The sequence below is a fragment of the Cryobacterium sp. TMT1-2-2 genome, assembly GCF_004403505.1.
GTDB classification, from domain to species: Bacteria; Actinomycetota; Actinomycetes; order Actinomycetales; family Microbacteriaceae; genus Cryobacterium; species Cryobacterium flavum.
On the sequence record NZ_SOGS01000003.1, the window covers coordinates 227,379 to 285,049 of the forward strand.

47 protein-coding genes, 3 tRNA genes and 2 pseudogenes (2 of these 52 cut by a window edge) are annotated in these 57,671 nt (G+C 61.5%); 30 read left to right on the forward strand and 22 right to left on the reverse strand.

Annotated features, from left to right (window positions below):
• The 8 genes from E3T35_RS03315 to rpmH form a co-directional block, all read right to left on the reverse strand.
• A protein-coding gene (locus E3T35_RS03315) for a ParB/RepB/Spo0J family partition protein (RefSeq protein WP_134377873.1) crosses the window boundary here: on the reverse strand, positions 1–481 show its 5' portion. The gene continues 470 nt to the left of window position 1, outside the view; 481 of the gene's 951 nt are visible here — the first part of the coding sequence; it begins with the start codon at positions 479–481; its stop codon lies off the left edge, out of view.
• Complete coding sequence (locus E3T35_RS03320; protein ID WP_134377874.1) at positions 481–1,434, reverse strand: ParA family protein; 954 nt, start codon at positions 1,432–1,434, stop codon at positions 481–483. Before E3T35_RS03320 ends, E3T35_RS03315 begins: the two co-directional genes overlap by 1 nt.
• 76 nt (positions 1,435–1,510) lie before the next feature.
• Complete coding sequence (gene rsmG, locus E3T35_RS03325) at positions 1,511–2,191, reverse strand: 16S rRNA (guanine(527)-N(7))-methyltransferase RsmG (RefSeq protein ID WP_166789812.1); 681 nt, start codon at positions 2,189–2,191, stop codon at positions 1,511–1,513.
• 11 nt (positions 2,192–2,202) lie between these two features.
• Positions 2,203–2,685: a R3H domain-containing nucleic acid-binding protein gene (locus E3T35_RS03330; protein WP_134344995.1), complete on the reverse strand. Its 483-nt coding sequence runs from the start codon at positions 2,683–2,685 to the stop codon at positions 2,203–2,205.
• 137 nt (positions 2,686–2,822) lie between these two features.
• Positions 2,823–3,806: a membrane protein insertase YidC gene (yidC, locus tag E3T35_RS03335; RefSeq protein WP_134344752.1), complete on the reverse strand. Its 984-nt coding sequence runs from the start codon at positions 3,804–3,806 to the stop codon at positions 2,823–2,825.
• An 8-nt stretch (positions 3,807–3,814) separates the two neighbouring features.
• Complete coding sequence (gene yidD, locus E3T35_RS03340) at positions 3,815–4,126, reverse strand: membrane protein insertion efficiency factor YidD (RefSeq protein WP_134344753.1); 312 nt, start codon at positions 4,124–4,126, stop codon at positions 3,815–3,817.
• Positions 4,123–4,500: a ribonuclease P protein component gene (rnpA, locus tag E3T35_RS03345; protein ID WP_134344754.1), complete on the reverse strand. Its 378-nt coding sequence runs from the start codon at positions 4,498–4,500 to the stop codon at positions 4,123–4,125. Before rnpA ends, yidD begins: the two co-directional genes overlap by 4 nt.
• 40 nt (positions 4,501–4,540) lie before the next feature.
• Positions 4,541–4,678 carry a 50S ribosomal protein L34 gene (rpmH, locus tag E3T35_RS03350; RefSeq protein ID WP_010204566.1) on the reverse strand — a complete coding sequence of 46 codons (138 nt, stop codon included), beginning with the start codon at positions 4,676–4,678 and terminating at the stop codon, positions 4,541–4,543.
• Between the two features lie 473 nt (positions 4,679–5,151).
• On the opposite strand from rpmH, the gene dnaA reads away from it, so the two are divergent.
• The 9 genes from dnaA (at position 5,152) to E3T35_RS03395 (ending at position 15,442) form a co-directional block, all read left to right on the forward strand.
• Positions 5,152–6,570 (forward strand): chromosomal replication initiator protein DnaA, encoded by a 1,419-nt coding sequence (gene dnaA, locus E3T35_RS03355; protein WP_092338368.1) that lies wholly within the window; start codon positions 5,152–5,154, stop codon positions 6,568–6,570.
• A gap of 492 nt (positions 6,571–7,062) precedes the next feature.
• Complete coding sequence (gene dnaN / locus E3T35_RS03360) at positions 7,063–8,220, forward strand: DNA polymerase III subunit beta (RefSeq protein WP_134377875.1); 1,158 nt, start codon at positions 7,063–7,065, stop codon at positions 8,218–8,220.
• Between the two features lie 5 nt (positions 8,221–8,225).
• Positions 8,226–9,392 (forward strand): DNA replication/repair protein RecF, encoded by a 1,167-nt coding sequence (gene recF / locus E3T35_RS03365; RefSeq protein ID WP_104129821.1) that lies wholly within the window; start codon positions 8,226–8,228, stop codon positions 9,390–9,392.
• Entirely contained in the window at positions 9,385–9,924 is a 540-nt protein-coding gene (locus E3T35_RS03370) for a DUF721 domain-containing protein (RefSeq protein ID WP_134344756.1), read from the forward strand. Before recF ends, E3T35_RS03370 begins: the two co-directional genes overlap by 8 nt.
• A gap of 120 nt (positions 9,925–10,044) precedes the next feature.
• Positions 10,045–12,063, forward strand: a complete 2,019-nt coding sequence (gyrB, locus tag E3T35_RS03375) for a DNA topoisomerase (ATP-hydrolyzing) subunit B (protein WP_134344757.1) — start codon at positions 10,045–10,047, stop codon at positions 12,061–12,063.
• Between the two features lie 67 nt (positions 12,064–12,130).
• Positions 12,131–14,695, forward strand: a complete 2,565-nt coding sequence (gyrA, locus tag E3T35_RS03380) for a DNA gyrase subunit A (RefSeq protein WP_241988719.1) — start codon at positions 12,131–12,133, stop codon at positions 14,693–14,695.
• A complete protein-coding gene (locus E3T35_RS03385; protein WP_092338380.1) occupies positions 14,688–15,092 on the forward strand; it encodes a DUF3566 domain-containing protein in 405 nt (134 codons plus the stop codon). The genes gyrA and E3T35_RS03385 overlap by 8 nt, the downstream gene beginning before the upstream one ends.
• 135 nt (positions 15,093–15,227) lie before the next feature.
• A tRNA-Ile gene (locus E3T35_RS03390) sits at positions 15,228–15,301 on the forward strand.
• A 68-nt stretch (positions 15,302–15,369) separates the two neighbouring features.
• Positions 15,370–15,442: transfer RNA gene (locus E3T35_RS03395), tRNA-Ala, on the forward strand.
• Positions 15,443–15,664: 222 nt separating this feature from the next.
• Here E3T35_RS03395 and E3T35_RS03400 read toward each other — a convergent pair.
• Positions 15,665–16,192 (reverse strand): hypothetical protein, encoded by a 528-nt coding sequence (locus tag E3T35_RS03400; RefSeq protein WP_092338382.1) that lies wholly within the window; start codon positions 16,190–16,192, stop codon positions 15,665–15,667.
• A 152-nt stretch (positions 16,193–16,344) separates the two neighbouring features.
• Here E3T35_RS03400 and E3T35_RS03405 point away from each other — a divergent pair, with 152 nt between their 5' ends.
• Both E3T35_RS03405 and E3T35_RS03410 read left to right on the forward strand, forming a co-directional pair.
• Positions 16,345–16,884, forward strand: coding sequence for a peptidylprolyl isomerase (locus E3T35_RS03405; RefSeq protein ID WP_134344759.1), 540 nt, complete (start codon positions 16,345–16,347; stop codon positions 16,882–16,884).
• Between the two features lie 20 nt (positions 16,885–16,904).
• Positions 16,905–17,738, forward strand: a complete 834-nt coding sequence (locus E3T35_RS03410; protein WP_092338386.1) for a rhomboid family intramembrane serine protease — start codon at positions 16,905–16,907, stop codon at positions 17,736–17,738.
• A gap of 152 nt (positions 17,739–17,890) precedes the next feature.
• Here the strand turns inward: E3T35_RS03410 and E3T35_RS03415 are convergent, their stop codons facing one another.
• A complete protein-coding gene (locus tag E3T35_RS03415; protein ID WP_092338388.1) occupies positions 17,891–18,136 on the reverse strand; it encodes a cell division protein CrgA in 246 nt (81 codons plus the stop codon).
• 80 nt (positions 18,137–18,216) lie between these two features.
• Here E3T35_RS03415 and E3T35_RS03420 point away from each other — a divergent pair, with 80 nt between their 5' ends.
• On the forward strand, positions 18,217–19,035 hold the full coding sequence (locus tag E3T35_RS03420) for a class E sortase (protein ID WP_241987680.1): 819 nt from the start codon (positions 18,217–18,219) through the stop codon (positions 19,033–19,035).
• Positions 19,036–19,202: 167 nt separating this feature from the next.
• Positions 19,203–19,841 (forward strand): aminodeoxychorismate/anthranilate synthase component II, encoded by a 639-nt coding sequence (locus E3T35_RS03425; protein ID WP_092338390.1) that lies wholly within the window; start codon positions 19,203–19,205, stop codon positions 19,839–19,841.
• Between the two features lie 51 nt (positions 19,842–19,892).
• Here the strand turns inward: E3T35_RS03425 and pknB are convergent, their stop codons facing one another.
• The 7 genes from pknB to E3T35_RS03460 form a co-directional block, all read right to left on the reverse strand.
• Entirely contained in the window at positions 19,893–21,587 is a 1,695-nt protein-coding gene (pknB, locus tag E3T35_RS03430) for a Stk1 family PASTA domain-containing Ser/Thr kinase (protein WP_134344760.1), read from the reverse strand.
• A gap of 77 nt (positions 21,588–21,664) precedes the next feature.
• A complete protein-coding gene (locus E3T35_RS03435; RefSeq protein WP_134377877.1) occupies positions 21,665–23,371 on the reverse strand; it encodes a protein kinase in 1,707 nt (568 codons plus the stop codon).
• Entirely contained in the window at positions 23,368–24,819 is a 1,452-nt protein-coding gene (locus tag E3T35_RS03440) for a penicillin-binding protein 2 (protein WP_092338396.1), read from the reverse strand. Before E3T35_RS03440 ends, E3T35_RS03435 begins: the two co-directional genes overlap by 4 nt.
• Positions 24,820–26,208 (reverse strand): FtsW/RodA/SpoVE family cell cycle protein, encoded by a 1,389-nt coding sequence (locus tag E3T35_RS03445; RefSeq protein ID WP_134344762.1) that lies wholly within the window; start codon positions 26,206–26,208, stop codon positions 24,820–24,822.
• Complete coding sequence (locus tag E3T35_RS03450; protein ID WP_092338400.1) at positions 26,201–27,436, reverse strand: PP2C family serine/threonine-protein phosphatase; 1,236 nt, start codon at positions 27,434–27,436, stop codon at positions 26,201–26,203. Before E3T35_RS03450 ends, E3T35_RS03445 begins: the two co-directional genes overlap by 8 nt.
• A 3-nt stretch (positions 27,437–27,439) precedes the next feature.
• Positions 27,440–28,027, reverse strand: coding sequence for an FHA domain-containing protein (locus E3T35_RS03455; protein WP_092338402.1), 588 nt, complete (start codon positions 28,025–28,027; stop codon positions 27,440–27,442).
• Positions 28,024–28,782: a DUF3662 and FHA domain-containing protein gene (locus tag E3T35_RS03460; RefSeq protein ID WP_104089973.1), complete on the reverse strand. Its 759-nt coding sequence runs from the start codon at positions 28,780–28,782 to the stop codon at positions 28,024–28,026. Before E3T35_RS03460 ends, E3T35_RS03455 begins: the two co-directional genes overlap by 4 nt.
• A gap of 441 nt (positions 28,783–29,223) precedes the next feature.
• On the opposite strand from E3T35_RS03460, the gene E3T35_RS03465 reads away from it, so the two are divergent.
• Positions 29,224–29,307: transfer RNA gene (locus tag E3T35_RS03465), tRNA-Leu, on the forward strand.
• A 1,632-nt stretch (positions 29,308–30,939) separates the two neighbouring features.
• Here E3T35_RS03465 and E3T35_RS03470 read toward each other — a convergent pair.
• Complete coding sequence (locus tag E3T35_RS03470; protein ID WP_134344763.1) at positions 30,940–31,335, reverse strand: hypothetical protein; 396 nt, start codon at positions 31,333–31,335, stop codon at positions 30,940–30,942.
• A gap of 140 nt (positions 31,336–31,475) precedes the next feature.
• Between E3T35_RS03470 and E3T35_RS03475 the strand changes: the two genes are divergently transcribed.
• The 3 genes from E3T35_RS03475 (at position 31,476) to E3T35_RS03485 (ending at position 36,589) form a co-directional block, all read left to right on the forward strand.
• Positions 31,476–34,367 (forward strand): hypothetical protein, encoded by a 2,892-nt coding sequence (locus E3T35_RS03475; RefSeq protein ID WP_134377878.1) that lies wholly within the window; start codon positions 31,476–31,478, stop codon positions 34,365–34,367.
• Positions 34,340–35,050: a hypothetical protein gene (locus tag E3T35_RS03480; RefSeq protein WP_134377879.1), complete on the forward strand. Its 711-nt coding sequence runs from the start codon at positions 34,340–34,342 to the stop codon at positions 35,048–35,050. The genes E3T35_RS03475 and E3T35_RS03480 overlap by 28 nt, the downstream gene beginning before the upstream one ends.
• Positions 35,051–35,230: 180 nt before the next feature.
• The gene (locus E3T35_RS03485; protein ID WP_134344765.1) at positions 35,231–36,589 is read left to right on the forward strand and encodes a hypothetical protein; all 1,359 of its coding nucleotides are present in this window, start codon (positions 35,231–35,233) and stop codon (positions 36,587–36,589) included.
• Positions 36,590–36,622: 33 nt separating this feature from the next.
• Here E3T35_RS03485 and E3T35_RS03490 read toward each other — a convergent pair whose 3' ends face one another.
• On the reverse strand, positions 36,623–36,958 hold the full coding sequence (locus tag E3T35_RS03490) for a hypothetical protein (protein ID WP_134377880.1): 336 nt from the start codon (positions 36,956–36,958) through the stop codon (positions 36,623–36,625).
• 163 nt (positions 36,959–37,121) lie between these two features.
• Between E3T35_RS03490 and mobF the strand changes: the two genes are divergently transcribed.
• Complete coding sequence (gene mobF / locus E3T35_RS03495; protein WP_134377881.1) at positions 37,122–40,922, forward strand: MobF family relaxase; 3,801 nt, start codon at positions 37,122–37,124, stop codon at positions 40,920–40,922.
• 319 nt (positions 40,923–41,241) lie between these two features.
• On the opposite strand, the gene E3T35_RS03500 is transcribed toward mobF, so the two are convergent.
• Positions 41,242–41,706, reverse strand: a complete 465-nt coding sequence (locus tag E3T35_RS03500) for an Lrp/AsnC family transcriptional regulator (protein ID WP_134344768.1) — start codon at positions 41,704–41,706, stop codon at positions 41,242–41,244.
• A 212-nt stretch (positions 41,707–41,918) separates the two neighbouring features.
• Here E3T35_RS03500 and E3T35_RS03505 point away from each other — a divergent pair, with 212 nt between their 5' ends.
• The 10 genes and pseudogenes from E3T35_RS03505 to E3T35_RS19675 all read left to right on the forward strand — a co-directional run.
• Positions 41,919–43,121 carry an aromatic amino acid transaminase gene (locus tag E3T35_RS03505; RefSeq protein WP_134377882.1) on the forward strand — a complete coding sequence of 401 codons (1,203 nt, stop codon included), beginning with the start codon at positions 41,919–41,921 and terminating at the stop codon, positions 43,119–43,121.
• A 124-nt stretch (positions 43,122–43,245) separates the two neighbouring features.
• Positions 43,246–44,172 (forward strand): dihydrodipicolinate synthase family protein, encoded by a 927-nt coding sequence (locus tag E3T35_RS03510; protein ID WP_134344770.1) that lies wholly within the window; start codon positions 43,246–43,248, stop codon positions 44,170–44,172.
• A complete protein-coding gene (locus E3T35_RS03515) occupies positions 44,169–45,386 on the forward strand; it encodes a nitrate/nitrite transporter (protein WP_134344771.1) in 1,218 nt (405 codons plus the stop codon). Before E3T35_RS03510 ends, E3T35_RS03515 begins: the two co-directional genes overlap by 4 nt.
• A 91-nt stretch (positions 45,387–45,477) precedes the next feature.
• The gene (locus E3T35_RS03520; RefSeq protein ID WP_134344772.1) at positions 45,478–46,497 is read left to right on the forward strand and encodes an Ldh family oxidoreductase; all 1,020 of its coding nucleotides are present in this window, start codon (positions 45,478–45,480) and stop codon (positions 46,495–46,497) included.
• 562 nt (positions 46,498–47,059) lie between these two features.
• Complete coding sequence (locus E3T35_RS03525) at positions 47,060–48,385, forward strand: M20/M25/M40 family metallo-hydrolase (protein WP_241988716.1); 1,326 nt, start codon at positions 47,060–47,062, stop codon at positions 48,383–48,385.
• A gap of 30 nt (positions 48,386–48,415) precedes the next feature.
• Positions 48,416–49,732 (forward strand): MFS transporter, encoded by a 1,317-nt coding sequence (locus E3T35_RS03530; RefSeq protein ID WP_134344773.1) that lies wholly within the window; start codon positions 48,416–48,418, stop codon positions 49,730–49,732.
• Between the two features lie 170 nt (positions 49,733–49,902).
• Positions 49,903–51,882: a GAF domain-containing protein gene (locus E3T35_RS03535; protein WP_166789813.1), complete on the forward strand. Its 1,980-nt coding sequence runs from the start codon at positions 49,903–49,905 to the stop codon at positions 51,880–51,882.
• A 143-nt stretch (positions 51,883–52,025) separates the two neighbouring features.
• The gene (locus tag E3T35_RS03540) at positions 52,026–53,336 is read left to right on the forward strand and encodes an iron-containing alcohol dehydrogenase (protein WP_134344775.1); all 1,311 of its coding nucleotides are present in this window, start codon (positions 52,026–52,028) and stop codon (positions 53,334–53,336) included.
• Complete coding sequence (locus E3T35_RS03545) at positions 53,333–54,808, forward strand: NAD-dependent succinate-semialdehyde dehydrogenase (protein WP_134344776.1); 1,476 nt, start codon at positions 53,333–53,335, stop codon at positions 54,806–54,808. Before E3T35_RS03540 ends, E3T35_RS03545 begins: the two co-directional genes overlap by 4 nt.
• Before the next feature lie 597 nt (positions 54,809–55,405).
• Positions 55,406–55,618 (forward strand): annotated as a pseudogene (locus E3T35_RS19675) (IS3 family transposase); the annotation flags it as partial.
• 40 nt (positions 55,619–55,658) lie between these two features.
• Here the strand turns inward: E3T35_RS19675 and E3T35_RS19995 are convergent.
• Positions 55,659–55,922, reverse strand: a pseudogene (locus E3T35_RS19995) (recombinase family protein); the annotation flags it as partial.
• A gap of 249 nt (positions 55,923–56,171) precedes the next feature.
• Positions 56,172–56,732 carry a TetR/AcrR family transcriptional regulator gene (locus tag E3T35_RS03565; RefSeq protein ID WP_134344778.1) on the reverse strand — a complete coding sequence of 187 codons (561 nt, stop codon included), beginning with the start codon at positions 56,730–56,732 and terminating at the stop codon, positions 56,172–56,174.
• Positions 56,733–56,846: 114 nt separating this feature from the next.
• On the opposite strand from E3T35_RS03565, the gene E3T35_RS03570 reads away from it, so the two are divergent.
• Together E3T35_RS03570 and E3T35_RS03575 are read left to right on the forward strand one after the other, a co-directional pair.
• The gene (locus E3T35_RS03570) at positions 56,847–57,359 is read left to right on the forward strand and encodes a hypothetical protein (protein WP_134344779.1); all 513 of its coding nucleotides are present in this window, start codon (positions 56,847–56,849) and stop codon (positions 57,357–57,359) included.
• Positions 57,360–57,671: the 5' portion of an ABC transporter substrate-binding protein gene (locus E3T35_RS03575; protein ID WP_134344780.1), read on the forward strand. 909 nt of this gene lie beyond the right edge of the window; the window shows 312 of its 1,221 coding nt (coding positions 1–312); its start codon is at positions 57,360–57,362; the stop codon falls past the right edge of the window.

Here is a 57,671-nt window from a genome sequence, read left to right on the forward strand (position 1 = left end):
GGTAAGCGGATGCCTCTTCGAGCGGATTCAGCTGGGCGCGGTGTAGGTTTTCCAGCAGCGCGTCGCGCAGCATATCGACATCGGCGGTCTCTCGAACGACAGCTGGAATGCTGTCGAGCCCGACCTCCTTGGTCGCGCGAAGACGACGCTCGCCCATGACGAGTTCGTACTTGCCCGGCTCATCCGATAATGGCCGCACAACGATCGGTTGCAGCACTCCGACTTCGCGAATGCTGTGCACGAGTTCAGCGAGGTCATCCTCGTCGAAAATAGTGCGCGGCTGGGCACGGTTGGGCACGATGTCCTGCGGGTTCAGGTGGGCCAGACGCGCTCCGGGCACGGGAACGAGCTCGGGGGAGTCATCCGTTTCACGTGAAACACTACGCGGAAAAAAGACGTCAACCGGCCGGGGAGCCGACGCGTCGTCCTGCACCGGGATGAGTGCGCCGATACCGCGGCCGAGGCCGGTTCTTTTCGCCATTAGTGCTTATCTTTCATTTGGGGCTTATCTTCGGTTCCGGGAGCACCTCGATGGGCCATTTCTGATGCTGCTTCGAGGTAGGAGAGCGATCCTGCGGAGTTGAGGTCGTAGCTGACGACGCTCTGACCGTAGCTCGGGGCCTCAGAAACGCGTACAGAGCGCGGAATCGCGGTATTCAAGACCTCTTTTGGAAAGTGATCGCGCACTTCCTGGGCAACCTGGGTCGCCAGATTGGTGCGGCTGTCATACATGGTCAACAGAATGGTCGAGACGACCAGGTCGGGGTTGAGATGCTTCTCAATCAGAGCGATGTTTTTGAGCAGCTGGCTGAGTCCTTCGAGCGCGTAGTACTCGCACTGGATGGGAATGAGAACCTCGCGGGCGGCCACAAAGGCATTGATGGTCAGCAGCCCGAGCGAGGGCGGGCAATCAATGAAGACGTAGTCGTAGGGTTCAGTCATCTCGGCGAGGTAGAGATCAAGCGCGCGGCGTAGGCGCTGCTCGCGGGCGACGAGTGAAACCAGTTCGATCTCAGCCCCGGCCAGGTGAATCGTGGCTGGTACACAGAACAGGGCGCCGAACTCGGGGCTCTTCTGCACGACCTCGTCCATGGGCATGTCGTTGATGATGACGTCGTACACACTCGGCGTCTCGGCACGGTGCTCCACGCCGAGGGCGGTTGACGCATTCCCCTGCGGGTCCAGGTCGATGACCAAAACGCGAGCACCCTGCCGCGCGAGTGCAGCAGCCAGATTGACGGCGGTCGTGGTCTTACCGACCCCGCCCTTCTGGTTGGAGATCGTCAACACCCGGGTCTTCTCGGGTTTGGGCAGTTCGCCGGCCGCGATGACCTGGCGCCGTCGCGTCAGCTCAGCGATTTCGCGGGCGAGCGGCGTTGTACCGTCGAACCCCGCCGCCTTACCGGTGCGCTGATCTTCAGCAGGATGTTTCACGTGAAACCTTTACGCTCGACGGTTGATGAGCCACCCGAAAGGGACTCCCGAACACCAAATTTGGCGACACTCGGGACTAGTCCACTGTAGCCCGGATGACCCGGGTTACCTCCGGCAGCACGCCCGCGCCGAGGGTAATGACCTCAACATTGCGCAGACGATACTTGCGAATGGTCTTTGCAGCGGCGGCAACCTCACGCTCTGCTCCCTCACCCTTCATGAGGATGAGCTCACCGCCGGTGCGCAGCAAGGGCGCTGTCAGGGGAATGAGCTTACTGAAGGCACTGACGGCGCGTGCGGTAACCTGATCGAGCGGATCCGCGAGCCGCGCCTCTTCGGCACGCGCCCGCACAACGGTCACGTTCGTCAAGTGCAGGGCTGCTACCTGGTCATTCAACCAAGCCACCCGACGTTCCATCGGCTCGATCAGCACGAAGTTCACATCGGGTCGCGCGATGGCCAGAACCAGACCGGGTAGGCCCGCGCCTGAGCCGACGTCGCCCACGAGACCTGGACGCAATAGTGGCGCCACAATTGCGCAATTAAGAATATGGCGCGACCAGAGGCGGGGGAGTTCCAACGGCCCAATCAGACCCAGTATTTCGCCCTGATCAGCCAAATTACTAGTGAACGCACGAATCACATCGATCTGGAGACCAAAAAGATCGGCCGCAGCGGCCGGCTCAGCTTCGAGCTCGACGATCTCGGTGGTGCCAGGTACGGCATCGATCGGCTCCGGCGTGACAGATTGCGACATGACCAACGAGACTACGCTGCGGTGATGACGGTGTGGCGGTCGCGACCCTCGCCCGAGGACTCGGACCGGTAGCCACCACTGGCGGCAACGATGTCGTGCACGAGTTTGCGCTCGTAGGATGACATAGCAGGCAGGTCGGCTTCGGTCGCGCCGCCTTCTATGCGCGCAATAGCACGCGCCACGAGGGTGGCGAGTTCAACTTCGCGCACCTCGCGGGATCCACCGATATCCAGGATCAAACGCGAGAATGAACCCGTCTTGCTCTGTACGGCAAGACGCGTCAGTTCCTGCAGGGCGTTGACCGTTTCCGGCTTGGAGAGCACGCGCAGGTTGTCCGCATCCGAGGCCTTGACTGACAGGTAAGCCCGACCGTTGCGGGCATCAATGTCGATGTCACCATCGAGGTCGCAGATATCGAGGAATTCCTCGATGTAGTCCGCGGCGATGTCACCCTCGCGCTCGAGCTGATCGGTCGTGAGGGGGGCCTCGGCCAGGCTACCCCTCTCGGGCGACGTGGGGGAGGCATCCGCTGGTGTGGCGGGGGCAGTAGGAACGGCGCTGCTGGCGACAGCAGCGCTGGCGACAGTGTCTACCTCAGTGAGGCCGGTCTTGTCCGTCACGGTGTTCTCCACTACTTTTTCGGGCCGGTTTGCTTCTTGGCGCGGGCCTTACCGACCGGTTGCTGGCGCTGCACGGGTTTGGCGGGTTCTTCCACGACAATGATGTCACCATCCGTCGCGATGAGCTTGCCCTTCCGTGCCAAACGCTCTTCGCGGGCCTTGGCGGCTTCACTGCCTGGCGTCGGCATGTTTCGGATGACCAGGAACTGCTGGATCATGGTCCAGAAGTTCGAGGTCAGCCAGTAGAACATGACACCGAGCGGGAAGGCGACACCGGAGAAGGCGAAGACCAGAGGGAGCAGGTAAAGCATGATGCGCTGCTGCTTGAACATGGGGCTCGCCTTGGTCTCCGGCGACATGTTCTTGGAGACGATCTGCAGCTGAGTGATGAACTGCGACGCGGTCATGAGCACAACCATGGTGGCAGCGATGATCATAACGGTGACGTTGAACGGCTGGCCCGAGGTCCACAGCGACCACTGTGAGGCGAACGTGTCGTGCAGAGGAGCGTTGCCGAACAGGGTCGCGTTTCCGAAACTTTCGGCGAGGCTCTGATTGAGCGGCCCGACACCGGCGTTGGAGCGCTGGGCGTCGTTCAGCACCGAGAACAGGGCGAAGAAAATCGGCATCTGCAACAGCAGCGGCAGGCAGGAACTCAGCGGGTTGGTACCCGTCTTCTTGTACATGGCCATGGTCTCGCGGGACATTGCCTCACGCGAGAACTGGTCCTTCTTGCCCTTGTACTTGTCCTGGATCTTCTTGAGCTGTGGGGCAACCTCGAGCATCTTGCGTTGGCTCTTGATCTGCCGCACGAAGATGGGAATGAGGGCGGCCCGCACGACCAGAACGAGGCCGACGATGGACAACACCCAAGTGAGACCGTCGTCGTAGCCCAGTCCCGCGATTCCCATCTGCGAAAAGAGCCAGTGGAAGGCCACGAGCAGCAGCTCGACCACCCATTTCAGAGGCCAGAGGATCGTACCTATGAGGTCCATACTGTGGGTTAGCCCTTTCCGTGGCTAGGTGCGACAACAAAACCGAACTTCGTCACGCGGTAGCGACGTTTGCTCTTGAGCGGTACATCATCAATGCCGCCTTCTGACCACGGATGACAATGGCTCAGTCTGCGCGCAGTGAGAGCCGAACCCCACGCTAGTCCGTGTTCCTGAACGGCTCCCAGTGCGTAGGCCGAACAAGACGGGTAAAACCGGCACACATCTCCATACAGCGGAGAGATTACAGCGCGATATACGCGAAGAATTACGACACCCACATTGCGGGGTATCAGGATGATCGTCGCGAGTATCGAGTTCATCGCCCCGGACTGCCCTTCCGCGCCGGGAGCGGGCGAGCAAGCGAGCGTTGGACTTCTTCGTACAGCGTCTGCCACGCCGCACCTTGCGCCGTCGGCAAAGCGCGGATGACGACATCCGTTCCTGGCGGAACCAGGGAGAGCAGTTCGTACGTAACCGCCTTGAGGCGGCGGCGAACGAGATTGCGCCTCACGGCGTCACCCACATTCCTTGCGACAATGAAGCCGAACCGTACCGGAACGCCAGCGGCACCCGAAGGAACCTCAGCGCTCTTTCGTACATAGAGAACGGTGTGCGCACCAACGATCCGCATACCGCGCCGAACGACGCCTTGATAGTCGCTGCCGCTCGTGATGCGATTTACGTGAGCGAGCACGAGAATCCGGCGACCACAACGAACCTAGGCAGACTCTGGCCTACGCGGAGAGTTCGGTGCGACCCTTGCGACGGCGAGCACCAAGGATGGCGCGGCCCGCACGGGTGCGCATGCGCAGACGGAAGCCGTGCACCTTGGCGCGACGACGGTTGTTCGGCTGGAAGGTTCTCTTGCTCATAGTTCAATCTCCACGTATTTGAATCACCGCTGGCCAAATTCCCCTCGGCCTAAACAGCAGCGCGCACAGAAGTTAGAAGCCCGCGGGATGGGGTCAACTGATTAAAACTACGGCCTCGGCCACGTCTGGTCAAACTCAGGCCCCGAATCGGCCGATTCTCCACAATAATGACTCCAACACAGATACCAACCGGAGAAGCCGATTCACCGCTGAATTCGCCTCGCTGAGCGGGATTGACTACCGTGAAGACAAGTTATCCACAGGTTGGTGACATCAACCTGAGAATTAGGTCGGTTTTATACACAAGCGGTGGATAACTTTAACGATGAACTCGAACCCAGATTTCGAACCAGGCCCCAAAACGCCCGCAGTGCGGGCCAACTGACGGCGGCTTGCCGGTGTTCAACAGCGGCCCCGCACCCGTCCGCCGCGGTCCAGTAGCGAAACACCGAAATACACAGATTGTAGGAACAATGGCAGACGTAGAAGCGCCGATAGCTGAAACCTGGCGGTCCGTTCTGACCACGTTGGAATCCGACGCCACGATCACCCCCATGCTCTACGGGTTCCTCAGTCTGGTCGAGCCGAAGGGCATCGCCGCCGGTACCTTCTATCTCGAAGTGCCGAACGAGTTCACGGCCAGCATGCTCAATCAGCGAATGCGGGTTCCCCTACTGACCGCGATGGGTCAGCTCGACGAAGCCACTGCGGTGTCGACCTTCTATGTGGTCGTCAACCCGGAGCTCGAGCAGGAATCCCTGCGCCCGGTGCAACAGACACTGACCCCACCCGATGTCATCACCCCAGCCCCGCCGCAATCGGTATTCGAAGGTGCCGTTCCGGCGCAGCCGCACGAGACCCGACTCAACCCCAAATACAGTTTCGACAACTTTGTGATCGGCCAGTCCAACCGATTCGCGCACGCGGCTGCCGTGGCCGTGGCCGAAGCTCCGGCGAAGGCCTACAACCCTCTCTTCATCTATGGATCATCGGGGCTCGGCAAAACTCACCTGTTGCACGCAATCGGTCACTACGCCATGAGTCTGTACCCGGGCATCCGCGTACGTTATGTCAGCTCCGAAGAGTTCACCAACGACTTCATTAATTCGATCGCGAACAACCGAGGCTCGGCATTTCAGGCCCGATATCGCAACATCGACATCCTCATGATCGATGACATTCAGTTTCTGCAGAACAAAGCTGAAACCCAGGAAGCCTTTTTTCACACCTTCAACACGCTGCACGACCATAACAAGCAGGTGGTGATCACGAGCGACCTGCCGCCGAAGCATCTGACCGGCTTCGAAGACCGCATGCGCAGTCGATTTGAGTGGGGCCTGATCACGGATGTCCAGGCACCCGACCTCGAAACCCGCATCGCTATTCTTCGCAAGAAGGCCCAGAGCGAGAAGCTGCAGGTTCCCCACGACATTCTCGAGTTCATGGCGTCAAAGGTTTCCTCCAATATTCGCGAGTTGGAAGGAACATTGATTCGGGTCACCGCCTTTGCGAGCCTCAATCGCACGCCGGTGGACATGGACCTGGTGCAGACGGTGTTGAAAGACCTCATCACCCTGGATGAGGACAACGTCATCGCCCCGGTCGACATCATTACGAACACGGCCAACTACTTCAAACTATCAGTCGACGACCTATACGGGTCGAGCCGCTCGCAAGCGATTGCCACTGCACGCCAGATAGCCATGTACCTGTGTCGTGAGCTCACCAACCTCTCCCTCCCCAAGATCGGTCAGCTCTTCGGTAACCGGGACCACACCACGGTGATGTACGCGAATAAGAAGATCAGCGAACTCATGAAGGAGCGTCGGTCGATCTATAACCAGGTAACCGAGCTCACCAATCGCATCAAGCAGGATCACCGATACAAGTAGGTCCTAACAGCAAAATACCGACCCCTCGCGGCAGCTAGATCACCGAGACAAGTAGGCCTGTCCAAAGTAAAATTTCGGCCCCACCGGAAGCTCGAACGAGTTCTGACCCGGAGGGGCTGAAATTTTTTTAGTTTTCACACCTGTGGATAACCCTGTGGAATTAACTCACACAACCGGTCGTCGCCTGTAGAAACTCGAGGCCTGCCTGTAGAAACTTGTAATTATCACGAGTTGCGCTTGCTCAAACGAATGACAAACTTCCACAGCTCGCCCACAACTTACAAACGTGTAGTTCCCAATGTCTGAGCGGTTTTCACAGAGTTATCCACAGTTTCCACAACGGTTAAGAAGATTAACAAGAATTCTTTAACCTTGATCCAGCCGACAACCTTGAGAGCCGGGGCCCTCAGAGCAGCACGGTAACGAATAGACCTGTGACAACAGCTAGCATTGAGGCCCACCCATCCGCCCGTCGAACGCAAGGAATGTTTCGTGAGATTTCAGGCCAATCGGGATGTCTTCAGCGAAGCAGTTTCCTTCGCGGTCAAACTTCTGCCCCAACGCACGACGCTGCCGATTCTGAGTGGTGTACTCATCGAGGCGACAGCAACGGGCTTGATTCTGTCGTCGTTCGACTACGAGGTCTCTGCCCAGACCGAGATCGTCGCCGAAGTTGAAGAGACCGGAAAAGTTCTCGTCTCCGGCCGGCTCCTCGCCGAAATCGCCAGCCGTCTCCCCAACGCTCCTGTTCGGTTTTCCACGGAAAATTCGCGCATCAAGGTCAACTGTGGCTCGGCCACCTTCACCCTGCTGTCCATGCCGGTTGAGGAATACCCGAGCATTCCCGTGGTCACCACCCAGTCCGGCCTCGTACCGGCTGAGGAATTTGCTGCGGCTGTCGCTCAGGTTGCCGTCGCTGCCTCGCGGGACGACGTCACCCCAGTCATCACCGGGGTGCAGCTCGAGGTCACCGAAAATAGCCTCAGCCTCGTAGCCACCGACCGGTACCGTGTCGCGGTTCGGGAAATCGACTGGGATCCGGGCAGCAACACCGCCCCCCATGAAGCAGGAACGATCACCGCACTCGTGCCGGCCCGTACCCTGCAGGAGGTCGGTAAGACTTTCGGTCACAGCGGAACCATTTCGGTTTCTATCACCAATAGCGACGACCGCGAACTGATCGCGTTCACCGCGAACAAGAAGACCGTCACGTCGCTGCTGATCAAGGGTAATTTTCCTCCCGTTCGTCGCCTGTTCCCGGCCACCGTTGACAACTACGCGGTGATGAACACGGCGGACCTGATCGAAGCCACCCGCCGTGTGCAGCTCGTGTTGGAACGTGAGGCCGCGCTGCGCTTCACTTTCGACGCCTCCGGAGTCACCCTCGAAGCCGTAGGATCCGAGCAGGCCCAGGCTTCGGAAACCATCGATGCCATTCTCTCCGGCACCGAGACCGTCGTCTCACTCAAGCCGCAGTTTCTCCTGGACGGGCTCAGCGCTGTGCACTCCGAATTCGTGCGCATCTCGTTCACGAAAACGGAAAACCCGAATAAGCCCGGGCCGGTATTGATCACCAGCCAGACCTCGCGCGAGCAGGCCGGAGTGGACAGCTACAAATACCTGCTGCAGCCCAACCTGCTCCTGCGCTAACAACGGTGCGAGTTACTCACCTCTCGCTGACCGACTTTCGCAACTATGCGAACGCCGAGGTTGGTTTCGTTCCGGGCCCGAACCTCATCGTCGGCCGGAACGGCCAGGGCAAAACCAACCTGGTCGAAGCGCTCGGCTTTCTCAGCACGCTCGGATCGCACCGAGTCTCCACCGACAAGGCCATGATTCGCTCCGGGCAGGATGCCGGCATTATTCGGGCCCGACTCGAATACAACGGCCGGGATATCCTCGCCGAAGTGCAGCTGAACCGTTCCGGGCAAAACCGAGCGCAGGTCAACCGGTCAGTCATCAAGACCCGCGATCTGCCCCGCTATTTTTCGAGTGTGGTGTTTGCTCCGGAAGACCTTGCCCTGGTGCGTGGCGACCCTTCGGGGCGTCGTAAGTTTCTCGATCAGCTGTTGGTGCTGCGCAGCCCGCGGCTGGCCGCAGTGCTCAGTGATTACGACCGGGTGCTCAAACAACGCAATACCCTGCTCAAGTCGGCCCGGGCCTCGGGAGTGCGCGGCAACCAACTCTCCACACTCGATATCTGGGACGAACGGCTGGTGGAGTTCGGCTCGGAAATCATCGACGAGCGCGCCAAACTCGTGCAACAGCTTGGTGAACCGTTGCGGGCGGCCTATCGTGCTGTCGTGAATGAAGATCATGGTCCGGCGTTGGTGGCGAGCCTCAGCATCCTGGGCGCCGACGAAGACGCCGATCTCGGCGTTCTCCCGGCCAGCGTCCCGCAATCTGCGGCTTCGGTGGAGTCGTCTACCAATGAGATCTTTCGAACGGCGCTGGTCGGACTGCGAAAACGCGAATTGGAGCGGGGTATCACCCTTGCCGGACCCCACCGCGACGATCTGGTCTTCATGCTCAATGCCTTGCCGGCCAAGGGTTACGCCAGCCACGGGGAGTCGTGGTCGTTCGCACTGTCCTTGAAACTCGCATCCGCTCAGCTGTTGCGGCAGGAGTCAGCCAGCGGTGACCCGGTCCTGATTCTCGATGACGTCTTTGCCGAGCTCGACCTGCAGCGTCGGGCCCGGTTGGCCGCTGCGATCGGGTCGTTCGAACAGGTTTTGATTACCGCCGCGGTACTCGAGGATGTTCCGCCCGCCCTCGTTGCGCACACTATTCACATTCATGCCGGAGCGGTCATCGATGGCTGAAGAAAATGTTCCACGTGAAACAACTGGGACCGTCGGTTCGGTGGAATCGGGTACCAGTGAAGCAGCGCAGGTCTATCTGCGCTTCAAGAGTGTTTTCGGTGATCCCAACGCCAGACGCTCACGCGGCCGTAAGCGAATTGCGCCAGTCGTCGGCTCGAGTGTTCCCTTCGGGATCGGCCGCGACCCGCGAGGTCTGGGTGACACGATCAATTCGCTGACCATGCAGTTGGGCTGGAATTCACCGCTGGCCCAGTCCGAACTTCTGGCGTCCTGGACCGAGCTGGCCGGTGAAGAAACCGCCAACCATTCGACCCCGGCCGGTATCGATGACGGTGTGCTCACGGTGCACTGTGAATCCACGGCCTGGGCCACCCAATTGCGCCTGATGCGCAATGTGATCATGGAACACATTGCGCATCGGTACCCAGACGCGGGCATTCAATCAATTCGTTTCCAAGGGCCCAACGCTCCGTCCTGGAAAAAGGGTCCCAGATCAATTCCAGGGCGTGGTCCGCGCGATACCTACGGGTAACCCGACAATTAAGGTCACCCCTTGAACAAAACGCGTCAAACGGCGATTATGGCCGGTTCGTCTCCCCCCGTTTGGTAGACTGAATGGTCGCCCGTGCGATGGTCAGGAGCCTAATTTCAGATGACAGTTGAACCGACGCCCGAACGCACCTCCCCAGATATATCCCCAGCCGTGGCGGAGCGGGAGCCGGAGCACGAGTACGGTGCCGATGATATCCAGGTACTCGAAGGCCTGGAAGCCGTTCGCAAGCGACCCGGAATGTACATCGGATCCACCGGACCGCGCGGACTGCACCACCTGGTCTATGAGATCGTCGACAACTCCGTCGATGAGGCTCTCGCCGGACACTGCGACACCATTGACATTCGCATTCTCGCCGACGGCGCGATCCGCGTCGAAGACAACGGCCGTGGAATTCCGGTCGATATTCACAAGGCAGAGGGTCGGTCGACCGTTGAGGTCGTGCTGACCGTGCTGCACGCCGGCGGCAAGTTCGGCGGAGGCGGCTACTCCGTCTCCGGTGGCCTGCACGGCGTCGGAAGCTCCGTCGTCAACGCCCTGTCGAGCCGCCTTGAAGTCGAGGTTCGTCGCCAGGGGTTCATCTGGCGCCAGAGTTTCGCCAACGGTGTTCCGAATGCTCCCCTCGAGCAGGGCGAGGCCAACGACGAAACCGGCACGACCATCACCTTCTGGCCGAGTGCGGAAACCTTCGAGACGATCGAGTTCGACTATGAAACCCTGCGCGCACGGTTTCAGCAGATGGGCTTTCTCAATAAGGGACTGCGCCTCACCCTCACTGACGAGCGTGAAGCCCACCGCACCGACGACGGCAAAGTCGTCAGCAACACCTTCAAATATGATCAGGGTCTCGTCGACTACGTCGAGTACTTGAACCGTGCCAAGAAGGCCGACCTGGTCAACGACGAGATCATCTCGTTCGAGTGGGAAGATCACGAGCGCAAGATGGCCCTCGAAGTGGCCATGCAGTGGACCACGGCTTACACCGAGAGTGTGCATACCTACGCGAACACCATCAACACCCACGAGGGTGGCACGCACGAAGAGGGGTTCCGCGCCGCGCTGACCACGCTCGTGAACAAGTACGCCCGGGAGAAAGGCATCCTGAAAGAGAAGGATGACAACCTCACCGGCGATGACGTGCGTGAGGGACTGACCGCGGTCGTATCGATCAAGCTCGCCGAACCGCAGTTCGAGGGCCAGACCAAGACCAAACTCGGCAACACCGAGGCGAAGTCGTTTGTGCAGAAGGTCGCCAACGACCAGCTCACCGACTGGTTCAACCGCAACCCGAACCCGGCACGCGAGATCATCCGCAAATCCCTGCAGGCCTCCAACGCCCGCATGGCAGCCCGCAAGGCCCGTGAAACCGCGCGCCGCAAGGGACTGCTCGAGGGTGGCGGTATGCCGGGCAAGCTCAAGGACTGCCAGAGCAAAGACCCGTCGATTTCTGAGATTTTCATCGTGGAGGGCGACTCGGCTGGCGGTTCAGCAGTGCAGGGCCGTAACCCCGAAACGCAGGCGATTCTGCCGCTGCGCGGCAAGATCCTCAACGTGGAGAAGGCCCGACTCGACCGTGCCCTCGGCAACAACGAGGTGCAGGCCATGATCACCGCGTTCGGCGCTGGCATCGGTGAAGAGTTCAACCCAGACAAGGTTCGTTACCACAAGATTGTTTTGATGGCCGACGCCGACGTCGATGGGCAGCACATCACCACCCTGCTGCTGACCCTGCTGTTCCGTTACATGCGCCCGTTGATCGACCTCGGCTACGTGTACCTGGCCCAGCCGCCGCTGTACCGGCTCAAGTGGAGCAACTCGCCGCACCAGTACGTGTACTCCGACATCGAGCGCGACGCACTCCTCGCCGACGGTGCCGCCGCCGGCAAGCGCATCCCGAAGGACAACGGAATCCAGCGGTACAAGGGCCTCGGCGAGATGGACTACAAGGAGCTGTGGGAAACCACCATGGCCCCCGAATCCCGCACCCTGCTGCAGGTCACCCTGGACGACGCGGCATCCGCCGACGAAATCTTCTCCACCCTGATGGGCGAAGACGTCGAATCACGACGCAACTTCATCCAGAAAAACGCGAAGGACGTGCGTTTCCTTGACATCTGACGACACCACGGGCCAGCCCAACGCCGAAGAGACGGCGGCAACCGCGGCCGCTAAGGCCGCCCACCTCGTGCAGCACGGCAAGATCGACCAGGTCGACCTGCAGCTGGAAATGCAGCGCTCCTACCTCGACTACGCGATGAGCGTCATCGTCGGGCGCGCACTTCCCGACGTGCGTGACGGCATGAAGCCGGTTCACCGCCGCGTGATCTACGCCATGTTCGACGGCGGCTACCGGCCCGACAAGGCGTTCTCCAAGTGCGCCCGCGTCGTCGGCGACGTGATGGGCCAGTTCCACCCGCACGGTGACTCTTCCATTTATGACGCCCTGGTGCGCCTCGTTCAGCCGTGGAGCCTGCGGTATCCGCTCGCCCTGGGCCAGGGAAACTTTGGTTCCCCCGGCAACGATGGTGCCGCTGCCCCGCGATACACCGAAACGAAGATGGCTCCGCTCGCCCTCGAGATGGTGCGCGACATCGACGAAGACACCGTCGATTTTCAAGACAACTACGACGGCCGCACGCTCGAGCCGACCGTGTTGCCGGCCCGTTTTCCGAACCTGCTGGTCAACGGTTCGGTGGGTATCGCCGTCGGTATGGCCACCAACATTCCCCCGCACAACCTGCGCGAGGTTGCTGCTGGTGCCCAGTGGTACCTCGACAACCCCGACGCCGGCCGCGAAGAACTGCTCGAAGCGCTAATTGCGCGCATCAAGGGCCCCGACTTTCCCACCGGCGCGCAGATCCTCGGCGTCAAGGGAATTCAGGATGCCTACCGCACCGGTCGCGGCTCGATCACGATGCGGGCCGTGGTGAGCATCGAAGAGATTCAGGGGCGCACCTGCCTGGTGATCACCGAGCTGCCCTACCAGGTGAACCCGGACAACCTGGCGATCAAGATCGCCGACCTGGTCAAGGACGCCAAGATCACCGGCATCGCGGACATTCGCGATGAGACTAGTGGTCGCACCGGCCAGCGCCTCGTGATCGTGCTCAAGCGCGATGCCGTTGCCAAGGTAGTTCTGAACAACCTGTACAAGCACACCCAGCTGCAGGAGAACTTCGGCGCCAACATGCTCGCCATCGTCGACGGCGTGCCGCGCACCCTCTCCCTCGATGGCTTCATCTCGGCCTGGGTTGCGCACCAGATCGAGGTCATCGTTCGGCGCACCCAGTTCCGCCTGAATAAGGCTGAAGCGGATGCCCACATCCTGCGCGGCTACCTCAAGGCGCTGGACGCACTCGACGAGGTGATCGCGCTCATCCGTCGGTCCAACACTGTCGACGACGCCCGCGAAGGCCTGATAGCCCTGCTCGACGTGGACAAGCTGCAGGCCGACGCGATTCTCACCATGCAGCTGCGCCGTCTCGCCGCTCTGGAACGTCAGAAGATCATCGACCAGGCCGCCGAACTCGAACTGCAGATCGCTGAGTTCAAGTCGATCCTGGCCAGCCCCGAGCGCCAGCGCACGATCATCAGCGAAGAACTCGCCGAGATCACCGCCAAGTTCGGCGACGACCGCCGCACCGAGATCATGTTCGGTTTCGACGGCGACATGTCGATCGAAGACCTCATTCCCGAAGAGGAGATGGTAGTCACCGTCACCCGCGGCGGCTACATCAAGCGCACCCGCAGCGACAACTACCGCAACCAGCACCGTGGCGGCAAGGGTGTCAAGGGTGCCCAGCTGCGCGCCGACGACGTGGTCGAACACTTCTTCGTCACCACGACGCATCACTGGCTGCTGTTCTTCACCAACACCGGCCGGGTCTATCGGGCCAAGGCCTATGAGGCGCAGGAATCGGGACGGGACGCCAAGGGCCAGCACGTCGCCAACCTGCTCGCCCTGCAGCCGGGTGAAGAAATCGCGCAGATCCTCGACATTCGCGACTACGAGGTGGCCCAGTATCTGACCCTCGCCACCCGCGACGGCCTGATCAAGAAGACCGCGCTCAGTGAGTACGACACCAACCGCACTGGCGGCATTATTGCGATCAAGCTACGTGAGGGCGACGAGCTCGTCTCCGCGCTGCTGGTCGAAGATGATTCCGACCTGCTGCTGGTCTCTCGCAAGGGCATGTCGATTCGCTTCACCGCCACCGATGAGGCGCTGCGCCCGATGGGCCGCAGCACGTCGGGCGTGATCGGAATGCACTTTCGCGGCGAGGACACCCTGCTGGACGCATCCGTTATCAATGATGACGGCTACGTCTTCGTGGTGACCGAGGGTGGTTACGCCAAGCGCACCGCCGCTGACCAGTACCGCCTGCAGAATCGTGGGGGCCTCGGCATCAAGGTGGCCAAGCTCAACGACGACCGCGGTGATCTGGTTGGCTCGTTGATTGTGAACCCCGAGGACGAGGTCCTTGTGGTTCTTGCCAGCGGCAAGGTGGTACGCTCATTCGTCGCCGAGGTTCCAGCCAAGGGCCGGGACACGATGGGCGTTGTGTTCGCGAAATTCGCGGATGAAGATCGAATCATTTCCATCGCGAAAAACATCGAACGTAATCTGGTCGCCACGGACGAAGAGGGCGCAGCGGTTGCCGATGCCACGGTTGGTACCGTCGACACCAGTGCTGCAGAGGGCACTGCTCCGAACGCGGATTCAGGGAAAGTAGAGACACCGAATGAGTAGCGTCGCCGAAAAGCTCGCCAAGAAATCCACTCGCAAGACCGCGAGCAAGCAGGTTCGCCTCAAACTGGTCTACGTCGACTTCTGGTCGAGCGTGAAGCTGTCATTCCTGGTGGCGGTCTGCCTGGCTATCGTCACGATCGTGGCCACCTTCTTCACCTACACCGTGCTGGTGCAGACCGAGGTGCTGACCAAGGTCGACGAGCTGTACGCGACCGTCGCGGGAGAATCGGCCGACCTGGCCGCCATCCTCTCCATCGGCAACGTCATGGGCTTCGCAGTCGTCGTGGCGGTTCTGAACATGGTTGTGATCACCGCCCTCGGTGCCATCTACGCGGTGCTCTACAACCTGAGCGTTAAAATAACCGGCGGCTTGCTCGTCGGCTTCACGAATAACTAGTTTTTCCGAACGATCGAGGGCTGTTTCTCCCCAAAAACAGCCCTCGCAGCCCGATTCGAGTAATTCTTCCGCCTGGACGGGTGGCTCGATTTCAGGTTCCGGCCAGATTCCGGTAGTCTCTAATCTGCCCAAGAGGGGGATATAGCTCAGTTGGTTAGAGCGCTTCACTGATAATGAAGAGGTCCCAGGTTCAAATCCCGGTATCCCCACGCAGCACCAGATTCACCACTTCTCACCCGCTTCTGCCGGCTTATCCATTCGTGCCGGTCGGGTAATTGGGGCCATAGCTCAATTGGTAGAGCGCCTGCTTTGCAAGCAGGAGGTCCGGGGTTCGATTCCCCGTGGCTCCACACGCAGGTGAAGGGCCCGTCTTCGGACGGGCCCTTCTTTTTGCCCGAGCGTGATGCCTCAGCTCACGAATCTGTTGCCTGCGTGACCGGCCGGCGCCGGGCATCCGCTGGGATGTCGTGTGTACGGCTCCCAGCAGGGCCGTGTCGGCCGCATCCGCCGTTAACGCGGCAGGGCCCGCATCCGGTGGATGCGGGCCCTGCACGAGCGGACGAGCGTCTGCTCTAGTCTTCCTGCCTGGCGGCTGGTTCAACCTCGTCGTCGGCGACCCAGAGCTCGTCGTCGGCACGGAAGGTCTGCCAGACGGCGTAGGCGACGCCTACGGCGGCGACCACGGCCAGGCCGAGGGCGAAGTAGGTTCCGGCTCCGGGGCCCTTGGGTTCGACCACAACCGGCTTCTGCAGACGGAGGCGACCTAATGCAGCGCGCACTCGGGCGTCGCGGGCGACGTCACCGACGGACATGACCGTGCCTATGGCGGTACCGATTCCGGGGAGAACGTCGTTGACGACGCGGCGGCGCACGCCGTCAGCGGCTTCCTGGGTGGCGTTCACGCTCGGGCGAACGTAGTGGTCGTAGCTCTCGCGTACGCGCGGAGCTACTTCTTCGCGAGCAAGAATACCGGCCTGGTGACCGGCCTGACGAGCGAGAACGTTTGCTCGCTCCAGTACTTCTTGCTGGTGGCTCCATAGTTCGTCTGCGCTTTTGCGCAGCCGAGTGAGTTCCTTGCGGCGCTTGCGTGACAGGCTCATCTGGACCCTCCATCGATGTCGTGTGGCGAATGTGTCTCTATCTTGCCACTGAGTGCCCATCTTGCCACTCAATCGCGGAGTTGCCAGCGAATGCACTGGGAGCGCACGGCGGCAATCAGATTCGGTCGAGGTAGCTGTGCAAGAATCGGTGTATGTCTAAGCACACTGCTGTCGCCACCCTGAACACTACCCTCGGACCGATCAAGGTCAACCTCTTCGGCAATCACGCGCCGAAGACGGTCAAGAACTTCGTCGGCCTCGCGACCGGCGAACTCGAGTGGAAGCACCCCGCCACCGGCGTCGCCTCCACCACGCCGCTCTACGACGGCACGATCTTTCACCGCATCATCAAAGACTTCATGATTCAGGCCGGCGACCCGCTCGGCCAGGGCACCGGTGGCCCCGGCTACCAGTTCGATGACGAAATCAACCCCGACCTCGACTTCACCAAGCCGTACGTGCTCGCCATGGCCAACGCGGGAATCCAGGGCGGCCACGGCACGAACGGGTCACAGTTCTTCATCACCGTCGTTCCGACCACCTGGCTGCAGGGCAAGCACACCATCTTTGGTGCCGTTGAAGACGAAGACAGCCGCGCGATCGTCGCCAAGCTTGCCACGGTCGCTACCGACGGTCGGGACCGCCCCCTCGAAGACGTCAAGATTCTGACCGTCTCCGTCGAGAACGTCTAACCAGTACCTCTGCACAGAAAATGAGTGATCTGCCGGCCTCGGCGGCGAATTTTTGTTACCGTCATCCGGGGCGGCAGAGCTTCATTCTGTGCCAGCGTTGCGGCCGCACCATCTGCGCCGAATGCCAGACCCAGGCCGCTGTCGGGGTCATCTGCCCCGAGTGCATGAAGGAACAGCGCAAGAACGCACCCCGCACCAAACCGGCGGTGCTCACCCGACTGACCGCCGGGAAGCCTGCCGTGACGTATTCCATAATTGGAATAACGCTCGTCGTGTACCTTCTGCAGTTCGTTTTCGGCAATCAGATCACCAACTTGCTGATCTACGCAGGCTTCTTCTCCCAGCCAGGCAGTTTTGAACCCTGGCGCATGCTCACCACCGCCCTCGCACACGGCTCTATCTTCCACGTGCTGCTGAATATGTACACGCTGTGGATCTTCGGGCAGCTCCTGGAACCTCTGCTCGGCCGAGGCCGCTACTTGGCGCTGTATCTGCTGAGTGCGCTGGCCGGTTCACTCGGGGTGCTGTTTTTGGCGGATCCCTTCACTCCCGTGGTGGGGGCATCCGGTGCGATCTTCGGCCTGATGGGCGCGTTCCTGGTGATTCAACGCCGACTCGGCGGCAATGCCACCCAGTTGCTCGTGCTGGTCGGTATCAACCTCGTGATCGGGTTCATTCCAGGCCTGAATATTGCCTGGCAGGCGCACGTCGGCGGAATCATCGGCGGTGCGGTGCTCGGCCTCATCTTCGTGCAGACCCGGCGCATCCGTCAGAAGCCCCTGCAGGTGGGGCTGATCGGCGCGTTCGCCGCACTGTTGGTGCTGCTGAGCTTCGCGCGCTTCTTCGTGAGTTAACCGACCGAGCGCTGCGCGAGGGCGAGTTATCCACAGGTCTATCCACATGGGGATAATTACACCCGTGTCATTACCCTTGTTATTACGCCGTGGTGACGCAGCGGTAACGGATCAACGTTCATTGGCCGAACAGTTGGTGCAGGGTCGCCGGGCTAACGCCAGCGCGTGGTCATCAGGAAGCCGATGAAGGCGATCCCGAAGCCGACCAGAATGTTCATGGCGCCAAGCCCCGCAATGGGAAGCTGGCTGCCGCTGACGTAGAACACGATGATCCAGGCGAGGCCGAGGAGCATGAAACCGAACATGACCGGCTTGAACCAGACGGCATTGGGCGCGTCCTCGTTCGAGCGGGCAACGTCGGTGCGGGCGGGCCGGGTGCGGGGATTCTTACGTGCCATTCTGCGATCCTAGCGTCTTCGCCTGTTTGAGTGGATTTGACGCGAGGTCTGGTACCCGTTCAGGTCGGTAGACTCGCACTATGTGTCCCCAGGCCGACGATCCCACCGAGATCGTCACCAAGCGCCCGCGCCGGGCGAAATCAGGCAAAATTAGCGTGCTCGGCGTGCTCGGCGAACTGCTCATCACTGCGGGCGCACTCGTGTTGCTGTTTTTGGGCTGGCAGCTTTGGTGGAATGACATGATCATGGCCAACTCGCAGTCCGATGCTGCCAGTCAGATCAGCCAGGACTGGATCCAACAGGACACGTCGACGCCCGAACCGGTGCCAACGACTGACCCGGCAGAACCGAGTGCAGAACCTGCACCGGTTGGCTACGGAGCACCAATGGTGGCTACCGCTCCGGCCAATGCCCAGGCATTCGCCGTGTTGTATGTGCCACGGTTCGGCGCTGACTATCACCGCACCATTGCTGAGGGCACTGGCCACGACGTTCTGAACAGCAACCGCCTGGGAATCGGGCACTACGACGGCACTCAGATGCCCGGTGGGGTGGGCAATTTCGCCATCGCCGCCCACCGCAGCGCCTTCGGCGGCGGCATGCACCTGATCAACGAACTTCAGCTCGGTGACGCCATCTATGTGCAGACCGCCGACGGCTATTACACCTACCGGTATCGCGATACCGAGTACGTGGCGCCCTCTCAGGTGCAGGTGCTGGCATCCGTTCCGAATAATCCCGACGCCACTGCTGTCGACCGGATCATCACCCTGACCAGCTGTAATCCGTTGTATTCCACCGCGGAACGCATCATCGCCTACGGCGTGTTCGAGTCGTGGCAGCCGCTTTCGGCCGGCGCACCGGCCGAACTCGCACCGATCATCGCAGCCCAGGGCTAGGAGGCTCCCATCTACGCAGCACTGTGGCGCATTCTTCCCGGGCCAATCTGGGTGCGCATCATTTTGGTTCTGATCCTGTTACTGGCGGTACTCGCCGTGCTGGCCACCTGGGTGTATCCCTGGATCGACGGCATTCTCAACAACCAGGAAGCGACGGTGGGCGGCCCATGACCCGTATTCTCGTGATCGACAACTACGACAGCTTTGTGTACACCCTCAATGGGTACCTCATGGAGCTCGGCGCTGAGACCGATGTCGTGCGCAACGACTCTTTCGACAAAGCGGATGCCGCCTCCCGCATTTCCGACTACGACGGCGTTCTGATCTCACCTGGTCCGGGTAAGCCGTCAGATGCTGGTGTGTCCATTGCCGTGGTCGAGGCGGCACTCGAGGCCGAACTTCCGCTTTTTGGAGTGTGCCTCGGGCACCAGGCCATCGCTGAGGCCTTCGGAGCTACGGTGACCAACGCTGAAGAGCTCATGCACGGCAAGACGTCGCTCATCACGCACGACGGCAGCGACTTCTATGAGGGTGTGCCCCAGCCGTTCACGGCCACCCGGTACCACTCGCTCGCCGTCGTCGCGTCGACCGTTCCGAGCGACCTCGTGGTGACGTCACGCACGCAGGGCGGTGTCATCATGGGGCTACGCCACGCATCCGCTCCCATTCTCGGTGTGCAATTTCACCCGGAATCGGTGCTGACCGAGGGCGGGTACCGCATGCTCGGCAACTGGCTGGCCCTGACCGGCCTCGCGGGCGCCCAGGAGACCGCAAAGTCCCTGCATCCCCTGCTGCGCCTCACCTGACGTCTCCTTCTGCACGGGGCCCAAGCCCCGTCCAGAAGGAGCGGGAGGGGGCTAGGAGCCGGCGCAGTAGGTGAGCGTGATGTCCGAGCGCTGGGGGACATCGCCCGGCGCCAGGGACTGCGCCTTGATCGGGGAACCGGACTCTTGGGCGCAGGTGGGATCGGGCTTGGAGACGGGCGCGAGGCCATTGCTGCTGACCAGATCGATCGCGGCGACGAGTGACTGACCGGTGAGATCCGTCAACGTGACCAGTCCGCTCGACACGATGTAGTTGATCGTGTCCCCGGCGAATTGCGCGGATGCCGCTGCCGGGTCGGTGCGCAGGACGACGTCGGTGGCCACGGTCGGCGAGTTCTCAGCGGTGACCGACCCGGAGACGAAACCGAGCGCTTCGATAGCGGCCTGGGCATCCGTTATCGTCTGGTTGGTGACATCGGGGACGACGACGGGCACCGGACCGGTCGAAACGAAGACCTTGATCACGTCGGACGGGTTGACGATGGTGCCGGCTGGCGGGTCTGTGCGAATGACCTGATTGGCGGGTACCGTGGTGCTCGACTCTTCGGCACGGGTGGCAGCAAGATCCAGGTCGAGGAGGGTGTTCTGGGCATCATCGTAGGTCTCGCCGGTGAGCGAGGGCACCTGGCGTGAGCTGTCGGGCAGTTCCACCGAGGGTTGCAGATTCGCCACCCAGATCATGACAGCCACGACAATAACGACGACGCAGACGATTCCGGCCCAGACCCAGATCACGGGAGGGCGACGCTGCGTGCGCACCATGGTCTGGTCTTCGGAGAGCTGTTTGAGGGCCAGGGCCGAGCCGGTGATGGCGGTGGGTGCTGCGCCGAACAATCCAGCGCCGACGTCTTCGCCGGCATGATGGATGGGGATCTGGCCGGACCCGGCGGTCTCGACATCGTTGCGGAACTCGACGGCGCTCTGGTAGCGAGCAAAACGGTCCTTGGCCAGGGCGTGCAGCACGACCGAATCGAGGGCCGGAGACACACGGGGGTTGATCGCGGACGGCTTGACCGGCGTCTCACTGACGTGCTGGTAGGCGACGGCCACGGGCGTATCACCGCGGAACGGCGGGCGGCCGGTGAGCATTTCGAACAGCACCACACCGGTCGAGTACAGGTCGGTGCGTGCATCGACGGACTCGCCCTTGGCCTGCTCGGGGGAGAAATAGGCGGCGGTTCCGAGGATCGCGGTGGTTTGGGCCACGGTCGTGGCGGAGTCGGAGATGGCTCGGGCGATACCGAAGTCCATCACCTTCACCTGGCCGGACTTGGTGATCATGATGTTGCCCGGCTTGATGTCGCGGTGTACGACTCCAGCCCGGTGAGAGTACTCTAGGGCGGTCAGTACCCCGTCGATGATGCGCACGGCCTCGATGGAATCGATCGGACCTTCCCCAATGATGTCCTTGAGCAGCCGACCGTCGACGTGTTCCATGACGATGAACGGAATCTGCGAGTCGTGGCCGGACTCATCGGTGACGGTCTCTTCGCCGGCGTCGAACACGCGCACGATCGTCGGGTGAGCCATGCGGGCTGCGGCCTGGGCCTCCTGACGGAAGCGGGTGCGAAAGGCCGGGTCTGCCGCAAGGGTCGACTTCAGCAGCTTGATCGCCACCGTGCGGCCGAGCCGGGAATCGGTGCCGATGTGCACGTCGGACATACCGCCACGGCCGAGCAGGGCGCCGACGCGATAGCGACCCGCGATCAAACGACCAGAGTCAGGCACTACAGCACTCCCCACAATCAGACACTGTATTCGGGACGGACACAGTGAGCGCTACTTTACCGCACGGCATGAGGGAGTTACTCCGTGACAGCTGGGTCGCCCGTGACTTTCACATCGACCGTGGGCGAGAACTCGGAGCTGACCTGACCACAGAAGTAGCGGAACTTGACCTTGAAATTCTCGGTTCCGGCGGTGATGGTGCCCGTCGTCGTTTCCGCGTTGGTCGGGTTCGCCGACGTGATGACGGCGGCACCGCCCTCGGTGGCGATTTCGTAACCGGCCAGGGTTTGGCCGGCCGGGCAGGTCTGCGCGTTCCAGCTGACCGTGACCGTACCGGCGGGGGCCGCAGGCGAGGGCGTCGCCGTCGGGGCCGACGTCGGCGTGCTCGGCGTTGCCACCGGGCCATAGACGGTGAGGACCACGGTGGTGCCAGCCGGAACCGGACCGGTGGGGTTCACCCGGTAGACCTTGTCGACGTTGTCACTGGTCTCGGCGGCATTACCCGTGGCGATGTCAGCCACGAAGCCCATGTCGACGAGCAAAGCTGCGGCTTCGGCGCTTGGCTTGCCGACGAAGTCGTCGGGGTTGACCGAGGTGTTGGTGGGGGTCGGAGTGGGTGTCGGGCTCGGAGTCGGTGTGGGAGACGGCGTGGGCGTGGTCGAGGGTGTCGCCGACGTCGCTGCCGGCACCGGCGTCTCGTTGTTCTGGGTGAACAGCGCGATGAGCGTGCCGGTGAGCACGATTACGAGCAGGGCGACGAGCGCGATGAGTGGCCAGGTCCACTTGCTGCGTTTCTTCTTCTCCGCTTCGGCGGCTGCTGCAGCGGACGCCCGGGTGATGGGGGAACCGGTGGCCGGAAGGATGGTCGTGGCTTGGTCGTTTCCGGCGCCGGGCATGAGCATGGTGGCGCTGGTGGCACTGAGCCCGCCCAGAACGGATGGCACGGCCACGGCAGCCGCGGCCACGTCACCACGACGCAGAGCGGATGCAGCGCGCGCCAGGTGGGCAGCCGACGCCGGCCGGTCGGCCGGGTTCTTGGCCAGGCAGGCGAACACCAGGTTGCGCACCGGCTCGGAGACGGTCACCGGGAGGTCAGGAGCGATCTCATTGATCTGTGCCATGGCGATGGCGACCTGCGACTCGCCCGTGAAAGGACGTCGGCCGGCGAGGGACTCGTACGCGACGATGCCGATGGAGTAGATGTCGGTGGTCGGTGACGCCGGGTGGCCGCTGGCCTGCTCGGGTGAGAGGTACTGCACGGTGCCCATGACCTGGCCGGTCGCGGTGAGCGGAACCTGGTCGGCGATGCGGGCGATACCGAAGTCGGTGATCTTGACCCGGCCCTCCGGCGTGATCAGCAGGTTACCGGGCTTGATGTCGCGGTGTACGAGACCGGCGGCGTGGGCAGCGTGCAGCGCGGCCGAAGTCTGCGCGACGATGTCGAGCACCTTGTCGGTCGGCAGCACGTGCTCGCGCTCGAGGATGGTGGACAGGGCTTCGCCGGGCACGAGTTCCATGACCAGGAAAGCACTGCCGTCTTCTTCGCCGTAGTCGAAGACATTCGCGATGCCTTCGTGGTTGACGAGAGCGGCGTGGCGGGCTTCGGCGCGGAAGCGCTCGAGAAAGCCCGGGTCGCCGAGGTACTCGTCCTTCAAAATCTTGATGGCGACGCTGCGTCCGATGACGAGGTCGGTGGACTTCCACACCTCGCCCATGCCGCCAATCGCAATGCGCGATTGCAGCTCGTATCGTCCCCCGAAGGTGAGGCCTGCTGTGGGTCTCATTTGTTAAGCACCGCCTCTAGTACTTTCTGTGCGACAGGTGCGGCAAGTTTGTTGCCGAACCCGGTTTGTCCTTCTCCCCCGCCGTTCTCGACGAGAACGGTGATGGCATACTGCGGGTCGTTCGCCGGTGCGAAACCGGTGAACCACAACGTGAATGGATCGGTTGATCCGTTCTGAGCCGTGCCTGTTTTTCCCGCCACGTCGACCCCGTCTATTCTTGCATTGCTTGCAGCGCCATCCTGAACGCCGTTGATCATCATCGCGGTGATCGTCGCGGCAGTTTCTTCGCTCATCACCCGTCCGAGTTCGACCGGTTTGAAGGTTTCGATGGCGCTGAGGTTGGGCGCGAGAATTTCCTGCACCAGGTTAGGGGCCATTACGACGCCGCCGTTGGCGATGGCGCCGCTGACCATGGCCATCTGCAGCGGCGTTACCTGCACGTCGAACTGGCCGAACGCCGACTGCGCGGTCTGCGGATCGTCGAGCCCACGCGGATACACGCTCCCGGCGACGTTCATGGGAATGCTGTAGCTGCTGTTGAAGCCGAATTTCTCGGCTGTCTCACGAATAGCGGTGTCACCGAGTTCGACGCCGAGTTCGGCGAACGGAATATTGCAGGACAACCGGAGCGCTGTGGCCAGGGTGACCGTGTCACCTGCGCCGCAGGTGCCCCCGCTGGAGTTTTCGATCTTGCTCGTGGTGCCGGGCGCCGTGTAGACGGCCACGTTGGGAAAGGTGCTTTCCGGGGTGTAGTCGCCCGATTCCAAGGCCGCTGTGGTGACGACGAGCTTGAACACCGACCCGGGAGGGTTGAGCGAATTGATCGCCCGGTCGATCAGTGGGTCGCTCGGATCGGCCAGCAACGCTTCGTAGCTGGCCGTGACCTCGGCATTGTTGTGCACGGTGAGCAGGTTCGGGTTGAAACTCGGCTTGGACACCATGGCCAGGATACGGCCGGTGGCCGGCTCGGTGACGACGACCGATCCGGTGTAATCGCCGAGGGCATCCCAGGCGGCCTGCTGGGCTATCGGATCGATCGTGACCTCGACGGCTGCGCCCTTCGGGTCCTGGCCGGTGACCAGGGCGCTGATCTTGTCAAAGAACTGCGAGTTAGAGGTCCCGGTGAGTTCGGCGTTGAGGGCGAACTCGAGGCCGGTCGGTTCGCCGTTGATCGGGATATACCCGGTGATCGGTGCGTACAGCTCTGGATTGGTATAGGTGCGCAAGAATTTGTAGTCGTCGTCGGCCGGCATCGACTGCGCGATCGGTTCCCCGGCCACGAGGATGGCGCCGCGCTCAACTTGGTAGCTGTCGTAGAGCGTGCGGGTATTGCGTGGGTCGGCCGACAGATTGTCGGCCTGGAAGGCCTGCACGACCGAGGTCGAGCTGAGCAGGGCGACGAACATCAGCATCACGACGATGCTGACGCGCTTGAGTTCGCGGTTCACTTAGACCACCAGCCTGGGTTGGTTGCGCACGGTGTCGGAGAGCCGCAGCAGCAGGGCCGCGATGATCCAGTTGGCCACGAGCGATGAGCCGCCGGCGGCCAGGAACGGCGTGGTCAGACCGGTCAGCGGAATGACCCGGGTGACACCGCCGATGACGATGAAGCACTGCAGTGCAACGACAAAGGCGAGGCCGACAGCGAGGAGCTTGCCGAAGTCATCCTGTCCGGCGAAGCCGATGCGGAAGCCCCGAGCCACGAACAGTAGGTAGAGGGCGAGGATGCCGAACAGCCCGGCGAGCCCGAGTTCCTCGCCGAGGCTCGCGATGATGTAGTCACTCTGCGGTACCGGAGTGATTTCCGGGCGGCCCTGGCCCCAGCCGGTGCCGAGCAGCCCACCTTTGGCGAGGCCGAACAGGCCCTGCACCAGCTGAAAGCTGCCCCCCTTCGCCTCGTAGACGTCTGGATTCAGAGCATCCAGCCAGTTGGTGAACCGGCCGTTGACGTAGTCCAGGGTCTGGCTGGCCAGTAGCGCGCCGCTGAGAAAGAGACCTATGCCCAGGATGACCCAGCTCAGTCGACCGGTGGCGAGGTAGAGCATGACCAGGAACAGGCCGAAGTAGAGCAGGGCGGTGCCGAGGTCGCGCTGAAAGATGATGACTGACATCGACAGGGCCCAGACGATGAGAATCGGTCCGAGGTCGCGAAAGCGGGGAAACCGGGCGCCGAGAAACTTTTTGCCGACCATGGAGAGACTGTCTCGGTTGCGCACGAGATAGCCGGCGAAGAACACGGCGAGGGCGATCTTGGCGATCTCACCGGGCTGGAAGGTGCCGAAATTGCCGAAGCTGATCCACACCCTGGCGCCGCTGATCTCCTTGCCGAGGCCCGGAACGAGCGGCAGAAAGAGCAGGAGCACACCGACGAGACCGGCAATGTAGGTGTACCGAAACAGCACGCGGTGGTTGCGGATGACCAGCAGCACGACGATGGCACTGAAAATAGCCAGGGCACTCCAGACCGTCTGGCGCACGGCCGCGCTCTCCCAACCGCCCTGGTTGTCGGCGATATCGATGCGGTAGATCATGGCGATACCGATGCCATTGAGCACCGTGGCGATCGGCAGGATGAACGGGTCGGCATCGCGGGCGACAAAGCGCAGCACGATGTGCAGGGTGATCACCAGGGCCGACAGGCCGGCGCCGAGCAGCACGAGGGTCGGGTCCAGCTCGCCGAGGGCACCGAGTTGTACGAGCACGACCGCGCTGGCGTTGATGAAGCACGCGATCAGCAGCAGGAACAGTTCGAGGTTGCGCAGTTTCTGCGGGAGGCGCAGGCGACGCACCGGCTCGGTCGCCGCCGGACGCGCCGTTTGAGCGGATGCCTTACTCAACGATGGCCCCCTTCAGTCGCTCGATGATGGCCAGGGCGTCGTCCAGTGAACCGGCATTGATGGTCTGTTCCACCTGCTGGCGGTCATAGACGCGCAGGTCGGACAGGCTCAGCTCGGTGTCTTCGTAGACGCTGGACAGTTTGATCGGACCAATGTCCTGCTGCACGCCCTGATAGATGGCGACGTTCGAACCGTCGACGCCCACGTAGTAGCGGGTCTGGGTCCACTGGTAGCCGATGATCGTGGTCGTGACGATGCTGAGCACCAGCAGAATGACACCGACCAGCCAGGTGACCTTGCGGCGGCGCGCGCGGCGGGCATCCTCTTCGATCAGTTCGGACAGGTAATCCTGCGAATCGGGCTCGAAGTGGGTTTCCCGCACCGGGTGCAGGCGCAGGGCCGGGATGCGCAGGGCACGGTTGCGGCCCGGTTCCTCACCGAAGGCGAGCGGATTCGCGGCGGAACCGACGATGACCGGGCTGTCTGTGCGCGCGGAGCCGTCGCCCGCGCCGATGTCGACGATGACCACGGTGACGTTGTCGGGGGCGCCGCCGTCGAGGCTCTCCTTGACCAGCAGGTCGGCGACATCCTGCGCGCTGGCACCGCTCGCCAGAGCGGAGGCTATGGCGGTGTGCGAGACGACGCCGGTGAGGCCGTCGGAGCAAAGCAGCCAGCGGTCGCCGTCGATCGTGGCCAGAATCGAAGTGTCGATTTCGGGACTCGCCTCGACATCGCCGAGTACGCGCATGAGCACAGAGCGGCGCGGATGCACCATGGCCTCGGCCTCGGTGATGCGCCCGCTGTCAACGAGGCGCTGCACGAAGGTGTGGTCGATGGTGATCTGGGAGAGTTCACGCTCGCGCAGCAGGTAGATGCGCGAGTCGCCGATGTGGGCGATCGCCACCTCGTTCTCAAGCACCACGATGGCACTGACCGTCGTGCCCATGCCGGTGAGTTCGGCGTGTTCGAAGACCGTCTCGGCCAGCTGGGCGTTGGCACCGATCAGGGCGGCCTGCAGAGCGAATTCGGCGTCCTGCGCGCTCGCATAGTGCTTGTCGGCCTCGATGATGCGTTTGGTGGCGATCGACGACGCGACGTCGCCGCCGGCGTGGCCACCCATGCCGTCGGCGACCACAAACAGGCTGCGACCGGCGTACCCGGAGTCCTGGTTGTTGGAGCGAATCTTGCCGACGTGAGACGCGGCTGCGCTATGACTGACCGTCGCCATGACCTACCGCCGAAGCTCGAAGCTGGTGGCGCCGATCTTCACGGTGGCGTTCAGGGGAATTTTGGTCGGCACGGTGACGCGGGAGCCGGCCAGGAAGGTGCCGTTGGTGGAATCCAGGTCTTGCAGCATCCACTCGTCGTTCCAGAGCATGAGACGCGCGTGGTGCGTGGAGGTGTAATCGTCGCGGATGACCAGGCTGGAGTCGCTCGAACGACCGATGGTGATGGTTTCGGCGCCGAGCGGAAACTCCGTGCCGGCCTTCGGGCCGCTCGTGATGACCAGGCGGGTGGTGTTCTGGGCAGTCGCCCTTCCCCCGTCTGCCCCTGAATTCCCGCCCGCCGGGCTGGCGCGCGCGACGGGCGGCGTGAAGGCGTCAGCGGCAGCGGGGGCAGCGACGGGGCCGGGGACGGCGGCGGGAACAGCGGATGCCGGGAATGCGGCGGCGGGGGCGGCGGCATCCGTTTTCATCTTGCGCACGCGCTGGCCGAACAGGTCACTGCGCAGGGCGTAGACGATGCCGAAGATGAACATCCAAAGCAAGAGCAGAAAACCGATGCGCAGCACCAGCAGGGTCAGTTCGCTGACGTTCATGTGTTCGGCCCCCAGAATCCGCCCATATCGTGGCGTTCGGTGGGCGGGTCGGCCGGCGGCGCGGCGCGCGGGTACTCGCGGGAGTCTGGTGAGGCCTGGGCGAGCACGCGGAACACGATGCGGGTGCGACCGATGGTGACGACCGAGTCGGGCTCGAGGATGGCCTGGCTGACCGGGGCGCCATTGAGCTGGGAGCCGTTGGTGGAGCCGAGGTCACGCACCTGGGCGCGCGAGCCGTCCCAGAGGATTTCGACGTGGCGACGCGAGGTGCCGGTGTCGTCGACGGTGATGTCGGCGTCGGAACCACGGCCGATCACGGTGCGGGCCTTGACCAGGGGGTGCCGGGTGCCGTTGATGTCGAGCACCGGGCTCCAGGCGACGTTGCTCTTGACCGAGCTGGAGTCGATCTGCACCATGCCCTCGCTGAGGCTGCGGTCGTCTTGCAGAGTGATATCGATGCCGCCGGTGAACTGGTAGCGCTGCTCGGTGCCGTGCTTTTGCACGAGGGCGGTGAGCTCGTCAATGAGGGTGACGCCGAGCGCGCTCATGCGGGTGTAGTCGGTGTGGGACATGCGCACGGTAAAGCGATTGGGCGCGAGGATGCGATCCCGCGCGACGACAGCGGCCTTGGTGTCGAGCTCACGACGCAGCGCGGAGGTTATTTCCACCGGCTGCAAGCCCGATCGAAAGGTCTTGGCGAACGCTCCGTTGACGGCGCGCTCCAAGCCTTTTTCAAAGTTATCCAGTATGCCCACAGGTCTCCCGATCCGGTCCGTTTGGCTATGAGCATGTTACTTGTCTCGGGCGACAACCCACCTTCAGGGCGCAAACGGCACGAACAGCCATACTACCCGCGGAGGGTCCCGGACCGAATTCGGGGCCCATTATGGGCATTCCGTGGGTATTTTTCGGTAGGTGGCGGGGAGCGGATGCTGCGCGGCCGTTTCGGGCGGTGGCATCCGTTCTCTCCGAGGCTGGCCGAGGCGGGCATCCGTTGTGCCCGCGCCCGATAGGCGGGCTCTCCTGATGGTCGCGCCCGATACCGGTGGGCGCTGCAGTAATTACCGGCGCGGCTACCAATTTCGGGCGCAGTCATGGCTGCGGGGGCCGAGATTGGGCCGATTCAGCCCCCGGACCCGCGCGGCGCGCCGTCGAATGGCGCTGACCCCCCTCGCAGTGTTAGCATTCCTAAGTTCGCGCGAGTGGCGGAATTGGCAGACGCGCTGGCTTCAGGTGCCAGTGTTCGAAAGGACGTAGGGGTTCAAGTCCCCTCTCGCGCACTGTGGGTGTTTCAGGAAATTGAAGTCTCGTTTTCATGAAATCCAAGCGCACAGGCCGGTTGAGTAGAAATACTCGACCGGCCCTCGGTTTTTAACGGTGTTGGCTGGGCCGATCTGGTCGGTTGAGGCGGAGTTGCCCGTTTAAATAGGAAAAGGCCTGCGGGCGGGCAGGCTGAAGCTTTCGGTGCGCGGGTGGTTGGTACTGGAGTGGGTGGCGGCCGTTGTTACTGCGGTGGTGCCAGGGCCGGTAGGGCGCTGTGGGCGCTTAGCGGTGTTCCGGTGGCTTCTTTGCGGCGGCGTTCGCGGTAGAGCTTCTCGCCGAGGTCGAGTTCGGCGGCCTTCACGAAGAAGTCATGGGTTTTGCGGAGGTTCGAGGAGACGGCGGCGAGTGTTGCGGCGAGGTAGTTAAAGGTGAAGCTTGGATTCCATCAGTGGGCAGTTCCGTGGCCGCCTATGGGTAGCTTGTCATGGCCGCCGACACCCGTCCCTTCTCGTCATGGCTGACAAGAAAACGGTACGGATCAGGTCGGGGGTGGGGCCAGATCAGAATGCAACAAACTTCAAAACTGGGGCCATTTCAGACTGCCACATCCAAAGGTCCTCGCGTCGGTGAGAGAGCCGAAGCGTTCAGGGAACGTCAGCGAGAATTTCAAGGTCTTGAACCACGCCTCGCTGTTATCCCGAATTCGGGATAATAGCGATTATTCCGGGCGGGCGATTATACCGAGTAGGCGTGCGAGGCGGCGTGAACAATCTTGCCCCGGCGTATACTTTCAGCACCGCTCGGAGTGGTGACTTACCTGACAGATCTGGGCACTTTGCATTATTTCGATGGTGGAACGGCACCGTCGATCGAAAGTTTGACTACAGGCCTTTCCCCGAGAGGTGCGTCGAGATCGATGAGTAACGAGCCCTGAAACGCCAGGGCAGTGCACGCTTCCGGTGCTTCCGGCAAGGTGCCTTGGATGAGCGCCACAGCGACTTCCGAACCGGTTTGCTCAGTGATTGCGCGCGTTCCGTAGCACGCAGGATTTCCTCCAACGAAGAACACACGAACCTGAGTGTCCGAGACGTTCGCCGAATGTGTCCATGGTAGAACTCTTTCCTCGACGAGATCATCGCGTGGAACCTCATCTTCAGGTGCCGGACTGCCACTGGTAGAGGGATCTGGCGCTGCAGTGGAACCGCCCTCTTCGCCCCCGGGCGAGTCACCGGAGATGTTTGTTGAGCACGCAGATGCTCCCAGAATGCACATGGCTAAAAACGCTCCCGCCACGAGTCGTGTCGATCCCAACAAATCTGTCCCCTACCAATCTGCATGGTCACGTACCGCCGGGTGGTGCAATTCATTGTCACCGTGCGGGTCAGCTGGTTTGATTATGCAGCAATGAGCTCGGGATTGGGAGGCGGAGCAGTGCCGCGGGGTTGGGGAACAAGTCGACGACGTCGGTGCGGCGCGATATCCGTGTTCGAGTGATCAGCCTGGTGGTTACCACTCTGACCGGGAGCTGGTGGACCTGGGCGTGAACTCGGAGAACCGGTGGCAGTACCTCGCCGCCGCCACCTAACATCAGATGCAGTGTCGGAGGCCTCAAACCCGCTTTTCTGGGCCGGATAGGGGCCGTGGGCGAGTTAGGAGAGCCTGTGTGTGAGCGTGTTTCGCCGGCGAACCCACCACAGCATGGCGATGGTGATCAGTATGATTGCGGCACCGAGAGCGATCCAGAGTAGGAGGGGTTCTGTGCGGGGTAGGACTGTCTCGCCTTGGCCGGCGTCCGGGAAGATGATGGATGCTACCGCTTCACGCTCGACCAGTCCGCTCTTCAACTTTAGCTGAGCGTCCCACGGCCCATTGGGGAGTTCAGCGTCCAAGGTGAAGACAACATTCTGATGCTCTCCCGGCGGTATAGTCGTTGATTGTTGCAGGGGAAACGGGCCGGCAGACAGGCCAGCCGGCCCCTGCGTAAGGGTCAACTCGCCGGTGATGTCGACGGCTCGACCGCCGGTGTTGGTGACGAGCGTAGTCACCGTGGGGTTACCGTGCACGTCCCGTCCGGCGGTGAGCGAGGTGATGTTGAAGTCGGTAGGTGGCCCGTTCCCTGGCCCGACCGACAGGTAGATGCGGATACCGACTCGACTGGCCTGGACGATGTTAGCCCCGTCAACCGGTGGACACGGGCGAAGCGGGCACGGCCCGCATCACCCCAGCCCCGGCGCGTCTGCTGCGCGCCGACCCGTTCGGACCTTTGGTCATGGCCTTGGAACGCTTCGACGAGGAACGGCAGACCGCGTCACCGGCCGCGATGCTGAAGCAGCGTGTCGTCGCCCAGCGCCCCATCACCCAGGGCGCCGAAACCCCCGCCGAGGCGATCACCCTGAGCCTGGACCGCACCGGCCGCATCGACCTCGACACGATCGCGCACCTGCTTGGCCAGACCGAAGCGGATGCCAGGGCCGGCCTCGGCGAGATGGTCTACGACGACCCCTCCACCGGAAACCTGATCCACGCCCCCGAGTACCTTTCCGGGGACGTGCGGATAAAGCTCGACGCCGCGCAGACCGCCGCTGAGACCGAGCCCGAGCGGTTTGCCGTGAACGTGGCGGCCCTGCCGGAGAAGCTCACCATGGAGCAGATCCAGGCGCGGCTCGGCGCTGTCTGGGTCGACGCCGAGACGCACCAGCAGTTCCTCCGGGAGCTTTTGCGTGATCGCAGCATCCGTGTCGAGAATCCGATGCCGGGCATGTGGGAGGTGCGCGGCAATCGGCAGACGTTGCGCGCCACCAGCGAGTGGGGCACCGTGCGCCGCCCGGCGACCATGCTCAGCCAGGCGCTGATGGAGCAGAAGCCCATCACCGTCTATGACGAGTATGAAGAGCTGGGCACGAAGAAACGGGTCGTGAATGCGCTGGAGACCACGGCGGCGCAGGAGAAAGCCGACCAGCTGCAGGAACGCTTCGGCGAGTGGGTATGGGAAAACCCGGAGCGGGCGGAACGCCTCACCGATGAGTACAACCGCCGTTTCAACTCCATCGCCCTGCGCGACTACAGCCATGAAGGCGACTACCTGACGTTGCCCGGGGTGGCGCTGAACTTCGTGCCGCGACCGCACCAGCGCGCCGCCGTGGCTCGGATGCTCTCCGAGCCCGCCGTGGGGCTGTTCCACCAGGTCGGCGCGGGCAAGACCGCGGAAATGGTGATGGGCACCATGGAGCTGGGCCGGATGGGACTCGTGACCAAACCCGTCGTGGTCGTGCCCAACCACATGCTCGAGCAGTTCGCCCGCGAGTGGCTGCAGATCTACCCGCAGGCACGCATCCTGGCCTCATCGAGTGACGATCTCGCCGGTGACAAGCGCCGCCTGTTCGTCGCCCGCGCGGCCGCGAACGACTGGGACGCCATCATCATGACGCGCACCGCGTTTCAACGCATCCCGCTGTCGCCGGTCGCCGAAGCCGGTTACATCAGCCGGGAGCTCGACACCCTGCGAGTGGTGTTCGAGGAGGCCACCGGTGAGGACGCGATGAGCGTCAAGCGCATCGAAAAGAAGCTGCTGTCACTGGAGCAGACCTACAAGGACCTCACGGATAAGCCCCGCGATGCCGGCATTACCTTCGAGTCGACCGGGATCGACTATGTCGTCGTTGACGAGATGCACGACTATAAGAACCTCGCCACCGAGTCGAGCATTCAGGATGCCCGCATCGCCGGTGCTGGCCGGGCCACGGATCTGCACATGAAGCTCGAATACCTGCGCTCCCGGCACGGCGACCGCGTCGTGACCGTGGCCACGGCCACACCCCTGGCCAACAGCATCACCGAGGCGTACGTGATGCAGCGCTACCTGCGCCCCGACCTGCTCGAGAACGCCGGCATCGGCCACTTCGACGCCTGGGCGGCGACGTTCGGGCAGACGGTCACCGAGATGGAGATGGCACCCACGGGCGGCGGGAACTTCCGGTTGAAGACGCGGTTTGCGAAGTTCCAGAACGTGCCGGAGATGCTGCGGATGTGGCAGGTGTTCGCCGACGTGAAGACCGCCGAAGACCTCAAACTCCCGACCCCGTTGTTGCGGGAACGCTCCGACGGGCAGCGGGTACCCGAGAACATTGTGCTGCAGCCCGGTCCGGAGCTGGAGGCGTATATCGCCGACATCGGAGAGCGTGCCGAACGGGTGGCCAACGAGTCGGTGCGTCCCGAAGAAGACAACATGCTCAAGATCTCCACGGATGGCCGGAAGGCCGCTCTGGACGTGCGGATGGTCGGCGGAGACCGCCCGAACGGGCCGACGAAGATCGACGCCGTCGCGCACCAGGTGCTGCGCATCTGGAATGAGACGAAAGACGTTGCCTACCTCGACGACGTGACGAAGGAGCACTCGCCGACGCCGGGTGCGCTGCAGCTGCTGTTCAGTGACCTGGGCACGCCGAAACTTGATCGCTGGAATGCGTATGACGAGCTGCGACTGAAGCTGGTCGATGGTGGGATGCCGGCCGAGACCATCCGTTATATTCACGAAGCGAAAACGGACCCCGACAAGGCGCGGCTGTTTGCGGCGGCGCGGGCCGGCCATGTGGCCGTGCTGGTCGGGTCGACGGCGAAGATGGGCGTCGGTACGAACGTGCAGGCGCGCGCGATTGCGCTGCATCATATGGATTGCCCGTGGCGGCCGGCCGATATCGAACAGCGCGACGGGCGCATCGTGCGGCAGGGTAATCAGAATGCCGAGGTCGGGCTGTACAGGTACGTCGTCGAGCGCAGTTTTGACAGCTATATGTGGCAGACCGTGGAGCGGAAGGCGAAGTTCATCTCCCAGATCATGCGCGGTCGGCTGGACATGCGCGAGATTGAGGACATCGGCGATGTCGCCCTCGGCGCCGCGGAGACGAAGGCGCTGTCGTCGGGAAACCCGCTTCTGATGGAACAGTCCGTTGCGAACAATGACGTGTCGAGGCTGCAACGACTCGAGCGGGCCTGGCAGCGCAACCAGACCAACCTAGCGAGCATGCGCGTGAACGCGAGCAGCCAGGTCGGGTGCTGGACCGTGACATCGGCCTGCTGACGGCCGCGCTTCCGCGGGTCGTGGACACGAGCGATGACCTGTTCCGCATGACGGTGGCAGGCCGGCAGTACGGCAAACGCGCGGATGCTGGAATCGCGATCGGGGAGTGGGCGTCGCGCAACGGCGTCCGGTATCTGCCCACCAACGCCGATCGGAAGCTGGGGGAGTTGGGCCAGGTTGGCGGGTTCCCGATCGACGTGGCGTCACGCACGTCGCTGGGTCAGGTGCACATTTTGGCGGAGCTGCGCGGGGTGCCGGGGGCGAGCGTGACAGTGCCGAGGAACCAGTTCGCCGAGGCGGGGGTGGGTCTCGTGCGGCAGCTCGAAAACCGAGCCGCATCGTTGCCCAAGCTGATCATCGAGACGCAGCAAAAGCGGGTCGACGCCGAGACGACGATCGCGGAGGTGGATGCGCGCATCGACGATCCGTTCAAGCACAGCACCGATCTCCGCGAGGCGCAAGAACGGCAGGCCCGAGTGGTGGCGGGGCTGGCGGCCATGGCCAGTGAGCAGAATCCGGCTGCTGAGACGACGGATGCGGTGGGTGGCGACGGAGCCGCTGTGGCACGCGATCGGGTCAAGGAGCTCGCCACCCGCGCTCACACCCGGCTAGACAGTAACGCATACGCTGACAGGAATCAGAGTCCTGAACTCCGACAAATTCGGACGCAACCGCGGGCGTGATGCGCTGCTCCTCGGCCGGCTCCGATCGCCTGCACCGAAAAACTATGACCTCAAAAATTACCGAGAGGACCCTCGCTACTCGCTGGATATTAGGTCCCGGTTTGTGCGGAAGTGAAGTCTGTCGACTTGTACGTGATGGTGGTGCCAATCGGAGAATTGAGTTTTCGATACAGTTGGCGCATGAGATCACGACGTCAATATCCCGGCATCCGGCAGCCAGAACTCACGTTGAGTGGGAGCATCGGTCTCTGGGTTCTAATCCTCGCGGTGATTGCGTCTGGCGTTTGGGTGCTGTTTGGGTGGACGACACTTTTTGTCTGGATCGATCAGGCAGATCGCGTCCAGTACTCCCTTGTCCTAGCGGGAGGGATCGGTGCTGTCGCGGCCCTCGTTGTGTCGTATCGAAAGCAAAAACTTGCGGAAGCAAATGCGGTCTTAGATCTCGAATCCCATTTTGGCGGTCGATTCTTGGCAGCAACTGAGCAGCTCGGTAGTAGCAACCCAATCATTCGTATGGCTGGCGCAGTATCACTTGCCCGACTTGCCGATGATTGGGTCACCCAGCGTCAAATGGTAGTCAACGTGATCACTTCTTATCTACGCATATCTGCACCCGATGTGGACGTTACTGAGGACGAAATTCGTGCTTCCCTCTTCAGATCGATCCGCGACCATTTGCGTCCGTCTGCTTCACCGGATTGGCAAGGGCTTAATTTTGACTTCACGAACGCGGAGATTGCGGGGGCGGACTTCACTGAAATCGAGATGCGTGCAGGGACAATCCTCAACTTCACGGATGCAACATTTAGCCGAGGCTTCGTACGATTCTCGGGCACGTACGAGGGCACTACTTTGGCATTTACGAGGTCGCGATTTCGCGGTGCCATCGTGGAGATAAGCGCGACCATAGGCGTTGACCTCCTGGACTTCGAGGGCGCCACCATTTCAGGGGGATCCGTGCGAATGGACAGATCCACTTTCGCGGGAAACCAGATTTCCTTCCAGGGACTGGTGATCAGAGACGCAAACCTGAGCTTCTCCGGTTCGGTTTTTAATACCCAGAATATAGATTTTGCCGGAGCCTTAGTCGAAGGTGACGGCGGCTTCTTTTTCGATCACTGCAACGTCTTAAGCGGTGATGTAAGTTTCATAAGTGCGAGGTTCAATGGGCGGCTTGCGCTCTTTGCCGGAACTACATTCACCGGACGAGAGATCTATTTCAACGGGACACGGTTTGCTGCCGAGAAGACCATCTTCGAGGGCATTGATTTCGCTGGAGATGTCGTTGATTTTACAGGGGCAATATTTTTCGGCCCGCACGTTGGATTTCACAAAGCCGTGATTCATCCAAAGTCCCTCATAGTCGATGATGCGGCGTACGTTGATGGCGTAGTCGACTGGGGCCGTCTGGACAAGATGCGTGACACATTCGCTGTCTTCCCGGACGGAGAAGCGCTGCTGGCGGACGAATATCTTCAACAAGAATCAAGGATGCAGTATGCCAGGGAGGCTTTTGCCCGGCAGCGTCAAGACGATTAGCTTGATAGGGCGCCAGTAGCTGGGCTGACGCCGTCAAATTCTTGGCGGCGCAGTGACCAGGGGTGTTTGTCTCGACGCGGCAAAGGTGCGCATCCGCTTCACTTCTTTGGGCGAGAGGGCAGTGAGATCGGCGACCCGACTGGCGCTTTCGCCGAACTCGAAGAGGCTCGTCACACGTTCGCCCATGGTCGTTTCCAGCGCGTCGATCTTCGCAATCAGAGCGTCACGCTCATCGCCGGCAGTGAAGAACTCCGCGAGCGTGGCTTCGATCTTGTTGTCCCGCTCCGCGCGCACCTGATCAACCCGGGTGCGAGCGAGGCGTGCCCGCTCCCGAGCGTCAATCTTCTTACCAGTCTGTCTAGTTGCCATATCAAGCACTCCCATCGAACGTCACGTAGATCAAACTTTTTCACAGATCTCACCAGCTCCAAAACGACACGCCACAACCAAAGCAAGTAGACACACCTCTTGCACTAATAGTGTCTGGACGGGATTGACCCGTTAACCTGTGTTGAGAGGGGGTGGTTTCGCCATGATGACCGTGCATGTTCTTCACGCCGGTGATGGCTACACCTACCTGACCCGCCAAGTCGCAGCCGGAGACCATTCGGTGCGCCGCGGCGAAGACCTCACCGACTACTACACCGCCGAGGGCAACCCGGTGGGGGAGTGGCTCGGCTCCGGACTGGTGAACCTGGGCGTCTCGGGGAACGTGTCCGAAGCCCAGATGCAGGCCCTGTTCGGCGACGGACTGCACCCGGACGCGGAGGCCGCGATCCGGGCTGCCGTCGCCGGGGGAGCGTCCCCGGAGGATGCGGTGCAGGCGTCCCGGTTGGGGCGCCGGTTCCCGCGGATCCAGCCCAAACTGGACGGTTGGGACGACGCCGTCGCCGACGCCTACCAGGCACTCGAAGTGGAGAACGGGCGCAGCCCCGGGGCCGGGGTGGAACGCGATCTGATCCGCTGGAACATCGCGGCTGACCGTGTCTCCGTAACCCTGAAGCGCCCCGGCACGGACGCGGAAGTGGCCACGCACCTATCCCAAATGGGCAAAGCGGCAAGGCAGCCTGTCGCCGGTTACGACCTGGTGTTCACTCCAGTGAAGAGCGTGTCCGTCCTCTGGGCGCTCGGTGACGAGGCCACCTCCCAGCAGGTCCGTGAGGCACACAACGCGGCCTGGCAGGCCACGGTCGCGTGGCTGGAAACAGAAGCCGGCGTCACCCGGGTCGGTGCCGGCGGTGTCGCCCAGGTCGACACGCACGGGTTCGTTGCCACCGCGTTTGAGCACCGCGATTCCCGCACCGGCGACCCGAATCTGCACACCCATGTGGCCGTGTCCACGAAGGTGCAGGGCTTGGATGGGAAGTGGCGTTCGCTGGATGGACGGGTGCTGCACGCGCTCGGTGTGGCCGCGTCCGAACGGTACAACACCCTCGTCGAACACGAGGTCCGCAACCGCCTCGGCGTGAGCTTCGTGGATGAGACGCGGGGGCGGAGCAAGCGCAGCGTCCGGGAGATCGCTGGCGTCAGCCGGGAGCTGCGGGACTCGTTCTCGTCCCGGAGTGCGGCGATTGAAGACGCCTACGAAACCCTGGTCCAGGAGTACGTGGCCAAGCACGGGGACACCCCGCCGAAGACGGTGCAGCTGAGCCTGGCGCAGCGGGCGACGTTGGAAACCCGCGAGGGTAAGAGCGCCCCGAAGAGCCTGTCCCGGCAGCGCGCTGAGTGGCGGCTGGCCGCGATCAAGATCATCGGTCAGGTCGCCGTCGACACGATCGGGACCACGGTGCGGCAGCGGCAACAGCGCTCCGTCCAGGACGAGATCCTCGCCGCCCTGAGCGTCGACGAGTTGGCCGAGCGGGTGTTGAACACGGTCGAAGACAGCCGCGCCACCTGGCGCCGATCGCACGTCGCCGCGGAGGCCCAGCGCATCGCCCGGGCGTTCGCGAACGTGCACCCTGGCGTCGACGCCCAGCAGGTCGCCGACCAGGTCGCCCAGGCCGTGATGGCCCGCGTGATCGGCGTTACCGCCCCGGCACTGAACCCGGTCCCGGAGCAGCTGCAACGCCAGGGCGGTGAGTCCATCTATCGGGTCCACGGGACCGAGCGGTTCACGTCGACGCGGATCCTCGGGATCGAAGACAGCCTGATCGACGCAGCCCGCACCGTTGCCGGCTTCACCGTCGACCCCGCCACTTTCACCACCACGATCGAGGCGTTGAACGCGGCCAGCGAGTACCCGTTGGATGCGTCCCAGGTGGAGTTGGCCCGCCGCTTCGCGTCCGGTGGCCGGCTCCTCGAGGTTGGCATCGGCCCGGCCGGAACGGGTAAGACCACGGCCATGCGGGCGTTCGCCCGCGCCGTCGAAGCCGGCGGCGGCCGGGTCCTGGCGTTGGCGCCGACCGCGGCGGCGTCGACGGTCCTCGCTGAAGAGATCAAGGTGGAGGCGGAGACCGCGCACAAGCTCGTCGATGTCCACCGCCACGGCTCACCCGAGCAGCAAGAGTCCGACCAGTACCGCATCGACAGCAACACCGTCCTCCTCATCGACGAGGCAGGCATGGCCTCCACCCCGCTGCTCGCCGACGTCCTCGCCCTCGCGAAGCAGCACGGGGCAACGATCCGGCTCTTGGGCGACCCGGCCCAGCTGGCTGCGGTCGAATCCGGGGGAGCGCTGCGCCTGATCGAGCAGCGCGTGGGCGCCAGCTACCTCGACCAGGTCCACCGTTTCATCGACAGCGACGAAGCCGCAGCGTCCCTCCTCCTCCGCGACGGAGCGAGTGCGGCGCTCGACTTCTACGTCACCGCCGACCGCACCCGGGGCGGCATCCGGCAGAGCATGCTGGAAGAGATCTACGTGGCCTGGGCCGCCGACCGTGCGGCGAACTGGAATTCTATCATGGTCGCGGGAACCAACGACGAAGTCGCCGCGCTCAACGCGCGCGCCCGTCTGGACCTGGTCGGCCAGGGCGTCGTGGGCAAGAGCGGGTCGGTGCTGCACGACGGGAACAAGGCCGGACTGAACGATGTGATCGTGACCCGGCAGAACGACCGGAAGCTGCGCTCCAACCAAGGCAAGGACTTCGTCGCCAACGGCGACCTCTGGACCATCATCGACACCGAGGGCGGCGATCTCAAGGTCAAGAGCCTCCGGCACGGGGGAGTACTTACACTCCCCGCCGAGTACGTGGCCACCCACGTTGAGCTCGGCTACGCCGCGACCATCAACCGGGTCCAGGGGATGACCGTGGATACCTCACACATCCTCGTCGACCCGCAGTCCACGTCCCGCGAGCAGCTCTACGTCGCCGCGACCCGTGGCCGGGAGTCCAACCGGATGTATGCCGTCGTCGAAGAAACCCTCGAGGTCGACGCGCACGCCCCCGACCACCTCCGCACCAACATCATCGACGCCCTCACCGCGGTTCTTGCACGGGAGAGCGCGGAACGGTCTGCGACCGAAGAAATACAACGCGCCCAGGACGCCGCGGCAAGCCTGTCCACGTTGCTGCCGGCGTACGAAGACGCCCGCACCCGCGTCTACGACCCGAACCAGATGGACCGGATGGAAGCCGCAGTCCGGGACGTGCTCGACACGGAGATCGCCGACCGCGTCGTCCGCGACGAAGCGTGGACGCATCTCGCGAGCCGGCTCGCGGCACACGAAGCCCGCGGCGCGGACGTGCGCACCCAACTCGCTGCAGTCGTGCGGGCTGAGGATGTCGGGCCAAGCTCGACCGTTGAGTCGTTTGCGAAGATCTATCACCGCCGCATCGGGGCACCAGCAGGCTCACCGCCGGGGTCAGGACTCCCGAGCTGGGTCAGCCCTCCGCCCAGAGGCACCGACGGCGACAACCGAGAGGTCCGCGACTGGCTGCAAATCCAGGCTGACCTCATCAAGGACCGAACCAAAGCGCTCGTCGACGCTACGGCCGCAAACCCGGAACCGTGGAACAAGACACTTCGCCCCGCACCGGATGACGCCTCCCTGCAAAGGGCATGGCGGCACGACCTGGGCAACGTGGTTGCCTTCCGTGATCTCAACCAGGTGGCCGACACAGAGTCACCTCTGGGCGCAGTCCGCTCTGACGACGACGCCTACACGGCGGCAGCCGCGTCCCTAGAACGACTCCGCATCATCGAGGACAAAGCGCCGACAGAGGCGCGAGGCCGAATGGCCGCCCTCCGACAACGACTGGCCGGCAACACTGGCGAAGCCGCCGCCGTAGGGGCCGCCGAACGAGTGCTTCGTATTCGGGAATGCGCCGTAGAGCAGAGACGGGACGAGACTGACCAGCCGCAGCAGCGGTCTACAAATCGGCCGAAGATTTAGTTCAATCTCCCATGCGATGTAGGTGCACCTCGCCTGTGGCTCGATTGGGAGTAGATGCTTCGTACCGAACCGTTACTTGAGCGGGGTCTTCGGCCCCTCGCGCTGCTCGGCTGTCAAGACTTGACCGCCCTCCCTCAAGACTTCCCCGGTCTCGGAGTCAAGCTGGGGCAGTTCAGGGTACATCCCGCCCGTCGTTGTGTACCCGACCTTCGATTCTCGATGCGCCTTCACCAGTCCGGCGAACATGACTGGCTATGTCAACCCAAGTCGAACCCACCAGGGCAATCTAAGCCGGACCCACTCCGGGCGCAAGGCGAAACTAGTCGGTTGGGAGTGGGGCCAACGGTTTGGTCGTACCGAAAGCAAACGTTGTCTCAACTGAGGTCAACGCTGGGATCCGGCGCAATTGCGTCCTTACTAGCGTTTCATAAGCAGTGAACGACGACGTTACGACCTTCAATAGGTAGTCATGGTCGCCCGCTAGGAGATGAGCTTCGACTATGTCTGGAATGGAACGGATGTGGTCCTCGACAGCCTCCACGACTTCCTGGCCGTGGCGTTCAAGCGTGATCCTCACGAAGGCCGTTATCGGCAATCCAACGCTCGCTGGATTGACAATGGCAATGTACCGGGAGATCACGCCAGACTCCTCCAGACGACGAACGCGCCGCAGGCACGGTGACGGTGAAAGCCCGACCGCATCAGCGAGTTCCTGGTTGGTGATGCGCGCGTTGACTTGGAGTTGGCGAATGATCAGCAAGTCAATTTTATCTAGGGTGAACATGTAGCAGATTCTGCCACAATTTTGGCGTGTTTTGGCAGAAAAACGCAATCGCCTGCCTCGGTCCTTCTCATACGCTTTTCATTGGGAGTTCCTCGGCAGCGAAAATGAGGAGTTTCACCCATCAGAAAAGGCCAGTAGGTCACGCAAGCTTCCACCCAGTTTGGTGGCTTTTTGTTGTGCCCTCCTCGCTCAAAGCCAGATCAAGGAGAACAATGTTCCTGACTACTCCGTCACTGCAACTCGATCCGTTATGGCAGCTCAGTGCCGATTATGCGGCAGACCCTCGCAGTGCGCGTCTCAACCTCATAATCGGAGTATATCGAGATGAGAATGGTGACTGTCCGACCATGCCTTCGGTGCGCGTTGCCGAGGGGAGGCTCGTGGAGAGGGCCCCATCCAAGGAGTACATCGGCCTCTCCGGCAATTTGGAATTCAATTCCGCGATGACCCAACTCATCCTCGGAGACGAAGAATTGGTATCCCGCGCCACCACCGTGCAGACGGTCGCCGGCACGGGGGCTCTTCGCCTGCTTGCGGAATTGATGTCGGCGACCGGACCGCACCGCACCGTCTACCTGGGCACACCGGCGTACGTGAACCATCCAGCGATCCTGCGGGCGGCGAGACTGATTGTTGTCGAATATCCCGTTTCACGCAACGGCACGATAGACGCAGAAGCAGTCTTAAGGGTCGCGAATTCTGCCCGTGCGGGAGATCTGATCCTTCTGCAGGGGTGCTGTCACAACCCAACGGGCCTAAGCATGCCCGGTTGGCTCTGGGATGAATTGGCTGATGTCATGGCAAGAAAGGGCGTGATTCCCTTTATCGACCAGGCATACTTTGGCCTGGGTGACGGGCTTGAAGAAGATCTTGAGGGTATGCGTCGGATGCTTCGCGTTGTTCCGGAAGCGATCATCGCTGTCAGCGCTTCGAAGGCATGGGGACTTTACAGTGAGCGGACCGGTTGTGCCATCGTCATCACTCGTGACGGCGCACAAGGTGACTATGCCCGTGGTGTGATGGAATTTGTGGCGCGCGCGGACTATTCGCAGCCGCCCGCTCACGGCGCTCTGGTCGTTGCGGAGATACTCAATGACCGCGCCCTTCGGGCCCAGTGGCGTGCTGAACTCGAGCAGATGCGCTCGCGTCTGACGCACCTGCGCAACGAACTAGCCGACGAACTCATTGCGCTCCCAAACGGGGATGCCTTCGCTGGTCTGCGCGAGCAACGGGGTATGTTCCTCAGACTGCCGTTTGATTCGGCACAAATGGACGCCCTTCGTGAGCAATATGGAACGTATGGCATTCCGTCCGGGCGTTTGAGCCTCGCGGGTGTGCCGGCATCGCGAATCCCCGAGTTGGCTACCGCAATTGCGTCCGTCGGTGCGCGCGTCGACATGGCCACCTCGAGATAGAACACGGAGAGATTCATTATTGGCATAATCTGCCATATAAAATACTCTTCTCGCAATAATAAGCAATTATTTGCCGTGTCTGGTTCTCTAGAATTGTGTCATCAACAAAAAAGTAAGGATCATTATGAATGACGAAGATTATCAGAAGAAGCAGGACAAATTGTTTGGCAACCATGCGCTGATGGTCACGCCGATGCAGCCTGACGGCAGCCTCGATGAGGACTCCACCCGCTCCCTGGTCGACTTTCTCATCGATAAGGGCGTGCACGGAATCCTGACACTCGGCAGTACGGGTGAAGTCTTCGCGATGACCGACGATGAGCGGAAACGCCTCGCCGAAGTGGTCATCGATCACGCGGCTGGACGAGTTCCCGTCGGCGTCGGTGTTGCGCACTCGTCCGCCGAAGCCAGCGCGACGCTGGCCAAGCACGCAGAGAATGCGGGCGGTGATTACATTTTCACGACGGGCCCGTACTACCATCCCCACAGCGCCGAAGGTGTTTTCCGCCATGTGAAATTCGTCGGGGACTCGACTGAACTGCCGCTGATGGTTTACGACGGCGGTGCCGGCATCGAGTTCAGCTTGCCGCTGCTGCGCCGGATGGCGGACAATATCCCGACATTGTTCGCCTCCAAGTTGTTCCTGCCCTACCCGGCCAAGATCGCCCAATACGGTGAAGCCACAAACGGTCGAGTCCAGGCTTGGGCTGGCCACGACCAGCTGAACTACCTGATGCTTCAGTACGGGGCCAAGGGGATGACGTCGGCTGCCAGTTGCGTGGTTCCCGCCGAACAGTCATTCATCTTTGAGGCCATCAGGGATGGAAATCTCGAAGAGGCTCGTAAGTCGTTCCACGACACCGTCGGCCCGCTGAACTCGATTGCCTTCGCGAACGTCCTTCAGTATCCCCAGTGCTATAAGCGGGCACTCAAATGGATGGGCGTCATTGAGCACGACGCCACCAAGGTGGTCATGGAGCCCATCGATGATGTTCGAAGCAGAGAGCTTCGTGCGGTGCTCGAACGCATAGGCGTGCTCACCGCATCATGAACCCAGGTGGTGGCCGGCGACATCCCGAAGCAGTTGCAATAATCGTCCTGGCTCAATGGCTGGGGACATCGCTGTGGTTCAGCCCCAGCGGGGCGGTGACGGACTTGTCACAATGGCTCAGTCTTGACGCGGGAGGGTTTGGGTGGTTGCTGGCCGCCACACAACTTGGATTCATCGTGGGAACGCTCGTGTCCGCTCTCATCGGGGCGGCAGACCGTTTTGCTCCGGAACGTATTTTTGCCGTCAGCAGTATTGTCGGGGCTATCCTCAATTGTTTTTGGATATGGACAGACCCGTCCTTCGGTACGGCCTGGATGGCCCGCTTCGGTGTTGGTGTTGCCCTGGCTGGGATCTATCCCATGGGCATGAAGATGATCGTGCAACGCACGGGAGGAAAACCAGGTTCGGCACTCGGCTGGCTTGTTGCCATGCTCACCCTCGGCACTGCCATGCCTCAGATTCTCCGGTTTGCCGGAGCATCCCTTCCCTGGCACTCTGTCATTTTGGGCGCATCCGTTCTGGCAGTGGTCGGGGCAGTCTTGATCCTTCTGATCCAGAAGCCGAACACCAGTCGGCCGGCTGCCCCAGGGCCGCGTATTCCTGGGTCGAAACCGCTGACCACTTTGCTGGCTCTACCGAGCTTCCGGTCTTCCTGTGCGGGCTATCTGGGACATATGTGGGAGCTGTATGCATTCTGGAGTGTCGTTCCAGTGCTGTCCCTTCACCTTGTTTCCAGTCAGAATAATGACAGTTCAGTCGCCGGGCTGAGTGCCGCCGTCATTGCCGCTGGCAGCATTGGCTGCGTCGTCGGTGGATTGCTCAGCCGGCGCATTGGCAGTGCGCCCGTCGCGGCCATTGCTTTGGCGAGCTCCGGGGCGATCTGCATCGTCTACCCGCTCATCCCGACCGAAGCACTCTTCATCAAGGCCGCAGTCTTGGGCATGTGGGGGTTCTTCGTGGTCGCCGACTCGCCGCAATTCTCCGCTATGACAGCTGGCTATGTTCCTCCTCGCTTGGTTGGCACCGCCTTGACTGCGCAGAACTGTGCAGGATTTCTGGTGACCGTAGTGAGCATCGTGTTACTTCAGGCGGGGATTGCCGTGTGGGGGGACTACGCCGTCTGGCTCCTTGCCCCCGGACCGGTGCTCGGGCTTATTGCCATGCGGCCGCTGCTGGCGCTCAAGCGGATGAGCGTGCCCGACCCTGCGAGATGATCCCGAATTACCGGGTACTGAACCCGGTAATCGACTGCCCCTTAAATCCCGCAGGACGCCGGACAGGTGACCTGCAGAAACAGGACTTCATATGCTTATCCCCGTAGACGACGTTCGTGCGACAGCAACCGACGCGCTCCTATCGGCCGGAGTATCACCGGAGAACACTGAGATCCTCATCCGATCACTGGTCGAGGCGGAACTTCGGGGATTTCCCTCACACGGTTTGCTCCGTTTGCCACGCGTTATTGAACGCATCCGGAACGGTGTCGCCGACGGTCATGCCACAGGGCAACACGTTTGGACCGCGTCGGCGCAGCTGAGCGTCGATGGGGAGCGTGGGATTGGACCCGTGGTGGCCCATCATGCCCTGGCCGCCATCTCGCAACGAGCGAAGACCACAGGTATCGCCGTCGCTTCGATCGCCAACAACAATCACATCGGCATGCTGGCCCTCTATGCCGAAGACATTGCCCGAGCCGGACAGGTACTTATTGGTTTTACGACCAGCGAAGCTCTCGTTCACCCGTGGGGTGGCCGAACGGCGATGGTGGGTACCAATCCGGTGACCATCGGGGTTCCTGCGAGCCCGGATCCGTTCGTAATGGACATGGCCACAGGACTCGTCTCAATGGGCAAGATCCACGACTATGCACATCGCGGAGAAGTAATTCCGGAAGGGTGGGCTCTCGACGCTGCCGGCAACCCCACCCACGATGCCGTCGCCGCGAAGTCCGGCGCAATCGCACCGTTCGGCGGGGCCAAGGGCTACGCCCTCGGTCTGGCCTTCGAGGTTCTGGTCGCCAGTCTGACTGCCACTGCCACCGGGCGTGACGTCGTCGGGACATTGGACTCAACAGAGGTCTGCAACAAGGGCGACGTTTTCATCGTCGTTGAGCCTACGAACTCAACTACCGCTATCTCAAACTATTTGGCTGAGATTCGAGGCACCGACCCAACAAATCCTGCCCACCCCGTGCTTGTCCCCGGCGACCGGGCGCTCCGCGTCAGGAGGTGTGGCCGGGAGCTCGGCATAGAGGTCGCTCCCGAGGTCTGGGGGCGCATCATTGAACTCCTCTCACCCATAAAGAGTGAACGCCGGAGGGGCTGAGCCGGGTGTTCGATGTTTTGTTCAAAGCGTTGTCGGCAGTGCTGCGCCACTCACACCTTCTTGTTCTAGTTCGCGGCGGTGGCCCGGATCGTGTCGACAATCGAATCCCACCCCAAAAAGTCCCTTGACAATAATACGGGCATCCACCCGGCGGGACGTGACCCGACAAACAGCGCAGCTCCCACTGCTTGGACACAAACACGAGACTCCGCGGACGGGAGGGTTTTATGCGATTGGCGCACTCTCCAGGATCTCTCCTGTCCCACGTAAAGAACAGGGGTAGCCGAATCTGCATACCTCTCAGCCGTACGCGTTTGCACTATGTGCGCGACTACATATTCAGGGAGCAAAGGTGGCGAAAAGAACCATGGTGCCACGGACTAACCTTTGAAACCATGACTTACGTAACAGTGAGGTTACCACGCTCTGCAGCGCTAATGCCGAGTGTTCACCGACAGGCAGAACCAGCTGAGCAAAGGATTGGACACCGATGAAAGCCGCTATGTGCACCGTTCCTGGCGCAACTGCCAAGGTACAAGACACAAGAAAAAAGAGTGAACCGATGCATGCAGCGGCAACGATGACGCTCGAGAACGCGATTGAGGAAACCGACGTCGTTCATCTGGCGAGAAGCCTTATCCGGATAGACAGCTCGAACTATGGGCCAGGGAAAGCCGAAGGTGAGGCTACTGCCGCTGACTTTGTTCGGTCCAACCTTGAAGAGGTTGGTCTCAAGTGCGACGTATTCGAAGCAGTACCGGGACGATCGAATCTTGTGGCCCGGTTTCCAGGGAAGGATCCCAGCTTGCCGGCCCTGCTACTCCATGGTCACCTCGATGTGGTCCCGGCGGACCCAGACGAATGGAGTGTCGATCCCTTCGGCGCGGAACTTCGTGACGGACTGATATGGGGCCGGGGAGCCGTAGACATGAAGGGGACCGACGCCATGATCCTGGCGTCGGTGAAGGACATGATCCGGAGTGGGCATCAACCCGCGCGCGATGTTGTCCTGGCCTTTTTTGCAGACGAGGAATCGGGCTGCTCGCTTGGTTCGGGCTGGATGGTCAAAGAGCATCCCGCTCTGTTTTCTGGTGTTGGGAACGCCATCAGTGAAGTCGGCGGGTTCTCAGTGGATATAGCCGGAAAGCGCGCGTATCTACTCCAGACCGGTGAAAAAGGTGTGCTCTGGGTGCGGCTCACCGCGGAAGGAACACCTGGCCACGGTTCTCAAATCCACTCCAACAACGCCGTGGTGAAGTTGGCCAAGGCCGTGGGAAGGATCGGTGATGCACAGTGGCCTGTTCAGCTTGGGAACACCACACAGGAGCTGATGAGGCGAGTAAAACTTCTCGCTGATCTTGGCCAGGACACCGACGCCCGCATAATCGCCGCAGCAACCGGCTTCGGGTCGCGGTTTATCGCGCCTTCCCTGCAGAATGTCGCAAACGTGACCATATTCAACGGGGGCTATAAGGAAAATGTGGTTCCGGGTCGCGCAACGGCCATGATCGACATTCGATACTTGCCCGGACAGCGCGACTCAGTTCTTGAGCGTATTGAAGAACTTGTCGGGAGTGAAATCCGCGTAGACATTGAATCCGATCTTGATGCCCTCGAGAACGATTTCGATGGCGATCTGGTCCGCGCCATCGCCGACACCCTTCGCCACCACGACCCAGAGGCCGAGCTTCTGCCCTATCTATTCCCCGGCGGAACCGACAATAAGCTTCTGTCGCAGCTCGGAATACGCGGATTCGGGTTTGCTCCTCTGCGGCTACCTGCCGACCTTGATTTTCCATCCCTGTTTCACGGAGTCGACGAGCGGATTCCAGTCGACTCGCTGGTCTTTGGCCAACGAGTCCTCACTGATCTTCTACGAAACTATTAAAGCCACCTGCATACTGCTTAGGAGACAATCATGACTGCTAGTTCACCATCAATAACACGCGAGGTTGTGGCGAGGAAGCCACGTCCAAGCAAAGGACGTCCATTGGCGAGCACCGGCATTGGAAACGCCATTGAATGGTACGACTGGACGATTTACGCCACGTTCTCACCGTTCTTCGCCACCCAGTTTTTTGATCCATCCGACCGTACCTCCGCCGTGCTGGCGACTCTTGCGGTATTCGCCGTTGGATTCATTGCACGGCCGTTCGGTGGGTTTCTCTTCGGCTGGATTGGCGACCGACTTGGCCGGAAAGTATCGATGACTCTCGTTGTCGGTATCTCATCTGCCGGCAGCCTCATGATCGCTTTGGCGCCGCACTTCGCAACCGTTGGGGCTCTTGCCTCGCTCGTCTTGCTCACCGCCCGTCTCCTCCAGGGACTGGCCCATGGTGGTGAGTTGCCTTCGGCCCAAACCTACCTTTCCGAGGTTGCTCCGCGTGAAAAGCGTGGCCTTTGGTCTTCGTTCATGTATGTGTCAGGCACGCTCGGCGTAATTGGGGGTTCACTACTTGGCGTGGTACTCAGCTCTGTTCTGAGCGCAGAGCAGATGGGGTCTTTTGGCTGGAGAATCCCCTTCCTCATTGGAGCCGCGCTGGGACTTTTCGCACTGTTCATGCGTGCCCGTATGCCCGAAACTGAAGCCTTCGAAGGGAACCGTGAAAAGACAGGTTCGCTGAAGAAGCCTTCAATCATTAAGGGAATCATCGAACACCGCAAGCAGGCTCTTCAGGTGATCGGCCTGACTGTTGGCCTCACGGTTATTTACCAGCTTTGGGCTGTATTTGCGCCCGCATTCGCTTCAAACAGTCTCAAGATTAACAGCGGGCAGGCGCTCCTAGCCGGGAGTATTTCGAATGTGGCATTCATTCTGGCCCTGCCTCTCTGGGGCATGCTCAGTGATCGAATTGGGCGCAAACCAGTCCTTCTCATCGGCGCACTCTCCGCAGCCGTCTTGCATTTCCCCATGATATGGCTGCTGCAAGATTCGGCCTGGCAGCTAGCCATTTCGATGTCGGTCATGCTCGTCTTTGTCGCCGCGATGGCATCCATTGTCCCCGCGGTCTATGCAGAACTATTCCCAGCCGACATCCGAACTACAGGTGTTGGTGTGCCATACGCCTGCGCGGTTGCCCTGTTCGGCGGCACAGCAGGCTACCTGCAGAGCCTGTTTACGGACGTAGTCCAGCAGGCCTGGTTGTTCAATCTCTACGCCGTGGTGCTCCTGCTGATCACTGCATTTGTCATCCGAAGCCTGCCTGAAACCAGAGCTAGAGACCTTAATGATTAATGGCTCGTTTGAGCGCCCTGGCTCCAACTACCCTCCACGGTGAAAGCCTCGAGAAGGGGCCGGTATCAAGCTAGAGATACCGGCGGACTTGGCTACACGCCTAGGGATTGGGTCCGTGGCGTTTCAGAGCTATCTTGACCTAAACCATGCAAGAGTCAGGTATGCCAAGCATGGAACGCATGATTGCCCACCATCAAGATCCTTCCGACACTGCTCCAGACAGCGACCCGCTGAGTGAGCTGCTGGCATCCTTGGCTGACGGCATGACCGCCGCGGCGTTCGAGAAGTGCCTTGCGGCCATCATGGCCGACGGGCACATCAAAGAAACGACCGTGGCGGCCGTGCGCCAGCTCAACGCGCGTCTAGTGGAGGTTAGTCGCAGGGAAGGCCTCCTTCGAGTCCTCTACGATACCGCCACAGACCTGACCGGCATCAGGGAAGTCGAGGTCATGTTGACCGCCATTGTCCGCCGAACCCGGGCTCTGATTGGAAGTGACATCGCCTACCTGAGCCTGAACGATTACGAGACAAAGGAGTCGTTCATACGGGTCACCGACGGTGCCGCCACGGCTCTGTTCCGTAACATTCGCATTCCCCTGGGTGAAGGGGTGCTGGGAGCTGTCGCAACCGGAAACTCTCCGGCCCAAAGTGCGGACTACCTGGCTGATACTTCCAAGTCACATCTGGAATTAAGCGATGCCGCTGTCGAGGCCGAGGGGGTCAGGGCGATCATGGGGGTGCCGCTGCGGGCCGATGGCCGGGTTATTGGTGCGCTCATGGTCGCGGACCGCCACGCCCACGTCTTCAGCCCGGATGACATTGCGTTTATGGGATCCATCGGCACCCATGCCGCCGTCGCGCTTGAAAATGCCCGGCACTTTAGCGAAATGGCCGACGCCCTGGACCGGCTTGACAGGGCTCAGAGGGAGAATCTGGCCCATGTTCAGATGCTGGAAGAGTCCTCGGCCCTGGACAAGAGCATGGTAGAAACGCTTGCCTCGACCGACAGCTTGCCCAACCTTTTGCGGGTGCTGACCGAAGCACTGGGGCGCGAAGTATTCGTGCTCACGTCCACCGGAGAACCACTGGCAGGACTGGCACCGAAGGGCGACTTTGGCAGCTCAGCTGCCTTGAGTGCTGCCGAGTCGTCTGCGATGTCCAAGCAACCCGTCTCCTTCACGCTGCAGGGAAACCTGTACAACGTTATGGCCACAATTGCTGGGGACCAGCACCTGGCGTCCATGATTGTGGCCGGTGAGATGGGTCCGTCCGGACTTGTCGTACTGGAGCGCAGTTCACTGGTGCTCAGTGCGGCGCTGCTCTTCGAGCGCACGTTCCAAGATGCGCAGTACCGGCTGCAATTGGAATTGATTGATGACCTGATGAACACGCGCGCCGTGGACATCGAAGCGTTGAAACGGCGTGCTGGGCGGTTTGGCTTGGCCGACGACGGCCAGCTTGTGGTTCGGTTGGTGGCCGTGAAGGATGACCAACGGCAGCGGGCCTTGACTTCCCTCAAGAGTCACATGCAGGGTAGGGCGGGCATTGCCGCACTACATGAATCCCACCTGTGCGTCATTGAACCGGCGGCAGATCGCAACAAAGCTTCCACAGGGGACACCACTGGGCAGGCGATCGTTGATGCATTGAAGCGGAGGCGGATCGTGGCCAGCGTCGGATCCTCGGGTCCCGTTGCGGGTTTTTCGAAACTCTCTGCCGCCCATGCAGAAGCTTCGGCAGTAGTGCGCGCGCTCCAGGCATTGATGCGTGACGGCGAAGCCGCCGACGGGGCTGCCCTCGGCACAACCGGGATGCTACTTGGCGCCATGGACAGCCCATTTGCTACCCAGCTGCTGGAAGCACAATTGGGCCCCCTGCTGGCCTACGACGAAGGCAGGGGAACTCAGCTGGCCCTGACCGCGTGGACATTTCTGGAGAATGACTCCTCCACGTCCACCGCAGCCGACACCCTCCATGTCCACGTCAATACACTACGCCAACGCTTGGAACGGATCGATGCCGTCATCGGCGCCGGCTGGCGGCGGGGTAGTCGATCACTAGACATCCATGTTGCTCTGCGGCTTTGGCGGCTAAAGTCCGCAGGACTTGGCGTCCGAAACCCTGACATGAGCATCAACAGCCTCAACTAAGACTCAGCACATGTGTGGTACTTACATACAATCTTCCCCAATATGTGATATCGCTCCATGGTGAAACGCTTCCCTCGCTGAAAACATGGTGCATGCGACGGTCGTGAACTTGCCGTTGAATCGAACTTGAGGAGCCGTCCACCATGTCATGCGAACACGAAACGGGTATTCAACCCACAACTTTTGGAGTCTTGCGACTGCCGCGGACCATTGTGGTCGGCGCCCAACAACGCTATGCGGTGGCCGCCATCGCAGCGGACCTGGGCCAGAACGTCCTCATCTGCACCGACCCGCGTCTGGCTGCCTCGGAGAATCTCCAAGAACTGGTCGACAGCCTGGAAGCCAGGAAACTGACCGTACGGGTCTATGGGGATACGCAGGCCGAGCTTCCCGTTCCGGGCATCATGGCCTGTATCAAGGAATTGCAGGGGCAGACGATCGATGTAATTATTGGCTTTGGTGGAGGAAGCTGCATGGACATGGCCAAAGTGGTTTCCGTGCTCCTGACCCACGGGGGTGAGCCCAAGGACTACTACGGTGAGTTCGCGGTTCCCGGGCCGGTCACGCCCGTCATCGCCCTGCCCACTACGGCCGGAACCGGTTCGGAAGCCACGGCAGTTGCCGTGGTGTCAGACCCCGCGTTGGGCATGAAAATGGGAATCTCCAGCCCCTACATCATCCCGTATGCCTCCGTCTGTGACCCAGAATTGACGTACACGTGCCCGCCATCGCTTACCGCGGCCACGGGGGCCGATGCCTTTGTGCATCTGGTTGAATCCTTCACAGCCGTCACCCGGAAGCCCACCAGCACCTTGGCCACGGAGCGTGTCTTTGTCGGGAAGAATGTGTTGGCCGATTCGCTTGCCTTGAACGGCATCCGGTTGGTGGGGCGGAGCCTAGTGACGGCATACAATGACCCCGAGAACATCGATGCCCGGGCGGACATGATGTTGGCGGCTCTTTATGGCGGCATCACACTCAGCAATGCGGGCACCGCCGCCGCTCACGCCATTCAGTACCCGGTGGGCAACTTGACCCACACCCCTCACGGAGTCGGCGTCGGACTGCTTCTGCCGTATGTGGTTCGGCACAACTTTTCCGCCATCATGCCCCAGCTGGCAGAGATTTCCCAAGCGCTGGGCTGCAGCATCGAAGGCCTGAGCACGAGGGAAGCAGCCGTGGCAGGCATTGACGCGATTGACGAAGTCCTCGCTGCCATTGACATTCCGGCCACTCTTGAAGACCTGGGACTCATGGAATCCCAGCTGGGCCAGGTAGCCAGATTGTCCCTGAACTCCAAGCGCCTAATCGAAAACAACCCGCTGCCGATGGATCTGAACGCCATCACGTCTATTGTGCAGGCAGCCTTCGTCGGTGACCGCACCATTCACTGCCCGCAGCCTCGCCCCGCCGCCGCGACCGTTCCCCGCACCAAGAAAAGGATCCTCCAATGACTTTCGCCGCTACCCAAAAACCGTTCGACATTGATGGGTTGATAGTGCCCCGTCAGCTCCTCATCGACGGAGCCTGGCAGGATGCCGCCGGCGACAGAACCTTCAATGTCACCAACCCTTCCGATGCCTCCGTGATTATGGGTATTGCCGACGCCGAGGTCGAAGACGGCCTGGTCGCCGTTGACGCCGCTGCCGCAGCGCTGCCCGCGTGGGCCGCCACAGCTCCGCGAAAGCGGGCCGACATCCTGAACCGCTGTTTTGAACTCATGATCGAGCGCAGTGAACAGATTGCTCGCCTCATCTCTCTGGAAAACGGCAAGGCACTCTCTGATGCCCGCGGCGAAGTGGCATACGCAGCGGAATTCTTCCGCTGGTACGCCGAGGAGGCCGTACGGATCATTGGCGAGGTGTCTACTGCGCCCTCCGGTACCAACCGCATCCTTGTCGAACACCAGCCGATCGGTGTCTGCATCCTCATCACGCCCTGGAACTTCCCGGCGGCCATGGCGACCCGCAAGCTTGCTCCGGCGCTGGCCGCAGGATGCACGGCCGTGCTGAAGCCAGCAGGCCTAACGCCCCTGACTTCCCTGGCGATAGCCCAGCTGATGATGGACGCCGGTGTTCCGGCAGGGGTGATCAACGTGATTACCACGACGAGGACCGATGGCGTCATAGCGCCGATGCTTGCAGATCCCCGGGTGCGTAAGCTTTCCTTCACCGGCTCAACCATTGTCGGTCGGCACCTGTTGCGACTTGCGGCGGACAACGTGCTCAAATGCTCCATGGAGTTGGGTGGCAACGCGCCATTCCTTGTGTTTGACGATGCAGACATGGATAAGGCCATCGACGGCATCATGATCGCCAAAATGCGAAACGGCGGTCAAGCCTGCACAGCGGCCAACAGAATCTACGTCCAACGCGGCGTCCAGGCCGAGTTGGCCGCTCGCCTCGCCCAAAGAATGGGTGCCCTCGTCGTGGGTTCCGGAACGGACCCGAGCACAGAGGTGGGCCCGCTGGTGGACGAAGCAAGTGTTAACAAGGTCCACGCACTCGTCCAGGATGCTGTGAATAAGGGGGCGTTCCTGTTGACCGGCGGCAAGCTGCCCACCGGCGCGGGATTTTATTACCCGCCCACGGTGCTGACTCACGTACCGTCTCATGCCCGCATGGTCAATGAAGAGATATTCGGTCCGGTGGCGTCCATCATCCTGTTCGATGAAGAGGATGAAGTCATTGCGGCCGCGAACGACAGCGAGTACGGGCTGGCAGCTTACGTTTTCACCGAGAATCTCCGCCGAGGTCTGCGCGTCGCGGAGCTTCTGGAAAGCGGCATGGTGGCCCTGAATCGGGGTCTGGTCTCTGATCCGGCGGCTCCATTCGGCGGCGTCAAGCACAGCGGCCTGGGTCGTGAAGGGTCCCATCAAGGACTGTTGGACTTCACCGAAACCAAGTACATTGCCGTCGATTGGTGAGGTACAGTTCCTGCGTCGGTGCAGGCCCTGAGACCGCAGGACGTCGTGAAAAAATGCCCGGCACCGCATTTCCCTAAGGCTCAGCCTTGTCGGGTGGCCTCGTCGCCGAAACGATCGTTGAGGTTTTGCTTTGCGGCGATGAAGGTGCCCTTCATCGGGGTCGCAGTCGCGGAAACGGCCGGTGTTTTTGTCGAAGATCACAGCCGCGTGATGGTCCCAGTGGTTGATCCACCAGGACGATACTGGACCGGCGTCGCAGTCTTGCACGCTGTCATCGGCTCCAGGCGGAACAGTTATCAGTGGAGTCCTATTCTGCAAATTCTGCAATAGGCACACTACTACTTGACATAATCGAACGTTATCGGCCACCGGCCGACCATAGGCGGGACATGGAGGGCAGCAATCCGCAGGAAGAAAGCGGCAGAGAATCCGGGACGGTTCGTGATGCACCTCCGCCTCGGCATCGAGGCCATCTCTGACCGTGTCCGCCACCACGAGGAACGCCTCCGCCACCTCGAACGAGAACGCAGGACCGGGACCAACTCCTAACCATCAAAAGATCGTTCGCCAGAGAATTGACCTCGATTAGCCGGTTAATGTGGCTACAACAGCATGGCCGAAAGTTTCTTCTCGATGCTCAAGAACGAGCGTGTTCATCGCACCGCATACGCTACAAAATCACAAGCTCGCAACGACGTCATCCGATATATCGAAGGGTTCTACAACAGCCGCCGCCGGCACTCCGCACTCGGATGTCGCCGGCCCAACGAAGTCCACTATGGTTATCAACAGCCAGCACTGGCAGCGTAGAAAAATCCACCAATTCCGCTGTCCAAAATACACGCAGCAGGTCAGTGTCGCCGGAACGGGCGAAGGCCAGTAGCTGTTGCATGCCTGACCGAATCCGAGCTTCTTTGCTACCCGAGACGACGTCTGGAAAGAGGTGTTCGGGGTGGACGCCGGCAGCCAGGAGGGCGTCAGTCTGAAGTTGCGCGTCCTGGTGGGCAGTGCTCATGCGCGTGTAGCCGAGGAGTGCCATGACCACAGTGCGCCGATGCATTTTGCACACCGAGATTCGGCCGTCCGAGAACGTCCGTGAGACCGCCTGTCTCATTTGGCCCACGGGGCGAATCCGAGACGTCTGAAGGATGGGATGACTTGTCGAGACATTCGAAGTTGCCGCTCTGATTGGCAATGATGCCAATGAAGGTCGGGCGCCCGTTTGTCTTGAAAATCAGTAGTTTTCTGAAGAATCCTAGTATCAGACACAAGGCCATGATCACGCCGTGCGGAACTCACCCGGGGGTCACAAGGTTTCAAGCTCTTCCCTAATGTCATCCAAGTGGACCACGATGATGACGGATTACCTCCTGACACCATGGAGCAGCATTTCCATGACCGAACCAATCAATTCCTGCGATGACTTGCCTCCCGCTGCCCAAACAAAGGTGTACACGTACACGCCGAGAAGTGACTCGACGAAAGCTAGGTCCATTTCACGAAACTCGCCATTGGCCTGACCATCACGAATGATTGCGTACCAAAGCTCCAGATACTCTCGCCGGCGCTCCAGCACGCGGAACTTTGATTCGTCGCTGAGTGCGCTGTACTCGCGCAGAAAGGCCATCCATGAGTCAAGGTCGTCGTCGACTGACGATCCTAGGTCGTTTCCCAGAGCTATGAGTCGATCGGCTGCAGGCCCGTCATGGGCCACAATCTTCTGCCCCGTATCGAGAACCCGCTCGATCGGGGCCAGCATCACTTCAAGGAGCAGCTGCTCTTTGCTGGCGAAATGATAGTAGAAACCTCCCTTTCCGATGCCGGTCATTCGAAGGAGTTCAGAAAGGCTAGTTCCGTGGTAGCTCTCCTTCGCAATCCACGATGCACTGAGCTTGAGTATCCCTGCTCGAGTGTCGTCGAACATTCGTTTCTTTTTCGCCAGCCGGATCCCCTCCAAATTATCTTAATTAAGTTCCGTCACAAAGCTAGCGCTCCCGGCAAACCCTGGGCTACAGTCTGAAGTATTCGAACGGACCGCATGGTCCGTTACCAGAACTGGGGGGCTGGCAAGGTGCAATCTTCTGTGGAAAAGCTGGCGCAGCGTCTGAGATGCGGGCCCAGGTGCACTGGTCTCGATACGCGCATCCTTGTGCACGAAGGGCAGAACCTTTTAACCTCAGATTCGCCAAATGCGAAACGACTGATTGACGCCGGCGCGTCTTGGGACTGGGTTGCGCTTTCTATTGACGCAATTGATTTCTGGGACTGCCACGTAGGAATGCTCGCCGATCTTGAAAAGGCTGATCATTTCCGAGTGGGACTTCATTGGAGCCGGAGCGCTGACAAGATCGTGCGGCCAATGGCCGCCGCGATCCTGGGTCCTGCTGTCCCTGACTTTTCCCCGGCCGCTGGCGAATTCCAACTTTGCGCCTTATCCGAGGGCAAGCCCGTTTCGGTCCCAACAGTGAATGCGGCGGATATCGCGCTCGACATTGCCGCTGCTTTCCTAGATCTATACCAAACCCAGCAATCACATCAGAAGGGCAAATAAATGGCACATTCACCTCTCTTCACGGGCGCACGCGCGCTTGCGGGTATTGCCGCAGTCGGGTTGTTGTTGACCGGATGCGCTGCAACCGCTTCCGGTTCTGGCTCGAATCTGGCCGTCAGTGGAGTTTGCGTACCTACGGAGGTCGGGCCTGGCGTGACTGACTCGGTGATCAAGGTCGGAACGACCATGCCGCTAAGTGGATCCGGTGCGGCGACAGGTATGGCCACTCGGGACGGCCAGCAGGCGTACTACGACATGGTTAACGCTGACGGTGGAGTGCAGGGACGACAGATCGAACTGACGGTTCTCGAT

Excerpts from the sequence above, each read along its gene's own strand:
- rsmG (WP_166789812.1), bottom strand. The coding sequence starts at position 2,191 with ATGTCGCAATCTGTCACGCCGGAGCCGATCGATGCCGTACCTGGCACC.
- yidC (WP_134344752.1), bottom strand. The coding sequence starts at position 3,806 with ATGGACCTCATAGGTACGATCCTCTGGCCTCTGAAATGGGTGGTCGAG.
- yidD (WP_134344753.1), bottom strand. The coding sequence starts at position 4,126 with ATGAACTCGATACTCGCGACGATCATCCTGATACCCCGCAATGTGGGT.
- rpmH (WP_010204566.1), bottom strand. The coding sequence starts at position 4,678 with ATGAGCAAGAGAACCTTCCAGCCGAACAACCGTCGTCGCGCCAAGGTG.
- dnaA (WP_092338368.1), top strand. The coding sequence starts at position 5,152 with ATGGCAGACGTAGAAGCGCCGATAGCTGAAACCTGGCGGTCCGTTCTG.
- E3T35_RS03370 (WP_134344756.1), top strand. The coding sequence starts at position 9,385 with ATGGCTGAAGAAAATGTTCCACGTGAAACAACTGGGACCGTCGGTTCG.
- gyrB (WP_134344757.1), top strand. The coding sequence starts at position 10,045 with ATGACAGTTGAACCGACGCCCGAACGCACCTCCCCAGATATATCCCCA.
- E3T35_RS03385 (WP_092338380.1), top strand. The coding sequence starts at position 14,688 with ATGAGTAGCGTCGCCGAAAAGCTCGCCAAGAAATCCACTCGCAAGACC.
- E3T35_RS03400 (WP_092338382.1), bottom strand. The coding sequence starts at position 16,192 with ATGAGCCTGTCACGCAAGCGCCGCAAGGAACTCACTCGGCTGCGCAAA.
- E3T35_RS03405 (WP_134344759.1), top strand. The coding sequence starts at position 16,345 with ATGTCTAAGCACACTGCTGTCGCCACCCTGAACACTACCCTCGGACCG.
- E3T35_RS03410 (WP_092338386.1), top strand. The coding sequence starts at position 16,905 with ATGAGTGATCTGCCGGCCTCGGCGGCGAATTTTTGTTACCGTCATCCG.
- E3T35_RS03415 (WP_092338388.1), bottom strand. The coding sequence starts at position 18,136 with ATGGCACGTAAGAATCCCCGCACCCGGCCCGCCCGCACCGACGTTGCC.
- E3T35_RS03420 (WP_241987680.1), top strand. The coding sequence starts at position 18,217 with ATGTGTCCCCAGGCCGACGATCCCACCGAGATCGTCACCAAGCGCCCG.
- E3T35_RS03425 (WP_092338390.1), top strand. The coding sequence starts at position 19,203 with ATGACCCGTATTCTCGTGATCGACAACTACGACAGCTTTGTGTACACC.
- E3T35_RS03435 (WP_134377877.1), bottom strand. The coding sequence starts at position 23,371 with ATGAGACCCACAGCAGGCCTCACCTTCGGGGGACGATACGAGCTGCAA.
- E3T35_RS03450 (WP_092338400.1), bottom strand. The coding sequence starts at position 27,436 with ATGGCGACGGTCAGTCATAGCGCAGCCGCGTCTCACGTCGGCAAGATT.
- E3T35_RS03455 (WP_092338402.1), bottom strand. The coding sequence starts at position 28,027 with ATGAACGTCAGCGAACTGACCCTGCTGGTGCTGCGCATCGGTTTTCTG.
- E3T35_RS03485 (WP_134344765.1), top strand. The coding sequence starts at position 35,231 with ATGAGATCACGACGTCAATATCCCGGCATCCGGCAGCCAGAACTCACG.
- E3T35_RS03490 (WP_134377880.1), bottom strand. The coding sequence starts at position 36,958 with ATGGCAACTAGACAGACTGGTAAGAAGATTGACGCTCGGGAGCGGGCA.
- mobF (WP_134377881.1), top strand. The coding sequence starts at position 37,122 with ATGATGACCGTGCATGTTCTTCACGCCGGTGATGGCTACACCTACCTG.
- E3T35_RS03500 (WP_134344768.1), bottom strand. The coding sequence starts at position 41,706 with ATGTTCACCCTAGATAAAATTGACTTGCTGATCATTCGCCAACTCCAA.
- E3T35_RS03505 (WP_134377882.1), top strand. The coding sequence starts at position 41,919 with ATGTTCCTGACTACTCCGTCACTGCAACTCGATCCGTTATGGCAGCTC.
- E3T35_RS03510 (WP_134344770.1), top strand. The coding sequence starts at position 43,246 with ATGAATGACGAAGATTATCAGAAGAAGCAGGACAAATTGTTTGGCAAC.
- E3T35_RS03515 (WP_134344771.1), top strand. The coding sequence starts at position 44,169 with ATGAACCCAGGTGGTGGCCGGCGACATCCCGAAGCAGTTGCAATAATC.
- E3T35_RS03520 (WP_134344772.1), top strand. The coding sequence starts at position 45,478 with ATGCTTATCCCCGTAGACGACGTTCGTGCGACAGCAACCGACGCGCTC.
- E3T35_RS03525 (WP_241988716.1), top strand. The coding sequence starts at position 47,060 with ATGCATGCAGCGGCAACGATGACGCTCGAGAACGCGATTGAGGAAACC.
- E3T35_RS03530 (WP_134344773.1), top strand. The coding sequence starts at position 48,416 with ATGACTGCTAGTTCACCATCAATAACACGCGAGGTTGTGGCGAGGAAG.
- E3T35_RS03535 (WP_166789813.1), top strand. The coding sequence starts at position 49,903 with ATGGAACGCATGATTGCCCACCATCAAGATCCTTCCGACACTGCTCCA.
- E3T35_RS03540 (WP_134344775.1), top strand. The coding sequence starts at position 52,026 with ATGTCATGCGAACACGAAACGGGTATTCAACCCACAACTTTTGGAGTC.
- E3T35_RS03545 (WP_134344776.1), top strand. The coding sequence starts at position 53,333 with ATGACTTTCGCCGCTACCCAAAAACCGTTCGACATTGATGGGTTGATA.
- E3T35_RS03565 (WP_134344778.1), bottom strand. The coding sequence starts at position 56,732 with ATGTTCGACGACACTCGAGCAGGGATACTCAAGCTCAGTGCATCGTGG.
- E3T35_RS03570 (WP_134344779.1), top strand. The coding sequence starts at position 56,847 with ATGGTCCGTTACCAGAACTGGGGGGCTGGCAAGGTGCAATCTTCTGTG.